Annotated in this window: 60 protein-coding genes (1 of these 60 only partly in view); 11 read left to right on the top strand and 49 right to left on the bottom strand. The window is 66.1% G+C overall.

Features of this window, described 5'->3' with window-relative positions:
• From B2Z70_RS01770 to B2Z70_RS01700, 15 genes are all read right to left on the bottom strand, one after another.
• Positions 1 to 770, bottom strand: partial view of a tetratricopeptide repeat protein gene (locus B2Z70_RS01770; RefSeq protein WP_009803373.1) — the 5' portion only. 187 nt of this gene lie to the left of the window's left edge; the window shows 770 of its 957 coding nt (coding positions 1-770); the start codon lies at positions 768 to 770; its stop codon lies beyond the left edge, outside the window.
• The gene (locus tag B2Z70_RS01765) at positions 767 to 1,417 is read right to left on the bottom strand and encodes a DUF938 domain-containing protein (RefSeq protein ID WP_292980268.1); all 651 of its coding nucleotides are present in this window, start codon (positions 1,415 to 1,417) and stop codon (positions 767 to 769) included. Before B2Z70_RS01765 ends, B2Z70_RS01770 begins: the two co-directional genes overlap by 4 nt.
• Before the next feature lie 42 nt (positions 1,418 to 1,459).
• Positions 1,460 to 2,758, bottom strand: a complete 1,299-nt coding sequence (locus B2Z70_RS01760) for a hypothetical protein (RefSeq protein ID WP_009803371.1) — start codon at positions 2,756 to 2,758, stop codon at positions 1,460 to 1,462.
• A gap of 92 nt (positions 2,759 to 2,850) precedes the next feature.
• On the bottom strand, positions 2,851 to 4,206 hold the full coding sequence (locus tag B2Z70_RS01755; protein ID WP_292980265.1) for a sensor histidine kinase: 1,356 nt from the start codon (positions 4,204 to 4,206) through the stop codon (positions 2,851 to 2,853).
• A 41-nt stretch (positions 4,207 to 4,247) separates the two neighbouring features.
• A complete protein-coding gene (locus tag B2Z70_RS01750; RefSeq protein ID WP_009803369.1) occupies positions 4,248 to 4,934 on the bottom strand; it encodes a response regulator transcription factor in 687 nt (228 codons plus the stop codon).
• Positions 4,935 to 4,948: 14 nt separating this feature from the next.
• Entirely contained in the window at positions 4,949 to 5,236 is a 288-nt protein-coding gene (locus B2Z70_RS01745) for a PepSY domain-containing protein (RefSeq protein ID WP_009803368.1), read from the bottom strand.
• Between the two features lie 75 nt (positions 5,237 to 5,311).
• Entirely contained in the window at positions 5,312 to 6,211 is a 900-nt protein-coding gene (locus tag B2Z70_RS01740; RefSeq protein WP_009803366.1) for a DnaJ C-terminal domain-containing protein, read from the bottom strand.
• A gap of 79 nt (positions 6,212 to 6,290) precedes the next feature.
• On the bottom strand, positions 6,291 to 10,085 hold the full coding sequence (locus tag B2Z70_RS01735; RefSeq protein WP_292980259.1) for a baseplate multidomain protein megatron: 3,795 nt from the start codon (positions 10,083 to 10,085) through the stop codon (positions 6,291 to 6,293).
• A 12-nt stretch (positions 10,086 to 10,097) separates the two neighbouring features.
• Complete coding sequence (locus B2Z70_RS01730; RefSeq protein WP_009803364.1) at positions 10,098 to 10,520, bottom strand: NlpC/P60 family protein; 423 nt, start codon at positions 10,518 to 10,520, stop codon at positions 10,098 to 10,100.
• Positions 10,517 to 11,374 (bottom strand): phage/gene transfer agent baseplate hub protein, encoded by an 858-nt coding sequence (locus B2Z70_RS01725; protein ID WP_292980255.1) that lies wholly within the window; start codon positions 11,372 to 11,374, stop codon positions 10,517 to 10,519. Before B2Z70_RS01725 ends, B2Z70_RS01730 begins: the two co-directional genes overlap by 4 nt.
• A gap of 235 nt (positions 11,375 to 11,609) precedes the next feature.
• Positions 11,610 to 12,167, bottom strand: a complete 558-nt coding sequence (locus tag B2Z70_RS01720) for an SRPBCC family protein (RefSeq protein WP_292980253.1) — start codon at positions 12,165 to 12,167, stop codon at positions 11,610 to 11,612.
• A 57-nt stretch (positions 12,168 to 12,224) separates the two neighbouring features.
• Complete coding sequence (locus B2Z70_RS01715) at positions 12,225 to 12,842, bottom strand: DUF2460 domain-containing protein (RefSeq protein WP_292980250.1); 618 nt, start codon at positions 12,840 to 12,842, stop codon at positions 12,225 to 12,227.
• Positions 12,839 to 13,372, bottom strand: a complete 534-nt coding sequence (locus tag B2Z70_RS01710) for a phage tail tape measure C-terminal domain-containing protein (RefSeq protein ID WP_292980247.1) — start codon at positions 13,370 to 13,372, stop codon at positions 12,839 to 12,841. Before B2Z70_RS01710 ends, B2Z70_RS01715 begins: the two co-directional genes overlap by 4 nt.
• Complete coding sequence (locus B2Z70_RS01705) at positions 13,356 to 13,562, bottom strand: phage tail assembly chaperone (protein WP_292980244.1); 207 nt, start codon at positions 13,560 to 13,562, stop codon at positions 13,356 to 13,358. Before B2Z70_RS01705 ends, B2Z70_RS01710 begins: the two co-directional genes overlap by 17 nt.
• Complete coding sequence (locus B2Z70_RS01700) at positions 13,559 to 13,846, bottom strand: GTA-gp10 family protein (RefSeq protein WP_292980241.1); 288 nt, start codon at positions 13,844 to 13,846, stop codon at positions 13,559 to 13,561. Before B2Z70_RS01700 ends, B2Z70_RS01705 begins: the two co-directional genes overlap by 4 nt.
• A gap of 59 nt (positions 13,847 to 13,905) precedes the next feature.
• Here B2Z70_RS01700 and B2Z70_RS01695 point away from each other — a divergent pair, with 59 nt between their 5' ends.
• Complete coding sequence (locus B2Z70_RS01695) at positions 13,906 to 14,103, top strand: hypothetical protein (RefSeq protein WP_292980238.1); 198 nt, start codon at positions 13,906 to 13,908, stop codon at positions 14,101 to 14,103.
• On the opposite strand, the gene B2Z70_RS01690 is transcribed toward B2Z70_RS01695, so the two are convergent.
• The 10 genes from B2Z70_RS01690 to B2Z70_RS01645 form a co-directional block, all read right to left on the bottom strand.
• On the bottom strand, positions 14,098 to 14,514 hold the full coding sequence (locus B2Z70_RS01690) for a phage major tail protein, TP901-1 family (protein ID WP_292980235.1): 417 nt from the start codon (positions 14,512 to 14,514) through the stop codon (positions 14,098 to 14,100). The two genes, B2Z70_RS01695 and B2Z70_RS01690, sit on opposite strands and share 6 nt — an antisense overlap.
• Positions 14,511 to 14,927, bottom strand: a complete 417-nt coding sequence (locus B2Z70_RS01685) for a DUF3168 domain-containing protein (RefSeq protein WP_009803355.1) — start codon at positions 14,925 to 14,927, stop codon at positions 14,511 to 14,513. The genes B2Z70_RS01690 and B2Z70_RS01685 overlap by 4 nt, the downstream gene beginning before the upstream one ends.
• Complete coding sequence (locus B2Z70_RS01680; protein ID WP_292980232.1) at positions 14,924 to 15,511, bottom strand: head-tail connector protein; 588 nt, start codon at positions 15,509 to 15,511, stop codon at positions 14,924 to 14,926. Before B2Z70_RS01680 ends, B2Z70_RS01685 begins: the two co-directional genes overlap by 4 nt.
• A gap of 74 nt (positions 15,512 to 15,585) precedes the next feature.
• Positions 15,586 to 16,791 carry a phage major capsid protein gene (locus tag B2Z70_RS01675; RefSeq protein ID WP_292980230.1) on the bottom strand — a complete coding sequence of 402 codons (1,206 nt, stop codon included), beginning with the start codon at positions 16,789 to 16,791 and terminating at the stop codon, positions 15,586 to 15,588.
• A 33-nt stretch (positions 16,792 to 16,824) separates the two neighbouring features.
• Positions 16,825 to 17,292: an HK97 family phage prohead protease gene (locus B2Z70_RS01670; protein WP_292980227.1), complete on the bottom strand. Its 468-nt coding sequence runs from the start codon at positions 17,290 to 17,292 to the stop codon at positions 16,825 to 16,827.
• 30 nt (positions 17,293 to 17,322) lie between these two features.
• Positions 17,323 to 17,577 (bottom strand): hypothetical protein, encoded by a 255-nt coding sequence (locus B2Z70_RS01665; protein ID WP_009803351.1) that lies wholly within the window; start codon positions 17,575 to 17,577, stop codon positions 17,323 to 17,325.
• The gene (locus B2Z70_RS01660; RefSeq protein WP_292980224.1) at positions 17,574 to 18,722 is read right to left on the bottom strand and encodes a phage portal protein; all 1,149 of its coding nucleotides are present in this window, start codon (positions 18,720 to 18,722) and stop codon (positions 17,574 to 17,576) included. The genes B2Z70_RS01665 and B2Z70_RS01660 overlap by 4 nt, the downstream gene beginning before the upstream one ends.
• Positions 18,723 to 18,739: 17 nt before the next feature.
• Complete coding sequence (locus tag B2Z70_RS01655; RefSeq protein ID WP_292980222.1) at positions 18,740 to 19,972, bottom strand: DNA-packaging protein; 1,233 nt, start codon at positions 19,970 to 19,972, stop codon at positions 18,740 to 18,742.
• Positions 19,932 to 20,441, bottom strand: a complete 510-nt coding sequence (locus tag B2Z70_RS01650) for a hypothetical protein (protein WP_292980220.1) — start codon at positions 20,439 to 20,441, stop codon at positions 19,932 to 19,934. The genes B2Z70_RS01655 and B2Z70_RS01650 overlap by 41 nt, the downstream gene beginning before the upstream one ends.
• A 119-nt stretch (positions 20,442 to 20,560) precedes the next feature.
• A complete protein-coding gene (locus tag B2Z70_RS01645; RefSeq protein ID WP_292980218.1) occupies positions 20,561 to 21,022 on the bottom strand; it encodes a YcgN family cysteine cluster protein in 462 nt (153 codons plus the stop codon).
• Between the two features lie 169 nt (positions 21,023 to 21,191).
• Here B2Z70_RS01645 and B2Z70_RS01640 point away from each other — a divergent pair, with 169 nt between their 5' ends.
• Positions 21,192 to 23,063 carry a transglycosylase domain-containing protein gene (locus B2Z70_RS01640; RefSeq protein WP_292980216.1) on the top strand — a complete coding sequence of 624 codons (1,872 nt, stop codon included), beginning with the start codon at positions 21,192 to 21,194 and terminating at the stop codon, positions 23,061 to 23,063.
• On the opposite strand, the gene B2Z70_RS01635 is transcribed toward B2Z70_RS01640, so the two are convergent.
• A complete protein-coding gene (locus B2Z70_RS01635; RefSeq protein WP_009803345.1) occupies positions 23,009 to 23,887 on the bottom strand; it encodes an ion transporter in 879 nt (292 codons plus the stop codon). The two genes, B2Z70_RS01640 and B2Z70_RS01635, sit on opposite strands and share 55 nt — an antisense overlap.
• A 94-nt stretch (positions 23,888 to 23,981) precedes the next feature.
• Here B2Z70_RS01635 and B2Z70_RS01630 point away from each other — a divergent pair, with 94 nt between their 5' ends.
• On the top strand, positions 23,982 to 24,398 hold the full coding sequence (locus tag B2Z70_RS01630) for a PAN/Apple domain-containing protein (RefSeq protein ID WP_292980214.1): 417 nt from the start codon (positions 23,982 to 23,984) through the stop codon (positions 24,396 to 24,398).
• Between the two features lie 92 nt (positions 24,399 to 24,490).
• Positions 24,491 to 25,579, top strand: a complete 1,089-nt coding sequence (locus tag B2Z70_RS01625; RefSeq protein WP_009803343.1) for a DUF2336 domain-containing protein — start codon at positions 24,491 to 24,493, stop codon at positions 25,577 to 25,579.
• On the opposite strand, the gene B2Z70_RS01620 is transcribed toward B2Z70_RS01625, so the two are convergent.
• The 4 genes from B2Z70_RS01620 to B2Z70_RS01605 form a co-directional block, all read right to left on the bottom strand.
• Positions 25,576 to 26,829 carry a mechanosensitive ion channel family protein gene (locus B2Z70_RS01620; protein WP_292980212.1) on the bottom strand — a complete coding sequence of 418 codons (1,254 nt, stop codon included), beginning with the start codon at positions 26,827 to 26,829 and terminating at the stop codon, positions 25,576 to 25,578. The two genes, B2Z70_RS01625 and B2Z70_RS01620, sit on opposite strands and share 4 nt — an antisense overlap.
• Entirely contained in the window at positions 26,829 to 28,427 is a 1,599-nt protein-coding gene (locus B2Z70_RS01615; RefSeq protein WP_292980210.1) for a peptide chain release factor 3, read from the bottom strand. The genes B2Z70_RS01620 and B2Z70_RS01615 overlap by 1 nt, the downstream gene beginning before the upstream one ends.
• A gap of 64 nt (positions 28,428 to 28,491) precedes the next feature.
• Positions 28,492 to 28,905, bottom strand: a complete 414-nt coding sequence (locus tag B2Z70_RS01610) for a hypothetical protein (RefSeq protein ID WP_009803340.1) — start codon at positions 28,903 to 28,905, stop codon at positions 28,492 to 28,494.
• Positions 28,906 to 28,962: 57 nt separating this feature from the next.
• Entirely contained in the window at positions 28,963 to 29,301 is a 339-nt protein-coding gene (locus B2Z70_RS01605; protein WP_162011003.1) for a DUF1491 family protein, read from the bottom strand.
• 61 nt (positions 29,302 to 29,362) lie between these two features.
• On the opposite strand from B2Z70_RS01605, the gene B2Z70_RS01600 reads away from it, so the two are divergent.
• Together B2Z70_RS01600 and B2Z70_RS01595 are read left to right on the top strand one after the other, a co-directional pair.
• Positions 29,363 to 30,937, top strand: coding sequence for a hypothetical protein (locus B2Z70_RS01600; RefSeq protein ID WP_292980206.1), 1,575 nt, complete (start codon positions 29,363 to 29,365; stop codon positions 30,935 to 30,937).
• 10 nt (positions 30,938 to 30,947) lie between these two features.
• Positions 30,948 to 31,850, top strand: coding sequence for a hypothetical protein (locus B2Z70_RS01595; RefSeq protein ID WP_009803337.1), 903 nt, complete (start codon positions 30,948 to 30,950; stop codon positions 31,848 to 31,850).
• Between the two features lie 34 nt (positions 31,851 to 31,884).
• Here B2Z70_RS01595 and B2Z70_RS01590 read toward each other — a convergent pair whose 3' ends face one another.
• A complete protein-coding gene (locus B2Z70_RS01590) occupies positions 31,885 to 33,651 on the bottom strand; it encodes a sensor histidine kinase (RefSeq protein WP_292980204.1) in 1,767 nt (588 codons plus the stop codon).
• Positions 33,652 to 33,808: 157 nt separating this feature from the next.
• Between B2Z70_RS01590 and B2Z70_RS01585 the strand changes: the two genes are divergently transcribed.
• The 3 genes from B2Z70_RS01585 to B2Z70_RS01575 all read left to right on the top strand — a co-directional run bounded on the left by B2Z70_RS01585 (position 33,809) and on the right by B2Z70_RS01575 (position 35,838).
• A complete protein-coding gene (locus tag B2Z70_RS01585) occupies positions 33,809 to 34,810 on the top strand; it encodes a hypothetical protein (protein WP_292980202.1) in 1,002 nt (333 codons plus the stop codon).
• Positions 34,811 to 34,965: 155 nt separating this feature from the next.
• Positions 34,966 to 35,367, top strand: a complete 402-nt coding sequence (locus B2Z70_RS01580) for a hypothetical protein (RefSeq protein ID WP_009803333.1) — start codon at positions 34,966 to 34,968, stop codon at positions 35,365 to 35,367.
• Between the two features lie 51 nt (positions 35,368 to 35,418).
• The gene (locus B2Z70_RS01575; RefSeq protein WP_009803332.1) at positions 35,419 to 35,838 is read left to right on the top strand and encodes a SufE family protein; all 420 of its coding nucleotides are present in this window, start codon (positions 35,419 to 35,421) and stop codon (positions 35,836 to 35,838) included.
• On the opposite strand, the gene B2Z70_RS01570 is transcribed toward B2Z70_RS01575, so the two are convergent.
• The 16 genes from B2Z70_RS01570 to B2Z70_RS01495 all read right to left on the bottom strand — a co-directional run bounded on the left by B2Z70_RS01570 (position 35,835) and on the right by B2Z70_RS01495 (position 47,717).
• Positions 35,835 to 36,233: a VOC family protein gene (locus B2Z70_RS01570; RefSeq protein WP_040612769.1), complete on the bottom strand. Its 399-nt coding sequence runs from the start codon at positions 36,231 to 36,233 to the stop codon at positions 35,835 to 35,837. The two genes, B2Z70_RS01575 and B2Z70_RS01570, sit on opposite strands and share 4 nt — an antisense overlap.
• Positions 36,234 to 36,271: 38 nt before the next feature.
• Positions 36,272 to 37,036 carry a DUF6456 domain-containing protein gene (locus tag B2Z70_RS01565; RefSeq protein WP_292980198.1) on the bottom strand — a complete coding sequence of 255 codons (765 nt, stop codon included), beginning with the start codon at positions 37,034 to 37,036 and terminating at the stop codon, positions 36,272 to 36,274.
• Positions 37,033 to 37,383 carry a helix-turn-helix domain-containing protein gene (locus tag B2Z70_RS01560; RefSeq protein WP_292980196.1) on the bottom strand — a complete coding sequence of 117 codons (351 nt, stop codon included), beginning with the start codon at positions 37,381 to 37,383 and terminating at the stop codon, positions 37,033 to 37,035. Before B2Z70_RS01560 ends, B2Z70_RS01565 begins: the two co-directional genes overlap by 4 nt.
• Before the next feature lie 129 nt (positions 37,384 to 37,512).
• On the bottom strand, positions 37,513 to 39,237 hold the full coding sequence (locus B2Z70_RS01555) for a Na(+)/H(+) antiporter subunit D (RefSeq protein WP_292980194.1): 1,725 nt from the start codon (positions 39,235 to 39,237) through the stop codon (positions 37,513 to 37,515).
• On the bottom strand, positions 39,230 to 39,547 hold the full coding sequence (locus B2Z70_RS01550; protein WP_009803328.1) for a hypothetical protein: 318 nt from the start codon (positions 39,545 to 39,547) through the stop codon (positions 39,230 to 39,232). The genes B2Z70_RS01555 and B2Z70_RS01550 overlap by 8 nt, the downstream gene beginning before the upstream one ends.
• A complete protein-coding gene (locus tag B2Z70_RS01545) occupies positions 39,544 to 41,013 on the bottom strand; it encodes a proton-conducting transporter transmembrane domain-containing protein (protein ID WP_009803327.1) in 1,470 nt (489 codons plus the stop codon). Before B2Z70_RS01545 ends, B2Z70_RS01550 begins: the two co-directional genes overlap by 4 nt.
• Complete coding sequence (locus tag B2Z70_RS01540; RefSeq protein WP_009803326.1) at positions 41,010 to 42,536, bottom strand: monovalent cation/H+ antiporter subunit D family protein; 1,527 nt, start codon at positions 42,534 to 42,536, stop codon at positions 41,010 to 41,012. Before B2Z70_RS01540 ends, B2Z70_RS01545 begins: the two co-directional genes overlap by 4 nt.
• A 3-nt stretch (positions 42,537 to 42,539) precedes the next feature.
• Entirely contained in the window at positions 42,540 to 42,944 is a 405-nt protein-coding gene (locus tag B2Z70_RS01535; protein ID WP_009803325.1) for a cation:proton antiporter subunit C, read from the bottom strand.
• Positions 42,945 to 42,947: 3 nt separating this feature from the next.
• Positions 42,948 to 43,394: a Na(+)/H(+) antiporter subunit B gene (locus B2Z70_RS01530; protein ID WP_009803324.1), complete on the bottom strand. Its 447-nt coding sequence runs from the start codon at positions 43,392 to 43,394 to the stop codon at positions 42,948 to 42,950.
• 3 nt (positions 43,395 to 43,397) lie between these two features.
• Positions 43,398 to 43,955, bottom strand: coding sequence for a DUF4040 domain-containing protein (locus tag B2Z70_RS01525; RefSeq protein WP_292980189.1), 558 nt, complete (start codon positions 43,953 to 43,955; stop codon positions 43,398 to 43,400).
• Complete coding sequence (gene mnhG / locus B2Z70_RS01520) at positions 43,952 to 44,314, bottom strand: monovalent cation/H(+) antiporter subunit G (RefSeq protein WP_009803322.1); 363 nt, start codon at positions 44,312 to 44,314, stop codon at positions 43,952 to 43,954. Before mnhG ends, B2Z70_RS01525 begins: the two co-directional genes overlap by 4 nt.
• The gene (locus B2Z70_RS01515; RefSeq protein ID WP_009803321.1) at positions 44,314 to 44,637 is read right to left on the bottom strand and encodes an MrpF/PhaF family protein; all 324 of its coding nucleotides are present in this window, start codon (positions 44,635 to 44,637) and stop codon (positions 44,314 to 44,316) included. The genes mnhG and B2Z70_RS01515 overlap by 1 nt, the downstream gene beginning before the upstream one ends.
• Before the next feature lie 2 nt (positions 44,638 to 44,639).
• Positions 44,640 to 45,161, bottom strand: a complete 522-nt coding sequence (locus B2Z70_RS01510; RefSeq protein WP_009803320.1) for a Na+/H+ antiporter subunit E — start codon at positions 45,159 to 45,161, stop codon at positions 44,640 to 44,642.
• A 106-nt stretch (positions 45,162 to 45,267) separates the two neighbouring features.
• Positions 45,268 to 45,576: a DUF190 domain-containing protein gene (locus B2Z70_RS01505; protein ID WP_009803319.1), complete on the bottom strand. Its 309-nt coding sequence runs from the start codon at positions 45,574 to 45,576 to the stop codon at positions 45,268 to 45,270.
• Between the two features lie 3 nt (positions 45,577 to 45,579).
• Complete coding sequence (locus tag B2Z70_RS01500) at positions 45,580 to 46,560, bottom strand: sodium-dependent bicarbonate transport family permease (RefSeq protein WP_009803318.1); 981 nt, start codon at positions 46,558 to 46,560, stop codon at positions 45,580 to 45,582.
• Positions 46,561 to 46,622: 62 nt separating this feature from the next.
• Entirely contained in the window at positions 46,623 to 47,717 is a 1,095-nt protein-coding gene (locus B2Z70_RS01495) for a DUF2336 domain-containing protein (RefSeq protein WP_292980184.1), read from the bottom strand.
• A 203-nt stretch (positions 47,718 to 47,920) separates the two neighbouring features.
• Between B2Z70_RS01495 and B2Z70_RS01490 the strand changes: the two genes are divergently transcribed.
• Positions 47,921 to 49,177: an MFS transporter gene (locus tag B2Z70_RS01490; protein WP_292980182.1), complete on the top strand. Its 1,257-nt coding sequence runs from the start codon at positions 47,921 to 47,923 to the stop codon at positions 49,175 to 49,177.
• 117 nt (positions 49,178 to 49,294) lie between these two features.
• On the top strand, positions 49,295 to 51,598 hold the full coding sequence (locus B2Z70_RS01485) for a S9 family peptidase (RefSeq protein WP_292980180.1): 2,304 nt from the start codon (positions 49,295 to 49,297) through the stop codon (positions 51,596 to 51,598).
• 86 nt (positions 51,599 to 51,684) lie between these two features.
• On the opposite strand, the gene B2Z70_RS01480 is transcribed toward B2Z70_RS01485, so the two are convergent.
• Entirely contained in the window at positions 51,685 to 52,347 is a 663-nt protein-coding gene (locus tag B2Z70_RS01480; RefSeq protein ID WP_009803314.1) for an energy transducer TonB, read from the bottom strand.
• Positions 52,348 to 52,554: 207 nt separating this feature from the next.
• A complete protein-coding gene (locus B2Z70_RS01475) occupies positions 52,555 to 54,087 on the bottom strand; it encodes a tetratricopeptide repeat protein (RefSeq protein ID WP_292980177.1) in 1,533 nt (510 codons plus the stop codon).
• Positions 54,088 to 54,135 lie beyond the last annotated feature (48 nt).

The raw sequence follows: 54,135 nt of genomic DNA, 5'->3' as shown, positions 1-54,135 counted from the left end.
AGCCGCGCTTCCAGACGGCTCACCATCATCTCGGCAAGGTCCTCGGGCGCAACGCCCGCCGCGATGGCGTCAGCAAAGGGCGCCGCCCCGGCAGACCCCGGACCGCCTTGCGGACGGGACAGAAGGTCCGCCGCCCGCGCCGCGATCGCCGCCCGGAACGGATCGCCGTCATCCAGACGCATGATGATGTCGGACCAGACTGCGGCGGCCTCGTTGCGTTCGCCGCGGGCGTAATAGGCCGACCCCAGGAAGAAGGCCGGTTCCGGCAGGCTGGGATCAAGGGCGTTGGCCGCTTCAAAGGCCCGTTCGGCTTCCGGCGTGACCTGACCGTTATTGAGCACCACGAGCGCCTGCCCCATATCCGACAGGATGCGCGGATCCTCCTCGATCTGCAGCGCGCGCGTGAACAGGGTGACCGCTTCCAGTTCACGCTCCGTGCGTGACAGGAAACGACCCAGCAGCGTCAGGGCCTGAACATCCTCGGGGTTCTCGCGCAGGATTGCACGCAGACGCGCTTCCTGTTCCTCGGACGTTAGCTCCTCGGGATTGGTGTCCGCCAGGCGTTGAGCCACCTCGGCATAGGGCGCGCCGGGCGTCTCCGGCTCGCCATTGACGAAGTAAAATCCAAGCGCGCCCAGCAGCACGACCGGGACCATGACGAGCGAGGCCAGACGTCCTGCGCCGGCCTGTCCGGTCTTCAGGAAGGGCATGGCCAATCGCCATGCGGCCACGGCGCCGATCACCGCGGTGAGCACAATGAAGACCATCATGCTTTGCCCCGCTTGAAGGTCAGCAACAGATTGTTGGACGGCATGACCAGGCGCTCGACGCGTTCCAGGCCATGACGGCTCGCCAGCGCATCCACATCCGCCAGCGGACGCACGCCCCAACGCGGATCGCGCTGCTTGAGGCTGGCGTCAAAGTCGAGATTGGACGGCGCCGTGTCCGCCCCTTCCAGGAAAGGGCCATACAGATGCAGGGCGCCTTCCGGCGTGAGCAGTTTCGAAGCGCCGTCAAACAGCCCATCCGCCGCCTGCCAGGGCGCGATATGGATCATGTTGGCGCAATAGATCGCCTCCACGGACTCCAGTCCGTCCCACCAGCCCGGTGCGCAGACATCAAGATCGAGCGCCGGGCGAATGCGGCCTTCGGCGTCTTCCGCCCAGGCGTTCTCGCTGGCGCGGGATTTGGGATCAGGATCGCTGGGCGTCCATCTCAGATCCGGGCGCGCACTGACCACGGCGAGCGCATGCTCCCCCGTGCCGCTGGCGATCTCGAGAACGCGGGCGCCGTCGGGCAATCTCTCGCCCAGAGCGGACATGATCGGCTCACGATTGCGCGCAGCGCTCGGAGAACTCAGGCGCGCGCCGTCACTGGCGCGGTCTTCCAGGGCGATGGGAGGGGTCTTCTGTGTCATAGGGGGGTAGATAGACTGTCACCCGCCCGCTTTGAAGGCGAATTAGGCCGCTTGGACTGCGGCGGCTCGGCGCAGGAGGACTTCGCCCGCCTCCCGCATGCCCAGTACATCGAGAAAACGGGTCACTTCACGCAAGCGAGCGCGATCCGCCTCCACATCATCTGAGACATTGCGCCGCAGGCGCGCCAGGATTTCCTCGCCCAGTTTCTCGCTCGCTTCACGCAACTCGTCGAGAAGATGGGCGTGCGCATTGCCCACGGCGGCCCGCGCCGCATCATCCTTCACGCTGTACAGAAATCCGCAGACCGCTTCGGCTTCGTCGAACACGGGATCGCCCGGATGAGGAATCTCACGCGTACGCCGTCTGGGTCCCGTCTCCGGCAGGGCATGCTCGAACATGCGCCGCGCCTCTTCATGGATCGCCTCCATCTGCAGGCTGGCGGCGTTCCGGAGCTCGAACAGGCGCTTGCCCCAGGTTCCGTCCTTGCGAATGCCGATCTCGCGGGTCATGCCCACGGTCACGGCGGCGAACTGGGTCACCGCCTTCACGCAGCGCTCCACCTGTTCAGGCGTCCTGGGCGTGGTCTTGAAGCCCTTGAGATAGAATTCGGCGTCACTGAGCAGCGCCTCACCCACGCTCGACATGTCCGTATGGGTGAGCAGGAAGTCATCATCGCGCCGCGCGATACGCTCGAACACGCGCAGCATGCGCCAGGGTTTGTGCACCCGCGCCATGGTCATCAGCAGCACCCAGACCCCGGACTCCGGCAATTCCTCAATGGCCTGTTCATAGCGGTCCCGCAGCTCCGCACAGACCTCGTCATCCATCTTCTCGATCTCATCGGGCAAACCGTCGAGCGCCTCGCGCAAGGCCGGCACGCTCTTCAGAAGACCCGCAATGGAGCGTATCTCGTCAAAGTCGGTCACGCCCAGCTGATGGCGCAAGCGCTTGCTTTCCTTGGGTTCGTCCCGGAGCGAGTCCAGGGTTTCAAACATGGCTCCGGCGACCCGCACGCGGGCGTCATCCAGCGCCTCGTCATCAAGGTCATGGGAGAAGGTGGACGCGGCGTCCATGGCGGCGGCGGCGGCTTCAGGATCAAGATCGGCGCTGATCCAGCTCCACAGCGGCACCAGAAGCGCCTCCGGAATCAGCGCGCGGGACGGCTCGATCACGGAGCGGTCGCCAATGGCGTCCTTGAGAGGCAGGAAGAACTGTCGGCACGCCGCGCCCTCGGCGCCATAGCGGCAAAACTCCAGCATGCGCGCCATGCCCGGATCCATCTCCCGGGCCAGATCGACAAGACCGTCCACCCGCTCGACCGACATGTGAGCGAGCAGCATGGACAGTTTTTCGACTTTCCCCGCAGAGAGCGGCCCCATCGGATCACCAAGACAAGCACGTTGGGTAAGGAGATAACTGAACGCGGTTAATGTCAGCTTTCCACAAGAGCCGGCAACCACAAACACGCCTTCAGCCCGCCCAGCCCGGACCGGTCGAGTTCGAGCGCGCCCTCATAGGCCCGGGCCAGATCCACCACGATGGCCAGCCCGAGCCCCGTGCCCGGGGCCTGCTCATCAAGCCTGACCCCGCGCGCCAGCACGGCCTGGCTTTGCTCGGGCGTCAGCCCTGGCCCGTCATCCTCAACGCACAGATAGAGCTGGCCGTCACGCAGGCTGGCGGACACGGTCACCGCACTCGCCGCCCACTTGCAGGCATTGTCGATCAGATTGCCGAGCAATTCCTCGAGATCCTGTTTCTCGCCGCGAAACACGATCCGGCCCTCACAGGACCAGTTCAGCGTGATCCCCTGACGACCATAGATTTTCTGCAAGGTGCGTCCCAGGTCATCCAGCGTGCGGTCCACAGGCGCCCGGGCGCCGATCGTGCGGGCATGGGCCGCCGCGCGCGCCCGTCGCAAATGATGCTCGACCTGTTCGGACATCAGCCGGGTCTGCCGGTCGACCTGACGCGCCAGCGGCCCCTCCTGATCTCGCGCCTCGTTGGAAAGCACGGTCAGCGGCGTTTTCAGGGCATGCGCCAGATTGCCCACATGGGTGCGGGCCCGCTCGACAACTTCCTGGGAATGATCGAGCAGCTTGTTCAGCTCGCCGCCCAGCGTGATCAGCTCGGCGGGATAGACCCCGCTCACCCGGTCCGCGCGGCCATCCCGCACATCGGCGACCGCCCGCCCCATCCGCAGCACAGGCGCAAGGCCCACGCGCACCTGCACGAAGACGCCGACCGCCAGGGCAATGGTGAAGAGGAAGAACAATCCGGCTGAAGCCAGGCCGAAGCGCAGGATGCGCGCATTCGCCGGGCGCTGGTCCTCGCCCGCGATCACCAGCAAGGGCTGCTCCACACCCTCGATCAGAATGGCGCGGATCACCAGCCTCAGCGGTTCGCCATCGGGGCCTTTCGTCATCGAGCTGACCGGACGTCCCGGCGTGCTGAGCGCTTCACCCAGAGCCTTGTCGGGGGCGGACAAGGACGCATCGGCCAGAGACTGGGAGCGCAACGGCTCAACATCCGACGCCCCGGGCAGGGACACCTGCCAATAGCGTCCGGAGAAGGTCTGGGAGAAGCGCGGATCGATCAGGTCCTCATCGAGGCGCAGATTCAGCGCGCCGCTGACCTCGACATGGGCGATCAGCGCGTCCGCCACGCCGGTCAGACGATCTTCGAGATCGCTGAGCACGGTCTGGCGGAACAGCGCGGTCAGGGACATCGCCCCCAGTACGAGCAGCACCAGCGCCCAGCCCAGCGCCGTCAGAACCAGACGGCGCACCATCGACCCCTGGGTCACCAGGGGTGGTGATGAGGCCCCCTCACTCACTCAGCCGCCGAACTCTCGGTCTCGCCCGGATCAACCAGCCGATAGCCCAGACCGCGCACGGTCTCGATGCGGTTGGAGCCGATCTTCTTGCGCAGACGGCCGACAAACACCTCGATCGTGTTGGAATCGCGATCAAAATCCTGATCATAGATATGCTCGACCAATTCGGTCCGAGAGATCACCCGATCGCGATGGTGCATCAGATAGCTCAGCATCCGGAATTCATGGGAGGTCAGCTTGATCAGCTGGTCGCCCAGAAACACCCGTGAGCCGCGCGTATCCAGGCTCAGATCGCCGCACATCAGGGTCGAGCTCGAATGACCGGCCGCCCGGCGGGTCAGCGCCCGCAGCCGCGCCAGCAATTCCTCGGGATGGAAGGGCTTGGTCAGGTAATCATCCGCGCCTGCGTCAAAGCCCGCGACCTTCTCGCTCCAGCGGTCCCGCGCGGTCAGGATCAGCACCGGGGCGGACATGCCCGCATCGCGCCAGCGCTCGAGCACCGTCACGCCGTCCAGCTTGGGCAGGCCCAGATCCAGCACGATCGCGTCATAGGGCTCGGTCTCGCCCAGAAACAGACCATCCTCGCCATCGGCCGCCGTATCCACGGCATAGCCCGAATGGGTCAGAACATCCGACAGCTGGCGACGCAGGTCCGGATCATCTTCGACAATAAGCGCTCGCATCTCAGCGTCCTCCGCTAGCGCCGCACCCGACCGGAAATCGCATCCACGCGCACATCCAGCCGGCGGCCTTCCGGGGTCAGAATCCGGATCATGTAATAGGGATTCTCACCATTCACGAGCCGGTGCGAAAGCACTTCGGAACCGGGATAGGCCTGACGCACGGCCGCCACCGCCACCGAAACCGGCACAATGGACTGGGCCACGGCATGAGCCGCATCCTTGTGACCCTTGGCGTAGGCGGGCGCATCCGCAAGCACGGCGGCGCAGGCCAGGGTCAGGAGAAGAGTGAGAATTCGTTTCATGACAGACTTAATGACGGATCCGGGCTGAACGCATGCTGAACACGGCTGACAGGGTTTCGCCGCGAAGTTGACGCATCATGACATGAAACGCTTTCGCGGATCATAACCCGTCGGCGGCGTCCAGTCCTCGATAAAGGCTTCGAGATCGGGATCGTTGAGCGGCACGTCGATGACAAGGCGGATGATCTGGTCGCCGCGCCCGCCCTCGCTCTTGGGCGCGCCCTTGCCCCGCAGGCGCAGCTGGGCGCCCGAATTGGCGCCGGCAGGCACCCGGACCTCCACCATGCCGTCCACGGTCGGCGCCCGCACGGCGCCGCCGAACAGCGCTTCTTTCAGCGAGATGGGCAGGTCGAGGCGAATATTGTCGCCCTCGCGTCGGAACCAGGGATGCTCGGCGATGACGATCTCGATCAGCGCATCCCCCGCCGGTCCGCCATCGCGCCCCGGATGTCCCTGCCCGCGCAGACGCAGCACCTTGCCGCTCTCCACGCCTGCCGGCACGCCCACTTCCAGCGACTTGCCATTGGGCAGGCTGACGCGCTTCTTCGCGCCCTTCATCGCCTCTTCAAAGCTGACCGACAGACGCGCCTTGATCTCTGCGCCGCGCATGGGCTGGGCGCGTTGCCGCGCGCCGCCGAAATCGGTGAACAGATCGGAGAACAGATCCCCCAGATCCTCGAACCGGCCGCTGGGGCCGCGATCGCCGGGGCCTCCGCCGGGGCGTGAGCGGAAATGATACGCCGGACGCTCCTGGCCCTGCGCATCAATCTCGCCCTGGTCAAACCGGGCGCGCTGTTCGGGGTCGGACAATAGCTTGAACGCCTGGGTGACGTCCTTGAACTTCTCCTCCGCCGCCTTGTCGTCGGGGCGTGCGTCAGGGTGCAAGGCCTTCGCCAGCTTGCGGTAGGCGCGCCGGATCTCGTCGGCGCTCGCTGTGCGGGACACGCCCAGAATCGCATAGGGGTCAGTCATCATGGCCGTCGTGATAGCAGTCCATCGCCAGTCGGGCGAGCATCAGGGCGCACCCGTTTGGCGCATATCTGTAGGTTCAGGCTCATATCTGCAAGACAGACGCCAGACCAGGGCCGTAGCGCTCCGAGATCTGACGAACCTCGAAGCCGTGACCCGCCCCTTCTGAGGGCAGGTCTTCGCGCCGTAGGTCGAGCTGCGGCGCCGCGCATGTCCAGGCCCGGACCACCTCCCCCTCAGCCCCGATGAGCGTGACCTGATACGCTTCGCGCGTCTCACCCAGCGGCGCCTCCACGCCCTGCCAGCGATCCCCGCCGATCCGGGTGCGCCGGACCCAGCTCAGACGCAGCCCGTCCGCCCGATCCTCAAGCTTCAGATGCACGGGGGAGAGCGGGCGCAGATCCCGGCCCTCATAGGTCGCCGTCAGCCGACGGGCCCGGGCGTCACTGCGCCGAACGCCGGCCGGGACGGCAAGGACCTCCAGCTCTGCGCCGCATTCGGCGTCTCGCACCGGCAGAACGCCCACCGCCCCGTCGAGAATGACAATGCTCGCTCCCCCACTCGCCCCGGGCGCAGGAGAGCCGCCCAGGCCGCGCAGGAGCCCGGTGAGCGTCCAGACGCCCTCCGCTTCAATCTGCGCGGTCTCGTACCCGATCACCTCCCAACCGTCTGACGTCTCGAGCGCCAGGCGATTGGCGCCCGCCAGAACAGCCAGCCGGGAGCGGCTCTCCAGTGCGCCCTCCGCCAGCCGAAGCCGCAGCCTGGCGTCGCGCCGCCAGCGGCCTTCGGGACCCGGCGGCATATCCTCCAGCAGAACTCCGGTCCTTGCCGGCTGCACCAGGCTCAGTCGCGCTTCCATGCTGTCGATGTCAGCGCCTGCAAAAACCTGGACCGTTCCCGGCCAGGGCTTGCTCCAGGCCGCTGCAAGCAATCCGTTCCGCGCGACCTCCGCCTCGTGATCCAGCGGCAGGTCCAGCAGGCGCAGCAAGGGGCGACCGATGGTGTCCGGGGCGGGCCCGCGAACCGGGTCCGGCCCGGACAGCGTCGCCGCCCCGCCCTCCACGCGCCCAAGACGCGCCTGACGCACGCTTGTCCCCTCCAGCGCCTCCAGTCGCCAGACACGTCCGGCGTCCGGGCGCACCGGATCCCCCGGCTCCAGTCGCGCCAGTGAGGGCGGCAGGGCCGTCAGGAGACTGTCGCCCTCGCTGCGCGCCCGGTTCAGGAGCCCCCGCGCCCAGGCCTGCGCCTGCAGCCGATCCGCCAGCACGGGCGCGGTCAGGGCGACAACGCCATGGCTGAGGTGATCCAGCCCGCGCGCCATCACCGCGGCGGGGGCGTATGCGCCTTCATCGGCAATGAGGGTGAGTTGCGCATCCCTGGGGATCGTTTCGGCCGATGCGCGCGTGAACGCCAGACCGTCCGTTCCTGCGGGCAGATGATCGCTGAGCAGCGCCGTGGCCGCGCCCTGCGGCGCCAGGGGCAGGCAGACCGGACCGCGGCTGCGATCCGTCAGGGTGAAGCCGAACACGGTCGCCAGCGTCGCAATCACATCGCGGGCGCGTTGCGGACGATCAATCATGAAACCGGCGAGCACGCCGTCCAGCATCGACACATCCAGCGGCTCCAGCCCCGCCCGTCGCGCCACGTCCTGCACGACAACGCCCAACGAAGAATGCCCTGCGCGCCCTGTCAGCCAGTGCCCGCGCCGCCAGTTGCCGCCATCGCTCCACACATCCTCGCGCGTTGGAAATTCAGGGAAAGGCCGCCCGTCCCAGCACCAGACATGGCTGCGCGCGCAATCCAGCATCGGCCCGCCATAGGCCGGGGAGACCGGATTGCGGCCCTGCTCTGGCGCCCAATAGTCCAGCAGCGTCTCGATATAGCGGCGCTGGATCAGGTCATCGCGCGCGCCGGTCGAGAAATGCGGCGCCGCGCTTTCCATGCTTTTGGGATCGAGGAAGACATTGGGCTGGTTCGAGCCCTTGTCGACCGCCGGGCAGCCCAGCTCGACAAAACGGATCGGCTTCAGGCCCGGCGTCCAGTCCGTGGGCATGCTGGCGCGCACCCCGTCCACCCGGTCATGATGGGCGTTCGACCACCAGTCGGGCAGGCGCTTATAGGCCCAGATCCAGTCCTCCCCATACGCGCCGTCGCTGATGGGGGTGCGACTCTGCGCCTGACGGTCGGCGTCGCTGGCGTAATACCAGTCACCGCCCTCGCCGCCCTCGACATTCGCGCTCAGATAGGCGCGGTCATGGATCGATCCCGCAGCAGCGTCCGCATGGGCCTCGCCCTCGCGCCAGTCCGACAGCGGGCCGTACCAGTCGATCCCGATATAATCCACATCCGGATCGGCCCAGAGCGGATCGAGATGAAACAGGCGGTCCCCGGACCCGTCCGACGGCGCATGGCCGGCATATTCGGACCAATCCGCCGCATAGGAGAGCTTCACATCCGGCCCGACCAGCGCCCGCACCTCACTCGCCAACGCCTTCAGGCGCTCAACTGCAGGATAGGTCGTGCGGCTTGATCGCACCTGATTGAGCGCCACCATCTCAGAGCCGATCAGCAGGCTTTCCACCCCGCCGGCCGCCTTCGCCAGCATGGCATGGTGCAGGATGAAGCGGTCAAAGCCCCAATCCTCCGCCCCCGAATAACGCACCTCATCGCCCGACAGGCTGAAGTCCGGCGCCCTCGCGCCGCCAAAGAAGGCGTCCACCTGCGCCGTTGCTGTCGCGCTCTGATCGGGGCTGCCCGGCCGGCCCGGCGCCGGGCTCGAACTGATCCGTCCCCGCCAGGGATAGGCGGGCTGAAAGCCGCCGTCATGAGGGTCTTCGGTCAGCGTTTGGCCGGGAATATCCATCAGGATGAAGGGATAGAGCGTGACTTCGTAGCCGCGCTGCTTGAGCGCCCGGATGCAGGCGATCACCGTGTCGTCAGACGGCGTGCCGCCATAGACCGGGGCGTCGTCCTTCTGCGACACCTGATGCGCGCTCGCCCGATCCAGCCCCGCCACACGCCAGCTCAGCGGACGGGTCCGCTTCTCGCGCGTCTCGACGCCGGGCCGGATCCGGCACTGATCGCAGCGCAGATCGGTCCCGAACCAGCTCGTCACCAGCGCGACGGATCTCACATTCGGCAGGCGCGCTTCCATATCATCGAGCGCCGCATCGAGATTGGTGAAGGCGCGGCTGGTGTGGACGTTCTCGGCCCGCTCTTCCCCCTCGCGCACTTCGCGAAAGACCGGCTCGGTGGCGTAGGCGAACTCGCCCGAGGCCGGGATCAGGCACACGCCCTGCACAAGCTGTTCGAGCTGCGGCGCTTCGCTTTGATCAGCCCCCGCGCCCAGCACCTCAAAGCTCAAGTTTGGCAGGCGCGCGCCAAAGCCATCGAGCGGCAGGTCTTCAAACACCATGTAGGCGAGCCCGCGATAGGCGGGCGCTGAGCCCTCCACCGCCTCGATCAGCGGGTCGGGCGCCTGATCCTCCCGTCCTGTGTGAAGCCGCATCACGGCGGCGTCGTGGCTCAGGGTCTCACCGTTGGCCCAGATACGCCCCACGCCCGAGATCGGACCCTCGCACAGCGCCACGGCGAAGCTGGCGGCATACGCATACTCGGTCAGCTCCGGCCCGCCCTTGCCGCCGCCTGAACTGCGTGCGGATTCGGTCACGGGCCCCATCCAGATCACCTGCCCGGAGAGACGCATACGCCCATAGACGATGGGTACGAAGGCGCCCTCGGTCGAGGTCTGAACGTTCAGACCCTCGAGGCGCGGGCCTTCACGGTCGGGTGCAAACAGATCGCCGACAAATGTCGACACGCCCGCTTGCAGAAAGGACGCCCCCGCCTGTCCGGCGGCGGTCAGGAGAAGCTGGCCCATAAGGTCCTCGCACTAATTTTGAGGGAAGGCATAGGCGCCCGAAATCCGGCGCCGCCAGAACGGCCCCAGCGCGGTCTCGCACACGCTCTGCCCGCGCCAGGCGTGCAGGATGCGATCGGGTTCACTCAAGATCGCGCAATGGCGGGCAAAGCCGTTCGGCGCATAGCGAAACAGCAGCACGTCGCCGGGCCGGGCATGCAAGGCTTCAAGCGGAACCAGCCAGCGCCCCGCCGCGGCGCTCAAGGTGTCGATGCCTGTGCGTTCGGACCAGTCCGGCGCATAGGGCGGCAGGACTTCGGGTTCGGGTCCGCACAGAGCCCGCCACACTCCGCGCACCAGGCCCAGACAGTCACAGCCCGCGCCCTTCACGCTCATCTGATGATGGTAGGGCGTGCCGATCCAGCTGCGCGCTTCGGAGAGGATCAGGGCTCTCATCGCCGCGCGCTCACGGGCCGGACCAAGGCGTCATTGCCCGGCATGTGCGGGCAGCCGCGAAAGTTCAACGCGTTGTTGAAGCGGGAGGCGCAGGTTTCAAAGCGCTTGTCACAGCCCCTGTTCAAATGCACCGCCTGTCCCACCGTCACACCTTCGGGCACGGCGCCCTCAAGCTCGATCACCCGCTCGGCGCCCTCATTCCGCGCCGACACGATGCGCTGATCAGGCCAGCTCGCGCCCGGCCAGCTCAGCACCCCGTGGATCAGCGCGGACGCATCCAGGCTGCTCGCGCCGCTGACCCTCATGGCCCGCGCGGTGATCTGTTCAGACACAGCGCCCTCCGCCCGGCGCCCGGCGGCGTCCAGATCGACGCCGCAGCGCGCATCCCCCAGCTCCGCATCACACAAGCGCGAAAAGGCCCACCCGATGGTGCGATTGAGGCGCGCGCTCAAGCCTGAAACATCCGCTTCAAAGCCCTGATCTCCATGGCGGATCTCGCCCAGCTCGCCAGTGAAGGCGCGCCAGAATAGCGATGGCTCGGTCCAGTCGACGCGATAAAGCGCCAGCCCCGCCCCGTCCCAGACGCCGGCGGCAATGTCCGCGCGCGTGATGACGCCGGAGTCGAGCTGACCGAACACGGCGCCGCGAGCGGGCGCGCCGCCCGTCTCGCTGCGCAGATCGCCATGCGAAAATCCCGAGACAGGCTCGCAATTTACGCCCTCAAGCTCCAGCGCCTGGTCATGGTCGGTGAAACCGAACCTCGCGCCATCCCGTCGGGTCAGGATCCAGACCCAGCACAGGGTCGTGACGCCCGCATCGAGCATCGCCTGCAAGGCCGGTGGAATGTCGATCATGCGACCTCCAACAAAAAACCCCGACGCACGCGCCGGGGTCACAAAGCAACATCATTTCAGACTGAGCACCCCGAGCCTGAAAGGCCCGCAAGCGCGACCGCGCGCCCGCAGCGAAGCGAGGAACTCTCAAAACCGAGCCTGAAAGGCTCGCAAGGCCAAAGGCCGCCCGCAGCTTTAGCGAGGACTGACCGAACGGAGTGAGGGAAAACAGAGAAAAGTCGTCAGCGCGACTGCATCATTCCTCAAACGCCGCGCAGGGCGCTTCAGGCTCCAGATGACAGCCCGCTTCCATATAGGGTTTGAGCCGCCCCTCGATGAAATGCACCCAGACGCGACGGACGATGCCCGCAAGCTCCTCATCCACCTCGCCCGTGATTGCGAGATCGACGGTGAAGCGCGTCTCGTCCGGGTTTTCGCCCTCTTCCAGGGTCCAGCTCGACACCAGCTGCACGGCCCGCCCGCTCAGGCCCAGCGGGCCATCCAGCCGAAGCTGTTCGGGCGCCCGCACGAAGATCACCCGCGCATGGACCACGCCATCAGGCTGTCCCGCTTCAAAGCGCTCATAGAACAGGCCGCCCACTTCGGGCTCGATCACCAGCTCCGCCGGTCCCGGCCAGAAGGTGTGATCCCACCAGGGCGAGACATCGCCGGTCGCCGCCTCGAACACCTCCGCGCGCGGCGCCGCGATCTCCACAATGATCTGGCTGCGAAAGCCCTGCACCTCGAACGCCTCAAGGGCGGGCGCTTCGGGCGCGGCCTGCAGAAGCGTCAATGCGGCAATCCAAGCGATCATGTCATTCTCCCCAGTCTGCCCGACCATGAGGGCGCTGAACTGCGCGCCTGTCCAGCCCTAAAGCCGGACTTCCAGCAAGGGGACCGACGCAATCAGGGCGCCGCCGCCTTCCAGACTCGCCTCGATCTGGTCGACGTCGAACCGGGTCGGCACGTCAAAGCGAAACCCCGCGGTGATCAGGGCGCCGTCGGCGGGCGGCGCTGCGAAGACAATCCAGCCATCCGGCTCCAGCCCGAAACCGGTCTCCACGCCGTCCACCGCCACGCGCAGGCTGTCAGGCTGTGGATGGGTGATCGGACGCCGCCAGGCGTTGGCCGCATCGCCATAGGCCTTGGACAGCTGAAAGCGCGTACGGGCGCCATCCCCGGTCCCGATCCCCTGATCGAACGGTCCGGGCGCCTGACCGCTCGGCCCCGAGCTGTGATCGAACGGATCGGTGAAGCGGAACGCATGAAGCCGGCCTCGCCGCGCCTCGAAGAAGGCGACAAGCCTGGCCAGATCCGCCTGCGACCTCACCCCCGGCGCCGCATCCCAGCGCCGCCGGGAATCGCGCCAGACGGCGTTGCGCTCCTCACGGCCCGAATTGAGCGTGACGATCTCAGTGCGCCGCTCCGGCCCGCCGCGCGCATTAAGCCCGATCGAGAGCGGGAATCGCACATCGTGAAACCCGCTCATAGCTGGCGCCCTCCGCGTTGCACCGCCCGCGCCACCGCCGCCGCGATCTGGCTTTCAGAGCGCCGTACGCTCTCAAGCGGTCCGCCCTGGGTGTTGATGGTGATCGAGATCGGCGCCGCGCCGAGAGCTGAAATCGCTCCGGACTGGCTCGGCGTGAACACCTCCGGTCCCCGCTCGCCGACCAGATAGCGCTCGCCCGCCAGCACCGGCCCGCCCTCGGCGCGCTGGCCCAGCACCCCGCCCAGAAGGCTCGCCGCATTCCCCAGAAGCCCGGAGACGGGCTGCAGCACGAACTGATCGAGTGCGATCTGCGCAAAGCTCTGGGCGATCTGTTCAGCCAGCGCGGAAAAGCTCAATTCGCCCGACCGCGCCGCCCCTTCAAGGCTGTTGGCGATGTCCCGCCCGGCGCTCTCAAACGCCTCTGACAGGGCGTGCGCCGCCAGCGTCCCTTCGCGCGCCGTCTCTTTAAGTTCGCTGCGCGCCGCGCTGGCGCCGGAGGCCAGCTCGGACAGATCAAAGGTGTCGGTCATGTTTCGCTCCATCGGGATAACGCCGCATCAGCGTGTCGAGCACACTCCGGTCCGGCGGCGGCAGGGCGCCCGGCGCCAGAGCTGCGCACAGCGCCCGCCACTCAAGAACCGACAGGCGCCAGAACAGCTCCGGGTTCAGCCCGAAGCGCAGCACCCCCAGCGCGAACCAGCCCCGCCAGTGCGGGCTCATTTGAGGTTCGCCTCAAAACAGGCCAGGACCGCCTGCGCGGCTTCCGCCGGCGCCACGGACTGCGCCAGCACGTCGGCTTCTGCGTGACCGCCCGCCCGCAATACCGCGGTCAGGACCGCCGTCAGATCCGTCGCCGTCAGGGCACGGAACCGCGCCGCCAGCGCCTCCATGCCGTCAACATCCAGCACATGCTCGATCTCCATCAGGGCCGCGAGCGACAGGCGCAATTGAACCGTCGTCTCGCCCAAACGGGCCGAGACAGTTCCAGGTTGAGAGATTGTCATGTGAAAGCCCCAGAGTTCGGGTTTAGTCTCGGCGCAGGATCCCAGCTCAAGGATGACCCATGCGCCGCGCTCTCGCCCTCCTCGCCCTCGCCTCGCCGCTTGTTCTGTGCGGCTGTGAAAGCGTGTTCGAAGAGGTCTATGACGAGCGCTATGAGGATGAATGCGAGGAATTGCGCAATCCCGACGCCTATCGCGCCTGCCTCAATGATCTTGAGGACCATCGGCGCCAGCGCGAGATCGAGGATCGCAATTCATAACGGCGCAAAGCTCAGCGCGCCGGCGGAGCTGAGTGAGATCGAATAGCTCGCCTCGCCGTCATGACGGCCGGAATATTCCAGCGCCGTGACCAGGAACGGGCCTTCGATGACGCCGAAATCCGGCACGATCACCTGAAAGCTGCGCCGGGCCTGATCAAAGAACACGCCGCGCACCGTCTCGTCCGCCGCGCTGTCCACGAATATCCCCGCGCCCGAAATCGCCGCCTGACGCACCCCGGCGCCGTCCAGCAATTCACGCCAGCGCCCCGGACTGTCGGCATGGGTGACATCCACCGCCCGCGCGTTCAGGGAAAGCGTTTTCGCCCGTAAACCCGCGAGACTCGTGAACGTTTCGGGCGATCCGCCATCGCCGATTTTCAGCAAGACACCCTTGCCCGCCTGCGCCGTCATGGCCTGTCTCCTTGAGTTTGAAGTAGCGCCCTCACCCGCGCCAGCCCCTGCATCACGCGGCTGTCAGACGTTGAGAACAGATCGGCGTAGACGACCCGCGCATGGATCGCCGTATGGGGCGGCTCCAGCGCCAGGGACGCCGTATCGAGCGCCGTGCGGATCGCGCCCAGCGCCTGTTTGATCGCCTCGGCGTCATCGCGTCGGCCCCTTATCAGAAGGGTCTGGCGCAATTCGATCAGGCTGGTTTCGCTGGCGTCCGCGGCCTCACTTTCCACGCGTCCCAGATAAAGGAAAGGATAGCGCACGCCCGAGCGCGGCAGGTCAAACACCCGCTCGCCGAGGACCGTCGCCACGCCTGCATCCGCGAGAAAATGGTCCAGAAGTCCGCTCTGGAAGGCGGCTTCCGCGCTCATAGCCGCACCCGTTCAAACGGCGCGAGCAGACGGTCGACCATGTCCGGCGCAGGCGGGCTCTCGCCGCCCTCGCCCCGGTCCGCGCCATAGCTCGCCGCGACCAGATGCAGGATCGCCGCGCGCAAGGGCGCGGGAACCTCGTCCGGCGTTTCGCCATAGCCGGCGGTGAAGTCGATCTCGATGCCGCCAGCTCGAATATCCGGCCGGGGCAAAGCAAAAGGCAGGAGGGCCACCAGCCGTCCCGGCTCACCCGTCTCCACCCGGTATTCCGCAGAATTCCAGTCGGTCAGGTCGCCGTTACGGCCTCGCACCCTGACCGCCTCGACGCTGATCAGCGGCGCCCGCTTGAGCTGAACCGCCAGCCCCGATGCGCTCAACCGGTCCCGCGGCCAGTCCTCCAGCCGCTCGCGCCAGCTCTGGGTGATCAGCGCCAGCCCGGTCCGGGTTTCGACATGCTCGCAGGCGCTTTCGATCAGATCGGCGATCAGGGCGTCATCCTCGGAATGGCTCACCCGCAGCCAGGCTTTCGCCGCCTCCACGCTGACCGGTTCGGTCGCGGGCGGCGTGGTTCGCGTCAGGCTCATCGCGTCGCCTCCTTTTCAAAAAGCAAAGCCCCGGCGCTATGGCCGGGGCTTTGAGGTGGGGAGAGAGGGTTTGATCAGGCGGCGAATTTCAGGAGCTTGATCGCGTCGAAATCCTGCACGCCGCCGCCGACGCGGCGGGTGGTGTAGAAGAGAACGTAAGGCTTGGCGGAATAGGGATCGCGCAGCACCTGAACACCCTGGCGGTCCACCACCAGATAGCCGCGCTCGAAATCACCGAACGCAATCGAGAAGCTGTTGGCGCCGATATCGGGCATGTCCTCGGCCTCGGTGACGGGATAGCCCATCAGGCTGGCGGACTGGCCCGCGCTCTGGGCGGGCTGCCAGATATATTGCCCGTCCGCATCCTTGAACTTGCGCACGGCGGACACCGTGGCGCGGTTCATCACGAACCTTCCCTTGGCGCGATAGCTGGTCTTGGGCGCATAGATGAGATCAATCAGCGCATCCGCCGGGTCAGAGGCGGAGAAGCCGCCCGACACGCCCGTGGCGACAAAGCCCAGCTTGCCCCAGCTCTCCGAACCGACTGCCGCGACCTCATAATCGAGAAAGCCGCGCGGCTTGTTCACGCCATCGCCCAACACAAACGCCCGGCCCTCGGCTTCGGCGAACACGTCACGCACTTCCTCGGCCAGCCATTGCTCGAGATCCACCAGCGCATCATCGAGGATCGCCGGGGTGGCGGCGGGCATGGCGTAGAGCTCGGCTGTCGGGAACTCCAGAAGCTCCAGCGCGGAGGCGTCCGTTTCAGGCCGGCTCGCCGTCTCAGCCGCCCAGGCGCCGGTCGCGCCGCCCGCGCTGACAGGTTTGCGGAAGGTATGCGATGTCGTCTGCTTCACCGTGGCGATGGAGCGGATCGGGCTCACCTCGCGGATCAGGCGTTCAATGCGGGTTTCCAGCTCCGCCGGCGCCACATGGCCCCCCGTCGCGCCCGACTGCCCCGACAGCGCCTTGAGATCGAGCGCCGACGCAGACCCGGTGCGCAGGAAATCGCCCCAGCCCGTGCTCTTGATCGAGGCGCCGGACAGGTCCGGCCTCGCCGCTTCCCGGCTCAGACGATCCAGACGCGATTTGGCTTCATCGAGCGCGGCGTCGATGCGGTTCACCTTCTCGGTGATCAGCGGATCCGCGCCGGTCTTGGATTCCAGCGCATCCAGCCGCTGGTCATTGGCCTCTTTGAAGTGTTCGAACGCGGCCAGCATGTCGGCCATGGCGGCGCGCGTCTCGGCGGAGGGAACCGCCATCTTGGTTTCCCGGCTCATGAGTGTCCTTTCTGACTGGGAAGGAAAAGGCGGTCAGGCCGCCGACGCGGACAGCCGCGCCTTGGAAGGCTCCACAACGCGCAACCGCGCCTGAGCCAGCATGGGGAAGGTCACGATCGACACCTCCCACAGATCCAGTTGAAGCAGATCGCGCCCGCCGCCCGGTCGGGGCGCGGAGCGGATCGTGCGAAATCCGATGGAGAGGCCGTCAACAGCCCCCTCGGCCACCAGCCCCAAAGCGGCCTTGCCGCGCGGGGCGGTCGACAGAATGCGGCCGCGGACATAAAGCCCGCGGCCATCCTCGGCGATCTCGTCCCAGACCCCGACGGGTTCGGTCGCGTCATGCTGGAACAGCATGCGCACCCCGTTCGGACCGCGCGCCTTGAGCCCCTCTGCAAAGGCCCCGGCGCGGACGAGATCGCCGCCCTGATCCTCGATATCAAACAGGCTGGCATAGCCCGCCACCTCCAGCGTCTCGCCAGAGCGCTTCAGCGCCTGCATCGGCGTCTCCATTGTCAAAAGGGGCGGACCTCAGTCCTCTTCGAGCCGACGCTCGATGCGTTCGAGCGCGGCGCGGGAATAGGCCGCGTGCGCTTCCAGCCGCGCCAGACGCTCGGCCACCGGCGCAGACGCATCCGCGCGGGTTTCAAGCTGATCGAGCCGCTCATTCGCCGCCCCGGTCCACATCAGGGCGCCCGCAGTCTGAAGCGTCAAAGCGAGGATGACGCCCAGCGTAATGGATCGATCGAGCCGCCACGGACTGATCGTGTGTGACGTCTCGGTCATTGATCGCCTCCATGCGGGGCCAGACCCAGAAGGCTGCGCTTCTCGTCGTCGGTTAGAAACTCCGCCGAGGCCACCCTGGCCCAGCGCGCCGCGCGTTCGTCGGTGAAGGCGGGCAGGCCGTCTTCATCCACACAGAGCTTCGGGTCCTCGCCCAGCCAGGGCGCCAGAAAGCGATTGAGCGCCATAGCGCAACTCTTCGCCAGCGGCAGCACCGTCTGGCGATAAAACGCCTGATTGGCCTCGCGATAATTGGAATAGGTGTTGTCGCCGGGAAGGCCCAGCAGCATGGGCGGCACGCCGAAGGCCAGCGCGATTTCTCGCGCCGCCTCACGCCTTGCCTCGATGAAATCCATCTCGGCGGGGGAATGCCCCATCGGCTTCCAATCAAGCCCGCCTTCCAAGAGCAGGGGCCGCCCGGCGTTCTCGGCGCCGGTGTACAGGCTCTCAAGCTCCCCCTTCAGGCGCTCGAACTGATCGGGCGTCAAACGCCCCTGCCCGTCGCTTCCGGTCTTCACCACCAGCGCGCCAGAGGGCCGTGCGGCGTTATCGAGCAATGCTTTCGCCCAGGCGCCGCCCGCCGCGTGGACATCGACGGCCCTTGCCGCCGCCTCCATGGGCGACAGGCCATAATGATCATCGGTGGGGTGAAAGCGCTTGAGATGCAGGACGGGCGAGCGGCCCGAGGCGCGATCGCGTTGAAACACTTCCGCGCCCGACGTAGTGCGGTACTCCCAGCCCTCGGCCCAGCCCTTGGGCCCGGTCATTACCCGAACCCGGTCAGGCCGCAGCGCATACAGCGACGGCGCCCCGGTCTCAAAACCCGTCAGATGCAGATAGGCATCGCCCGCCACCTGAAGATGGCTCTGGACCATGTCGATCAGTTCGGGACCGGACTGGTCCGGGTTTGGCGCAGTCAGCAGCGCCAAGGCCGCCTCCCCCGCCCGGCCCTCACCCGCCTTGAACGAGGTCGCGGCGACCGCTTCAGCGACCAGCCGGACGCAGCGATGGGCGACGGCGTTGCGGGCATAGCCCTCGGTCGCGAAAGCGGCATAGCCGCGCGGGCTCCAGCTCGCCCCCGTTCCGAAGCCGAGCGCAAGGGTTCGCCCGGCCGCCTTGCGACCGAGACCCAGCCATTGCTTGAGCATGGCGTTCTCCTGTTGGTTTAAAGCCGCCGCAGCCTGGGGCTGGCGGCCTGTGGGGTCAGGGCGGCGATGGCCCAGACCAGCGCATCCACTCGGTCCGGGCTGCCGTGTTGATCGGGCGCGCCAAAGGCGCACATCTGGTCTTCCAATGCCGGGAGCCGCCCGGCATGGCGCACCCGGCCCCTGGCGTAGAGCGCGGCGACGGGTTCGGCTCTTGCCCGCTTGCCGCGGCTCGCATGCACCAGCCTGATCGGCAGGTCGGGCGCTGCGGCCTGCAACACGGCGCGGACCATGTCCCCGCCCTGATTGGCTTCGGCCACCACCCAGTCCGCATCCACCGCGTCAAAGGCTTCGGCCACTCTTGCCGCCCAGACTTCAGGCCGAGCTTGCAGGCTCATATCCTTGAGGACAACAAGCCGGGCGTCCCGGCCCAAACCCGCGACGCCCGCCGCGATGATCCCGCATTCATCTCCCGTTGCGCTCGCTGGCGGATCGACCGCCACCACGACGCGTTCAGGCTCAAAGGCGGGCAGACCCAGCGCCTGATCGATCAGGTCCCGCGTCCACAAGGCGCCGTCAGGATCATCGATCAGAACGCCCTCAAGCTCCTGCCGGGCCAGCCGCGAGGCGCCATAGCGATCCGTCATCGCGGCGACAAAGCCCGGCGCCAGATTGGCGGCGTTCGCCTGTGTGGCCGCATGGGTCATGACCACGCCAGCTTGTTTGAGCAGCGCCTTCAACGCCGGTATGGGCCTGGGAGTCGTCGTGATCATCAGTCTGGGATCTTCACCCAGCCGAAGCCCCAGCCCCAGCATGTCGAGCGTCTCCTGCGGGCGGGTCCAGGCGGCGAACTCATCCACCCAGGCGCAATCAAATTGCGGCCCGCGCAAGCCGTCCGGATCTTCGGAGGAGAAGCCATGGGCTTCCGCTCCGTTCGGCCAGATCAAACGATGCCGGCTGGCCTCATAGCGGGGGCGTTCGTCCGCCTCGCCGATATTGAGAAAGCCTGACGGGCCGGACACCATCACCTCGCGCACATCGGAAAAGGTCGGCGCCACCAGCGCGATCCGCCTGCGTCCCGCTATCACCTGTGCGCGTATCCATTCGGCCCCGGCGCGGGTCTTGCCCGCCCCCCGGCCGCCCAGAAACAGCCAGATGCGCCAGTCGCCCGGTGGCGGTTTCTGTTCATCGCGCGCCCAGAACGCCCAGCTATTAGCGACGCGCCTGATCTCCTCCGGCGTCTGATTGTGCACCCATGCCCTTCGCTCTGAGATGCTCTGCAAGGCGATCGAGTCGGCGATCAACTTCGGCGTAATAGTCTCGTTTCTCACCTTGGGGCGCCTCCGCCTGTGCGGCGGGCGTAGCGCCCGTCTTCTGTTCGGTCATGGTCTCGCTCCATTGTTTCAGATCGCGTCCCGCGCGGATCAGCGCAGCAATGGTCCGGGCCTGTTTTTCCGCCTGCGCGGCATCGCCCTCATCGAGCCGCGCCATGGCCCGTTCCAGGCGCCGGTTCAGCTCGGCGATCAGGCGCACCGGCGCCGGGGCCGGAAAGTTTTCATCGATCCAGCCGCATCGCAGTATGATTGTGCTGGCTTTCAGCCCATAGGCCTCCGCCAATGCGTCAGCGCTTTCACCGGCCCGCCAGCCTTCATGAATGGCGATCCAGTCAAAGCGTCGCCCGCCCGTCCGTTTCGGCGCCGGGTCAGGCGTCTTCGGGTTCATTTCGACCATGCCTGAAGACTAGGCGATAACCGCCCCGGTCGGATTGATCGCGCACAAAAACCGCCAACGCTCTAAGACATCGGCGGTTCCTGGTTCTCAACTTCGGGATTGGCGCGGATTTATTCCGGCTTTGCGTCCTGCCGGGCGACGATATGGTGCTCGAGATCGTCCTCATGGACGATGTTCTCGCTGATAAGCGTGCCTTTGACCGAATGCCCGGCCTCGATCACGCTATTGGGGTCGCCGGTCTTCAGCGGATGCCAGTCGGGCAGGTCCTTGCCCTCATGCAGCAAGCGATAGGCGCAGGTTTCCGGCATCCATTTGAGCTGGGCGATATTGTCCGCGCTCAGGCGGACGCAGCCGGGGACCTTGCTTTGGCGATTGGCGTAGTCCGAACAGCGAATGGTGTTCAGGTCCAAGAGCTTGCAGCCCACATTGGTGCGCCAGAAGGTGTCCGGATCGTCCTCATCGCCCAGGATGACGACGCAGCACTTGCCGCAGCCATCACACAGGGACTCCCATTCACTCACGCTCATTTCAGAAAGCGTCTTGCGTTCGTAGAAAGGACGAGTATCGCTCATCGCCTGAATTTAGCCGTGATCAGCTGTTCTTGAGATCATTCCCAATACGCCCGTCCGGGCGGCAAACCTGTCGAGGCTCGCCATCACCTTCCGTGCCGATCAAAAGCCCTCCCCATGGACCCGGCTGAAATCCCGCTGGCGCCTGGTCGCCCTGGTCACGGCGCAGATCGTGATCCTGGTCGGGCTGATCAGCGGGATCGCCTTCTGGCGTTGGGCCTACCACGACTTGCCGTCGGTTCCAACTACCGCACAAGAGTTGTGGAGCGTCCGGCGCGAACCGGCAGTGACCGTACTGGCGGAGAATGGCGCAATCCTGGGTCAGCGCGGTCCGCTCTATGCGCGCCCGGTGCGGCTGGACGACCTGCCCGACCATGTGCCCCAGGCCTTCCTGGCGGTCGAGGACCGGCGCTTTTACGAGCATGACGGCTTTGACGAACGCGGCTTTGCCCGCGCCATGTGGGCGAATGTGCGCGCCGGCGGCCTTGTTCAGGGGGGCTCGACCCTGACCATGCAGCTGGTGAAGAACCTGATCCTCAGCCCCGAACGCACGATCCGGCGCAAGATCCAGGAAATCCGCATCGCCACCGAGCTCGAGGACAATCTGACCAAGCAGGAGATCCTCGAGCTCTATCTCAACCGGGTCTATCTGGGCGATCAGGCCTATGGCGTGGAAGCCGCCGCGCGGCGCTATTTCAACAAGCCCGCCAGCGATCTGACCCTGTCAGAAGCGGCGCTTCTGGCGGCCCTGCCCAAGGCGCCCTCGCGCCTCGCGCCCACCTCGAACCTGCCCGCCGCCCGCGCCCGCGCCGCCGAGGTGCTCTATGACATGCTCGACGCCGGTTTCATTGACGAGACCGCCTATCAGGACGCCCTCGAGAACCCGGCGGAGCTGGCCGCCGGGGATGAAAGCTTTGAACCGGGCGCTTTCGGCTATGTGTTCGATCAGGCCCTCGCCGAAGCGCGCCAGCACCTGGGCGACGCGGCGGACACGCCCGACCTTGTCATCCGCACCAGTGTCAGCGTCAGCGCCCAGACCGCCGCCGAGCGCGCCGTCGCCGCGGTGATGGATCTGCAGGCCGAGGCGCGCAACGCCGATGAAGCCGCACTGGTGGCGATGGATCCGCAAGGCCGGGTGCGGGCGATGGTGGGCGGGCGCAATTATGCCGACAGCCAGTATAACCGCGCCGTCCAGGCCCGCCGCCAGCCGGGCTCCGCCTTCAAGCCCGTGGTCTTCGCCGCCGCCTTCGAGGCCGGCATGGAACCCTCCACCGCCTTCAATGACGAACCCATCGAGATCGAGGGCTGGAGCCCGGAGAACTATGGCGGCAACTATCGCGGCCGCATCACCATCGCCGACGCGCTGAAGCGTTCGATCAATACGGTCGCCGCCCAGGCGGGCGCGCAGGTGGGCGCGGACGCGGTCGCGGAAATGGGCCAGCGCCTGGGGATCACCACCGCGCTCAACCCGGTTCCGGCCCTGTCTCTGGGCTCGTCGGGCGTGCGCCTGATCGACATGACGCGCGTCTATGCCGTGTTCGCCAATGATGGCCGCCGTCCGGACCCGGTTCTGGTGCTGGAAGTGCGCAATTCACGCGGGGATCTGCTGTATCAGGCGCCCGAAGCCACCCAGGGGCGTCAGGTGATCGAGGCCGAGCAGGCCCAATGGATGTCCACCCTGCTGCAAGGCGTGATCCAGGACGGCACCGGCCAGCGCGCCCAGCTCAATGGCCGCCGGGCCGCGGGCAAGACCGGCACCAGCCAGAACAGCCGCGACGCCTGGTTCGTCGGCTATACGGGCCAGCTCGTTGCAGGCGTCTGGGTCGGGAATGATGACGACACGCCGACGGACAATGTCACCGGCGGACAACTGCCCGCCGAGATCTGGCGCCGCTTCATGACCGAGGCCCTGCAAGGCCAGCCGGCCCTTGAGCTGACAGCCCCCGCCCCGCAGCGGCGCGGCGCCCGCGAGGAAGCGCTGGCGGCGTATTACTCGGAATTGTCCGCCCGGTTCGAGTCGCTCAAGGACGGCATCGACGACTGATCCGCATCGACTTTTTCAGCCAGCAGGGCGCGCATTTCGTGCATTTCCCGCCGCATGGCGCGCATTTCATGGATCAGGGTCTCGCGCTCGTCATGGGCGATGTTCTGGCGCTCGGTCTCGGCGTCAAAATGCTTGGACTGCATGGAGTCCACGATGACGGCGATGAAGAGGTTCAGCACCGCAAAGCTCGTCACGATCACGAAGCCGACAAAGTAGATCCAGGCATAGGGATGCTCGGCGATGACCGGGCGGGCCACGCCCATGGACCAGCTCTCCAGCGTCATGACCTGGAACAGGGTGTAGGCCGAACCGCCCAGATCGCCGAAGAATTGCGGATGGGTGCCCGAAAACAGCTTCGCGCCCATGACCGAGGCGACATAGAAGATCACGCCCAGCACCAGCATGATGGCGCCCATGCCCGGGATCGCCTTGCCCAGCGCCTCGACCACAGAGCGCATTTCAGGGATCACAGAGAACAGGCGGAACAGCCTGAGCACGCGCAGCGCCCGCAGCACGGTGAAGGCGCCCGCCGCCGGAATCAGGGAAATCGCCACCACGGCGAAATCGAACCAGTTCCAGCCCGACTTGAAGAAGTTCAGGCGATGCACGATCAGCTTGAGCAGGATCTCCACCACGAAGGCGGCGATGATGGCATGGTCGGCGAAGGTCAGGACCTGCACCACGATCTCGGGCAGCGGATAGGTCAGAAGCCCCAGGATCGCCGCGTTGATCAGGATCAGCGCCGTGATGGTGTTGCGGAAGGCCGCGCTCGCCAACAGGCGTTCAAGGGCGTTCTTGGGTTTCTCGGCCGACGCGTCGCTCATGACAGGCTCTTCTCTGGAGTGGATCGCGCTTGGTTAGCCGTGCGCCGGGACCGGCGCAACGGTTTGTCAAAGTCGTGATGGCATATTCCAAGCCATGATGGCTGTCTTCCTCCTGATGCTGCAAACCGCAGCGCCCGCTCCGACCGCCCTGCCTCCGGCGGCGGTGATCGAGAATCACGCCCGCCGCGGCGTGCTCGTCCGGCTGGACGGCGCGGCGGCGCAAAGCGTGCAAGCGTGCATCAGCGCCTGCGCCCTGAACGCCGCGTGCCAGGCCTGGACCTACCGGCCCGTGCAGACGGCGCGCGCCGCGCGCTGTGACCTGCATCCCATCGCCGGGCCCAGCCAGTATGCCCCGGGGGCCCTGACCGGCCTGTCGCCCGCCCTTGCCGCGCGGATCGAAGCGGGCGCCGAGCGCGCGCCCAGCCCGCGCGAGCGCACGATGCTGTCCGCCCCCGGTCGAGCGCCCGCTCCTGCGGCCGGGCGCAATAGCGATCTCGCGGGCGGCGGGTAAAAAAACCCGACTGAACCGCGCATTAACCATGGTGCGGCACGGTTTCTTTACTCGCATGCAAGCAATATGGCGTGCTCATTGCGGAGGCCCGGATGTCGGTTTCGTCCAAGCTGCACAAGCTGACCGAACTTGCGAAAGAAAAATCGTCTGATCGCCGCCGCGAATTGCTCCGCGAGGTGACGGACCTGTTCTTTGACGCGCCGCCGGCCGGCGACAGCGCCGCCCAGGGCCAGTTTGACGACATCCTGCAAACCCTCGCCAACGAAACCGCCCAGGACGCGCGCGCCGAGCTGGCGGACCGGTTCGCCGACGCGCCGTTCGCCCCCAAGGGCCTGATCCAGCAACTGGCCAAGGACGCCATCGAGGTCGCCGCGCCCATCCTGTCGCGCTCGTCCGTGCTGAGCGAGGAAGACCTCGTGACCATCGTGCACGAGACCGGCCAGGCGCATATCCAGGCCATCGCCAGGCGCGAAACCGTGTCCGAACGCCTCTCCCACGCCATCGTGGAGAAGGGCGATGACCACACGGTCGCAGCCCTGATCCGCAATGACGGCGCCCAGCTGTCGCGCTCCACCTTTGAAGAAGTGGCCCGCCGCGCCGAGGACAGTGAAATCCTGCAGGCGCCGATCGTCGAGCGCGCGGACGCCCCGGCCGACCTTCTGAACGACCTGATGGTGGTCGTCAGCCGCACCCTGCGCGACAAGATCACCCAGCGCTTCGACAAGCTGGAGCCGGGCGTGCTCGAGGCCGCCCTCGCCGCCTCCCAGGCCCGGCTTGAAAAGCGCATGGCCGAAGACAAGGCGCTCGTTGAAGCCCAGCGCTTCATCGCCTCCAAGCGCGTGCGCAAGGAGCTGGACGGCGCCCTTCTGGTCAGCCTGCTGCGCGAACGCAAGCCCGTGCATTGCGCGCTTGGCTTCGCCGAGCTCACCGGCGTGGATTACTACACCGCCAAGCGCGCCTTCGAGCACAAGAGCCCGGACGGCCTGGCGCTGATCTGCAAGGCGGCGGGCATCGAGAAGGCGCTGTTCGTCACGCTCGCCGTTCTGCGCAGCCAGGCGGCGGAGAACGCCTTCAATGATGCGCGCGAAATCGGCGCCATCTATGAAAAGCTCGAACCCGATCAGGCCGAACGCGCCTTGCGGTTCTGGAAGCTTCGCAAGCAGGCCGCGGCCGCCGCCTAGCGACCGTCTCCGCTTTCCCCATCGTGATTTTCGCCGCGGGCGATCTGCCGGTTCTGCTTTTCGGGATCGTCGTGGGGGATGTGCTTTTTCACTTTGGGCGGCACGAACACCTCCGCCCCGTCATCCATGTAGATGGTGGTGGACGGGAAGGCGAAGCCGGTCCCGGCCTCTTCCACGATGCGCTTGATGGCGAAGGCCAGCTCTTCCTTGATGCGCAGCCACTCGCCCCAGTTCGTGGTGGTGGTGAAGCAATACAGGAAGAAGTCGATCGAGGACGGCCCGAACTTGTCCACATGCATGAAGGTGGACACTTCAGGCGGCTTGGCGAACTCGGGATGGTTCAGCACCCAGTCCAGCACCTCGTCGCGGATATAAGCCAGCTGGTCGGTGGTGGTCTTGTACTCCACGCCGATGACCCATGAGATCCGGCGATGGGTCATGCGGGAGAAATTGGTCACCGCCTTGTCCGACAGGAAGGCGTTCGGCACATAGACCGGCCCCTTGTCGAAGCGGCGCACCAGGGTGGAGCGGAAATTGATCTGCTCGACCGTGCCTTCCACCACGCCGTCCACCTTGATCCACTCGCCCGGCACGAAGCGCTTCTCGGTGAGGATCAGGATGCCGGCGATGAGGTTCTTGAACAGGTCCTGCGCGCCAAGGCCGACCGCGACGCCCAGCAGCCCGAGACCGCCGATCACCGGCGCCACAGGGATGCCCCAGGCGCTCAGGGCGGCTGCCACGCCAATGATGACGAACAGGATTTTCAGCGCCTTGGACAGCCAGTCGATCATCACCGGGTTCAGCGCCCGGCGCAGCGGCTTGAACAGGTGCGCGACCGGGTCGACCGCGTTCCGCAAGCCCCAGAACAGCGCCACGATCACCAGCGTCTGCACCAGGCTGTCGCCGCTGATCGCGGCGTTCTCGCCCCGCAGCCCCAGAATGTTGACCGCGATATAGACGCCGATGATCACCGGGATCAGCTTGATCGGGCCGTAGAGCGCATCCAGCAGCTTGTCATCAAGCTGGGTCTCGGTCTTTTCAGTCGCCGTGCGCACCCGGTTGATGATCAGCGCGGAGAACAGCCCGCGGAACAGGAAGGCGATGACGATGACGCCCAGCGCCGCCAGACCAGCCCCCACGGACAGGCCCAGAAAGCTGGTGTCCCAGACCGTCTGGACGATATCGACAAGGTCGTTCACCGATGCCCGGACAGGCTCTGGCAATTGTTCGGCGACGGACGGCGCGGTCATCAGCTGCGTTCCTTGGTGGCGTGGAAGGTGATGTTGGGGAATTTCTCCTGGGAATAATTCACCTCCCAGGCCGATTTCGCCATGAACACCGGGTCGCCGTCGATATCCTCGGCGATCGCCGATTTGTGCCGGTCGATGAAGGCGGCGATATCCGCATCCGAACCGGTGATCCAGCGCGCCGTGTCATAGGGGCTGGCTTCAAACACCACCTCGATGCCGTATTCGTCCGCGACGCGTTGCGCCATCACATCGATCTGCAGCGCGCCCACCGCGCCAATGATGAACTCGCCGCCCAATTGCAGGCGGAAGAGCTGCGTCACGCCCTCTTCGGCGAGGGATTCGAGCGCCTTCTTGAGGTGCTTGGCCTTGAGCGGGTCTTTCAGACGCGCCCGGCGCAGCATCTCCGGCGCGAAGTTCGGAATGCCCGCCACGCGCCATTTGCCGCTTTCCGACAGGGTGTCCCCCACGCGCAGAACGCCATGGTTGGGCACGCCCATCACATCGCCCGCGAAGGCTTCGTCGGCGATCTCGCGATCGGACGCGAAGAACAGGATCGGATTGTGCACCGACAGCGTCTTGCCCGCTTCGGTCTTCAGCTTCATGCCGCGTTTGAACTGGCCCGAGCTCAGGCGCACGAAGGCCACCCGGTCGCGGTGATTGGGGTCCATGTTCGCCTGGACCTTGAAAACAAAGCCCGCGACTTCCTTGTCGCCCGGCTCCAGCGTCTCGCGGGGCCCCTTGGCGGCGGCCTGGGGCTGGGGTCCCGGCGCATGGTCGGCCAGGGCGTCCAGCAGTTCGTGCACGCCGAAGCGGCGCAGCGCAGACCCGAAATAGACCGGGCTGAGATGGCCCTCTTCAAAGCTCGCCTGATCAAACTCGGGCAGCAATTCACGCGCCATCTCGGCGCCTTCGGTGACTTCCGCGATCTCTTCGGCGCTCAGAACGCCCGCAATCCCGTCACCGTCCAGCGGCACGCGTTCTGAGCGGCTGACCTCGCTGTCATCGGGGCGCTTGTAGAGCACGAACTCGTTCGTGGTCAGATCCGCAACGCCCTTGAAGCGGTTGCCCGACCCGCACGGCCATTGCATCGGCGTGACGTCGAGCGCCAGCTTGTCCTGGATGTCATCGAGCAGTTCGGACGGCTCCATCGCCTCGCGGTCGAACTTGTTGATGAAGGTGATGATCGGGATGTCGCGCAGGCGGCACACTTCGACGAGCTTCAGGGTGCGCGGCTCCACGCCCTTGGCGGCGTCCAGCACCATGATGGCGCAGTCTGCAGCCGTCAGCGTGCGATAGGTGTCTTCGGAGAAGTCCTCGTGACCGGGCGTATCGAGCAGGTTGAAGATGAGATCGCGATACTCATACGTCATCACCGAGGCGGAGACCGAGATCCCGCGCTCGCGCTCGATCTTCATCCAGTCCGACTGGGTGCGGCGGTTCTCGCCCCGCGCGCGCACCTGGCCGGCCAGACGAATGGCGCCCGCCTCCAGAAGCAGCGTCTCGGTGAGCGTCGTCTTACCCGCGTCAGGGTGAGAGATGATGGCGTAGGTGCGCCGGCGCGCCCATTGCGCGCCGTCAGCGGCGGTGGTCATCGGCATATCCTGCAAAGTGTTCAGACCCGCGAGGTAGCCGAGCCGCCCGCCGCACGCAAGCGCTAGGGCTTCAGGCCTGCATCCGCGCCGGCGCCTGGGACCAGACCGCCATGTTCGCCGTATGCCCGGACAGGCGTCCATCCGCTTGCAGGTCCATGAGCTGTTTCATGGTCACAAGCGACACGGAGGCGAGGCGCACCTGCACCTCCGCCGAGCTCTTGGCGGTCTGCGGCGCCACGGCCAGCAGCGCATTGGCTTCGTTGGTCTTGAGCGCCACCAGCGCAGACAGGAAGATTCCGCTCTCCGGATCTGACTTGGCGAGCGCCGGACGCTCCCAGACCCATTCACGAACCATCTTGATCACCTGGCCGATGCGCAGGCCGCGCAGGGCGATGGGGTTGATCCCCAAGGCTTCCCCCCGCTCGCGCGCCGTCTCCGCGACGTCACCCAGATCGTAAAGAGCATCGTTGAACAAAAACAGCATGTTGAATGTAACCCGTCGGCGTTTTCCCAACCCGTGGCTCATCCTAACCCAGCGATCTTAAGAATTATCAATCGCCTCGTTAAGGAAGTGTCGACCATGCGGGTCGTCCACCTCCACCAGCCAGAGATCGGGATCATCCTCGATCCGCCGACGGGCATAGCCCTCCGCGTCCTGTTCCGGCACGGGATCAGGGCCCAGCGGGGTCATCCACACCCGCTCCCCCTGCATGTTGCGCATCGGCGCATAGAGCTGGGCCATGCGTTCGGGCAGCAGGGTTTTCAACAGGATGACGCCTGCATCCGGGTCGCCCTTATGCGCCACATACACGCTGGCGCCGGCGCTTTCGGCCCGCCACCGCAAGGCATCCACCCAAAATCGCGCTCTGAGATCGGTCATCGTCATTTCACTTGATGGCAAAGCAATTGCTTAATAGTTTGTTAATTGAGGGGAGCGTGCCATGCTGACACAAAATCGTTCATTCGGCCTTATTCTTATGGGCCTGATGTCTCTTGTCGTGCTGACGACGCAGGCGCAGGCGCAGGACCAGAGGGCTGCGCGCTCTGAAGAAGTCCTGCTGACCGAGCTGACCCACGATGCGAGCGATCTGCGGCTGGACGCGGATCATCGCGAAATCCGCATCCCCTTCACCATCGCGCCCAGCGCCGATCCGCAAGCGATCGAGCTGCTGATGAACGCCATTCCCGACAGCGCGCACTCGGATGGCCGCATCGAGGCGTTTGTGAACCGCTCGCGCGCCGTGGTCCTGCAACCGCGCGCCGAACCCTTCGAGGCGCGCTTCTCGCTCTATTCCGATGATCTGCGCGCTGGCGACAACACGCTGATCCTGCGCCTTGTCGATCCGGGCGAAGACGGCTGGACGATCAGCGCCCAGGCCAGCCGCCTGCGCATCGCCGCCGCGCCGCCCCATGGCTATTCGGGCCTGTCTGAAGTGGAAGCGGCGCTGAACGCCGACTTCGCCGCCCCGCGCCGGGTGCATATCGATGCGCGCGAAGCGGGCGAGGACGAGCTCGCCGTCGCCGCGCTCATCGCCCAGGGCCTGGCCCTGCGCATGGGCGAGGCGCCGATCCTCGTCAGCGACGCCGAAGTCGCCGAAATGGTCGTCACCGCCCATGTGCGCGGCGCCGGCGCCCCTGCGATCGATCTCACCGGTCCGTCCGAGGTGCGCCTGTCCGCCGCCTCGCCCGCCGCCCTGATTGCTTCGGCGCGCCTGTTCGCCGCCCGCTCCATGCAGGCGCACACGGTCCGCTTTGACATGGCCGCAGCGCTCAACGCGCCGCGACTGGTCCGCACGCCGCCGGCCTCCACCGGCGACACGCACGCCCTCGCCGGTCTCGCCAGCATGGGCGCGCCCTTCGGTCTGGATCAGGGCGGTCGCGCCGCCGTGGTCATCGCAGGCGAGGATGAAGACCAGCGCAACGCCGCCCTGTCGGTGATCGCCCGCGCCGGTCTGGCGTCGGGTTCGGCCTGGCTCTACGCCTGGTTCGGCGATGACATCAACGCTGCGCCCGAACGCTATGACCTGATGGTGCTGGGACCGCAGGAAGCGCTCGACCCGCGCCTTCTGGCCGCCGCGCCTGTGGAAGTGCGTGCTGCGGCGAACGCCGCCGCCAATCGCGCCCCCCAACGCCGACGCTATTACGGCTCGACCGCCTACGCCGCCGACCCCACCGAACGCGATGCGCGCATTACTGGCGTCGCCGCCCTGTTCGACACGCCCGAAGGCCGTCAGGTGGCCCTGTTCACCGCGCCTGACGGCGCAGACTTCGCCCGCGCCGCCAAACGTCTGGCGCGTTCGGAGCTGTGGAGCGAGCTGGATGGCCGCGCGGCGCTCTGGGATGCGGCGAACGTCACCCATTTCGGCCCCTCCTCCGCCCCGCGCTTCTCGGCGGAATGGATCAGCGGCCAGTTGCGCGCCCATGACGAATGGTTTGCGCTGGGCGCCTTCTCGCTGGCGGTGCTTCTGCTGCTCGGCAGCATCAATGTAAACCGGACGTCAAGACGCCGCGCCTAGACTGGAGGGCATGTGGACTTCCGCGCTCGCCCTTCTGACCGCCCAGGCCGTCTTTGACGCCGACGCCTCCTTTGACGCCTATGAGCTGCGTCTGGAGGCCCGGTCGGCCGATAATGCGTGTTCCGTCTTCACCGCCGTCGAGCGGGCGCTTCTGGACGCCGCCATCAAGCGCTCGCGTGATGATGCGGTGATGCAGGGCGCAAGCCCGGGCCAGCTCGACGGGTTCGAGCAACGCCAGGACGACGCCTTCTCCATCGCCTGCCGCGAGGCCTTTGATCTGCCCGGCGTCACGCTGCACCGGCAGGAAACTCTGCGCCTGAGCGGCTTTGATCAGGCGCGCTTTGAAGGTCGCGCCCAGGGCTGGACGGCCCAGCGCGGCGGGTTGTCCGACGAGTTCGCCCAATGGCGCATCGTGCAGAGCCTGCGCCAGGGCGCGGCCAATTTCGGGATCTTCCAGCAGGGGGACGAAACCGCATTGGCGCTCAGCCTGCGCACCGCCCTGCGCCCGGCCTACGCCGTCGCCTATGTGCGGGATGTGGAGCGCGCGCCCGAGCCCGTGGACCTGACCGCCGGCGGCTTGCTGCCCCCGCCGGACGAGGATCCGGTCAGCGCCTGGGGCGCCCCGTCAGACCGGCTGGAGCGGGTGTTCGCCACCGAAACCCTGAGCCGTCAGCGCGCCGGGGAGCTGGCGCCGGCCAGCGGACAGCCCGCCGTGGGCTTCATTTTTCCGCAGGCGCTGACCGAAGAGCTGGCCAATCTGTCGCCCCGCGAAGGCGCGCGCATCGATCTGTATGACGGCACGGGCGCGGTGATTGATCGCTATTGGGTGGAAGTGGGCGCGTTCGACGCCGCCCTCGCCTTCATGCGGCTGCCGACCATGGCGCCGCAAAGCACGGCAACAGCGTCGAACTGATCCGGTATCGAGACACAGACGAGCGGCGCCAGGCTTACGCCGCGCCGTCTTTCGCCTGGATGATCACCTCGCCCGCCTGCTGGGCGGCGGCGATGCGCTGATGCACTTCGAGCGGCGCAAAATCGGTGACGGTGCTTTTCGCCTCTCCCATCACCGGCAGGCGCACGGTGACCGTGGTGCCCTGACCGCGGGCGCTCTGAACCTTGACGGTCCCGGACTGCATCTCGGCCAGAGCCTGCACCAGCGACAGGCCCAGCCCCGTGCCGCGTTCAGAGGTTTCCTTGCCCGAGCGGGTCTGGTGATAGGGCTTGCCCAGATCGGCGAGTTCATCCTCGCCAATGCCGACGCCGCTATCGCCCACCGCCAAAACGAGCTCCGCCCCGTCCTGACGCGCCATCACCACGACCGCGCCGCCTTCGGGCGTGAACTTCACGGCGTTCGACAGAAGGTTCAGAAGGATCTGGCGCATCGCCTTGCGGTCGGCCTTCACCGGCAGATCCGCATCGCCCGGCTCGCAATAGAGCGCAATGCCGCGATCCTTGGCGCGCGGGCTGATCATCTTGGCGCAGATCGACACCACGTCGCGGGCGTCGAACTCTTCCGGCGTCAGCTCGTACTTGTCCGCCTCGATCTTGGACATGTCGAGCACGTCCCCGATCAGCTCCAGAAGATGCTCGCCGCTTTCATGGATCAGATCGCCGTATTCGGCGTAGCGCGCGGGCAGCGGGCCGAACAGGCGCTGCTTGATGATGTCGGAGAAGCCGATAATCGCGTTGAGCGGGGTGCGCAGCTCATGGCTGACCGCCGCCAGGAATTCGGACTTGGACTGGCTGGCCGCCAGCGCCGCATCGCGCTCGGCCTCGAGATGAGCGATCGCCTCGGGCGTCGCCGCACCGGCGAGGCTTTCCGCTCCGCGCGGTTCCTCGAGACTCAGCACAAAGCCGGTTTCCGTAGCCTGGGCGTGCGCATCCAGCGCCTGACGCGCGCCGCGGCGGCTGCGCACCGGAAAGCTGAAGGCGCTGTCAGCCAGAGCGCCGTCCGACAGGGCGGAGCGAAGCCCGGCCTCGATTTCGACCCGTCCCGCATCATCAAAGGCCAGCCCCGTGACGTCGAGCCCGTTCATGTCCCGCGGCGCGCCCGGCGCGAAACCGCGCATGCGATGGGAAACCGCTGCGATCCGCCCCTTGCGATCAAGCGTCATCAGAGCGGTCGGCGCATGCTCGAACCCGTGCGCCGCCGGCGCCAGGGCCCGGATTTCGGCGCGGGCGCGGTCCAGAGCGCCCAGAAGCTGGACCCGGGCGCAAAAGCCCGACACGGCGAAGAAGATGGCGAGAGCCAGCCCCGTGACCGGGCTGGCGACGAGGCTTGCAGAGCCCGCGCTCAACGGCGCCCAGGCGCTGGCGATGGCGATCATCAGGAAAGCCAGCGTGTTCATGGTGGCGCTCAGACGCACATCCTTGCGCAAGCCCGCAGCCGAAAGCGCCGCCGGCCCGGTCAGGAAGGCCAGCGCGGCCGGAGACAGGGCCGAGCCCAGCGCCAGAGCCGCGGCGAAGCCGGGCAGCGTCCAGGCCAGGGCCAGCACGAACCGCACGCTGTCGCGGTGAGAGGTGCGATGACCGCCCAGCAGAAGCCCGAGCAGACCCGGCGCGGCGGCCAGACCCAGAACGCCCAGATCGCCTTGCGACAGAGGCGTTTGCGCCTTCACGCCCACAAGCACGACCAGAGCCAGCCAGCCGCCATGAATCAGGCGCGCCGCCTGTTGATCCATGAAGCGTTCGAGGTGGGCGAAGGCAGGGCGCATCGATGCGAATCTCGACTCACAAATGAGAATAGAACCGCACGCTCGTCTGGGCCCGTTAACAATTACTGAATTCGCGCCAAACACCGTCATCCCCCTTGGCGCGGACCGCGCTCTAGGTCATGATCAAAACAGGTTTTTCTCCTTGGATGACGAGATCATGATTTTTGCCGCCATCAGCGTCGCCTTGATGTCCGCCGCAAGCCAGTCCGCCGCCCAGGAGCCGCCTGCCGCGCCGGTGCTCAGCCTGCCGGCGCCCGATCAGGGCGCATCCCTGCCCGACACGACCGAGCCCGAAGTCCTGCAGAACGCCCAGACCTATGCCGCATACCGGTCGGATGTGACGCTGGCGGGGGAGCGTGAATTGCTGTCCGGCGCCGATCTCGACGCCACCATGGACGCGCTGTCGCAATATTATGACGGCGATCGCCTTGTGAACGCCCAGATCGCCTATGCGGCGCTCGTGGCCGCGCGCAATCCCGAATTCATCGACGCCGTCCGCGCCGTGGCCGATTACTATGGCACCGAGACCGCCGCCGCCGCCCTCACCCATGATCCCATGTATGTCACCGGCTTCATGGGCGCGGATACGGCGGGCCAGACCGTCGCCGTCGCCATTGACGGCGATGTGACCGACATACGCGAGGTCGGCGCGCGCTATCGCCAGGCCGCCTATGACCTGCAGCACGAACGCTGGGCCCAGCAGCGCGCCCGCGATCGCCAGGAACGCCTCTCTTCGCTGGAGAGCGCCTCCGAGCGCCTGGACGTCCAGTTCCGCGCCCCTGAGACTCCCGCCGCAGCGCCCATGGGCGCCAGCGCCACCCTCTTCGCCCAGCCCGAAGTCGTGGACCTCAACCTGCCCGACCTCAGCGTCGAGGTGGGCCAGAGCCAGCTTCAGCCCGATGAGCGGCGCGTGGGCCGCATGCTGTCGCTCGCCGCGCTCGACGCGATCGAGGACGGGGACATGACCTATATGGACCGCCTGCTGGATGATCCGGCGGTGGAGCGCTGCATGGCCTGGGTGCGGCTGGACCTCGCCCAGTGCGTGGCGGCGGGCCATTTCAAGTATGAGGACAGCTTCTGCATCGCCGAGCACGCCCTCAATGACGTGGCGGACTGCCTGACCGCGACGCGGGCGCCGACAGAAGCTGTCTCAAATTGAGACACTTTAACCGGTAAGGTAATTTCAAATTAAGGGTAAGTGTTCAGCGTTAACACACACTTTACCCTTAATTCCACATCTGCTGGTATTTCCGGGAACAGTTTTCTAGCCTCAGAATTGCTTCAAGACCTGAAGTGAGTTGAAAAGAGGCTGGCATGCTCCGCAACGTGCTACGCGCCATTTTCTGGACCGCCGTGACGGCGGCTTTCGTCCCCGCCGGCTTCAGCGCCGCGCCGGACGGAGCGTTTGCGCGTGAGACGCGTCAGCTGGTTCTGGCCACGGATGCGCTGTCCGCCTCTCAGGACCTGACCCGGCAGGCCGGACATCAGACCCGCAATTTCTGTAACGACCAGGCTGAAGCCTGCGCCGTGGGTCAGCAACTGGCCAGCTTCTCTTCGATTGTGGCTGGCGTCGTCGGCGACCGCGCCCAGCAATGGGCCGCTGATCAGGCCCGGACCGGTTCGCATGATCCGCTCGCCCTGCCCGAGGGCGCGCCCGCACAGTCGCTGGATGCGCTGCTGGCGGATGTGGCCCGCGAGACCGGCGATCTGAACTAGACCCGCCCCCGGGTCTTGCCCCGTCCCGCTCCGCGCTTTACCTCAGCGCGCATGAGTGATCTCAACACCGATATCGACAATCTCGTGGACGAGTTCGACTTCCTGGGCGACTGGGAAGAACGCTATCGCTATCTCATCGAGATGGGCCAGGCCCTGCCCGGCCTCGACGCCAGCGAGCGCAATGACGACACCCGCGTGCAGGGCTGCGTCAGCCAGGTCTGGCTGGTCATGGATGAAGGTCAGGACCGGGCGCTGGTCCTGCGCGGGGATTCCGACGCCCACATCGTCAAGGGGCTCGTGGCGCTGCTGAACCGGCTCTATGACGGTCGCACGCCACAAGAGGCGCTCTCCATTGATCCCAAGGACGTTCTGGGACGGATCGGCCTCGCCGAACATCTCTCCCCGCAACGCTCCAACGGGCTCGCCTCGATGATCAAACGCATCCGGGCGGAAGCGGAAGCGCGGGTCTAGGCCGGGTGCGGCAGGCTGAGCTGCCAGGACAGGCCGAACGGGTCGAGCAGCCAGCCATAGCGGGCGCTGAATCCGTAATCGCCGACCGGCATCAGGATCTGCCCCTCCCTTGAAAGCTGTTCAAAGGCCGCATCCAGCGCTTCGGCGCTGTCGCACTCCACATAAAGCGACGTGGACGGCGTGAACTTGAAATCATGGATGGGCGGGCTGTTGTAGATGATCAGCTCATGCCCGGCGAAGCGGGCCGAAGCGAGCTTGATCGCCCCCTCCGGCAAGGCTTCGCCCGCGCCATACCGGTCCTGGACCTCCACCTCGAACGCCGGGAAGACCGAGCGGTAGAGCGCCAGCGCCTCATCCGCATCCCCCTGAAACATCACATGCGTCCTGACCTGCATGGTGTCCTCCCCTGCGCCGGGTGATTGCGGTCGCCCCTTCAACGCCCGAACGGGTTCGCTGTGGCGCGCACCGGCTTCAGCCGATAATGAACCGCCAACCGGTCGAGCGCCAGCCTTAGCGCCTGGGCGCCCGAGCGGGACGGCCAGTTGAGGCGGTGTTCGGCGTCGGTCATGGCGCTTTGACGCAAGAGGATTTCCACCAGCCAGTGATCAAGGCCCGGCCCGACGGCGGCCAGCGCCTCCATCACCCGCTCCTGCGCCTTCATCCGCCGCAAGGGCGCGTCGGCGCGGTCAAGCGGGGCCGAGCGCCCGCCCCCGCCCGGAATCCCGCTCCAGTCCTGCGTGACGCGGCTTGCAAGGCTCGACAGCTCATAATCGCGCATCAGGCTGTCCGCCGCGCTGAGATGGGCCGGCTCCAGCAGCGGCGGCTGGCCGTTGCGCGACCGGGCATAGCGCGCCAGCGGGCCGTCACAGGTGTTCGGGTTGACCATGTGCATGCTGACGCCGCCCGCCGGATCGGGCGCCAATCGCCGTTCCGTGCTGAGCGCCGGGCGACGCTCTGGCGCGTCAGACACCACCTGCTGGCGTCCCTGATCGCTCAGGCCATGGACGCCCTCGCCCGTCTCGACCAGCCAGCCCTCTCTTACCGCCGCTTCAAAGGCGGCGCGCTCAAGCCGGGCCAGCGGCCGGCGACGACGATCCCCGTGGGCGTAGACGCCATATCCCGAACGCCCGCCCGCCAGCGGCGCCAGCACGGCCCCGCGCCGCGCGAGACGCCGCATCCAGCCTGGCGCCGGGGTCATTGGGTCATCCGGAAGGGGATGAGATCGGGCCCGGGCGCGCTGCGCAGACAGGCTTCGAGATCCTCCATCGCCGCATCAAAGGCGGGGTCGTCCCTTGCATCCTCGATCCGGTGACAGGCATGGGCCGCCGTCGAGCGGTCCCGGCCAAAGGCGTCCGCCACCCGGTTCAGGCTCAGCTCGAACGCCACATGGGTCAGATAGATGGCCGCCTGACGCGCGAGGGCGGCGCGCGCCCGCCCCCGGGTCGGCGTGTTGATCTCTTCCACCGGAACGCCAAAGGCGTAGGCGGCGGCCTGTTGCGCCAGGCGCGCACGCGCCTGGTCCAGGACAAGCGTATTGGTACGCATCGGGTTATCCCCTCCCTTCTCGATCCACGGACAAAGTATAGGATCGCGATGAAGGCTGAGGATAACATTCCTATTGCGCGCGCGTGAATTCCCTTATTAGGCTAATTGACGCTGAGCGCGTTCAATGCCCTAGACGGGGGAAAAGTATGCTACCAGAACCACGCCTGCGAGCATGATCGCCGTCCACAGGGCCATCATGCCGGAAGGAAATTCCTTGGACAGCGCGCCCGCCGGGCTGAACAGGTTGAACAGCCGCAGCCGGACAAAGCTGATGAACGCGCCCAGAACCTTGCCGATGGCGTCAAACAGGAGCTGCCCCATGGCCGCGCCCCAACGCGCGCTGGCGTCGCCAAAGCGGCGATAGAGCCAGTCCGCATCCAGGATGGTGCGATCGGATTTCAGCGGGAACAGCTTGAAGTACAGCGCCAGCCCGAAGACGAGCATGGTCCCCAGCAGCAGCTGGCTCTGCCCGTAAACGCTCGCGAGCTTGTAGGGCTTGTAGTCCATATCAAACGGCAGGATGCCGTAGAGCGCGGGATAGTTCACCCCGAGGAAGACGCACAGGAAGGCGGCGAGCGCCATTCCCAGATGCATGGTCTGGGGCGCTTCCTTCACGCGGAGGCCGCGGTCCTTGCCGAAGAAGGCGAACCAGACGACTTTCAGCGCACTGATCTCCATCACGCCGGCAGACGCATAGACCAGCAGCGTATAGGCGAGATCATGATGCTCGTGATGCGCCGCGGACAGGATCAGCGTCTTCGCGACGAACCCTGAGAACAGGGGCGCGCCCATCACCGACAGGGCGCCGATGATGGCGAAGAGCGTGGTGATCGGCATGGACTTGTACAGCCCGCCGAGCTCGGTGGCCTTCACTGTGCCCGTGCGCAGCAGCACCGCGCCCAGCACCATGAACATCAGCGCCATGTAGATCACGCCGGCGAAGGCGTTCGCCGCCGCGCCATTGACCCCCAGATGCCCGCCGACGCCAATGGCGACGACCATGAAGCCCAGCTGGTTGATCAGCGCATAGGCCAGGGTCTGGCGCAGATCATTGGAGGTGATGACGTAGAAGACCGGGAAGATCGCCATGACGAGGCCGATGACGATCAGCGCATCCTCGCCCGCAAAGCCCCGCGCCAGCGCATAGATGGCGAGCTTGGTGGTGAAGGCGGACAGGACGACCGAGCCCACGCCCGTCGCCTTGGGATAGGCGTCCGGGATCCACATGTGCAAGAGCGGGAAGCCCGCTTTCAGGCCGAAGGCGAGCATGAGGATGATCCCGGCCCAGCTGCCCGTCCCGATGGCGTCGAACGCCCAGGAGCCGGTCTGGCTGGCCCACATGGCCGCCCCGCCCAGCAGCATGACGCCGGAGAGAACCTGGATCGCCAGATAGCGCAGGCCTGCGCGTTGGGCTTCGGGCGTGCCGACCGCAAAGATCAGCGGCGCTGAAGCGAGCGCCGTCAGCTCCCAGAAGAAGAACAGGGTCAGCATGTCGCCCGCGAACACCGCGCCGACCGCGGAGCCGGCATAGATCAGCGCGGCGCCGTCGGTCATGCGGTTGCGCTCATGCAGGGCGTAGACCGCGTTGATGAAGCTGATGAGGATGAAGACCAGAGCCCAGACCCGCGACAGGCCGTCGAGACGGAAGGTCTCCAGCACCACGGGCCCCAGATCGAGCACGCCATAGACGCCGGTTTCACCGGTGGCGAACCAGGCCGCCAGCGCCCCGATCGGGCCCAGCATCATCAGCGCCTTGCGCAGTTCAGAGCGCGGCGACGCCCAGGCCAGAAGGCCCGCGGCGATCAGGAACCAGGCCGGCGAAACGCCGTTCAGAATGGACACGGCGTCAGTCATCCTGGCCCTCCGTCACATCGCCCGCAGCGCGGGAATAGAAATCGCCCGGACGGCTGATCAGCCAGACCAGCCCCCAGCCGAGCAGGATGGCGACCGCCGCGGCCGCCAGCGGCAGCAGCTCATAGGCGCCATAGACTTCGGGGTATTTGGACAGGCCACCATCAGACAGCACGGTTTCCAGCGCAAAGCCTCCGACCACCAGAACGGCGATCACAATGAGGGCGATCAGGCCCGCGCGCGGGCTGCTCAGCCCGCTGAGCGGACGCGCCAGCGGATGCATGCCGGCTTTGGAGTCACGGGGCGCGGTCATGGCGTCATCTCCGTGGTGAAGACAGGCGACAGGAAGTCGATCAGCGGACCGATGGCGAAGAACAGCGCCACCGTGCCCAGAGCCGTGATCAGCGGTGCGATCCAGGCGAGCGCCGGCGGCTGGCCGGGCCGCATCGGGCTCGGTTCAGGCTTGGGCTTGAAGAAGCCGCGGATCACGATGGGCAGGAGATAGCCGATATTCAGCAGGGTCGAGCCGATCAGCATGACGATCAGCCAGGGCTGCCCGCCGGACGCCGCGCCCTCCATCAGGAAGACTTTCGGCCAGACCCCGCCAAAGGGCGGCACGCCAATGATCGACAGGGCGCCGATCAGGAAGGCGGCGAACGTCACCGGCATGTAATGGCCAAGGCCATTGAGCTGGGAGATCTCGGACTTCTTGGCGCCGGTATAGATGCCGCCCGCCGTCATGAAGAGGGTGATCTTGCCATAGGCATGCATGACGATCTGAAGCGCGGCGCCCAGAAGCGCCAGCGGGCTCGCCACCATGGCGCCCAGCGTGATGTAGCTCAGCTGGGAGACGGTGGAATAGGCGAGCCGGGCCTTGAGATTGTCCTTGGTGAAGGCGAAGACCGAGGCGAGCACGATGGAGCCGCCCGCCACCCAGGCCAGCACATCCGCAGCCGGCAGGGTCTGCATGTAATCTGCGCCGAAGATGTAGACCACGACCTTCAGGATCGAGAACACCCCCGCCTTCACAACCGCCACGGCGTGCAGGAGGGCCGAGACAGGCGTGGGCGCGACCATGGCGTTGGGCAGCCAGGGATGCACCGGCATCAGGGCCGCCTTGCCGATCCCGAAGGCGAACAGCACCAAAAGGACAGACCCCGCAACCGGGCCGACGCCCGACATGACGCCGCCGACCGTGAAGTCGGTGGTGCCGGTCAGCGCGTAGACTGCGAACACGCCCGGCAGGAACAGGCCGATGGAGGTCGCCAGAAGAATGCCCAGATAGATCGAGGCGCCGCGCTTGGCCTTGGCGTCGCCCTTGTGCGCCACCAGCGGATAGGTCGCCAGAGACAGCGCTTCATAGAAGAAGAACAGGGTCAGCAGATTTCCGGACAGCGCGATGCCCATCGCCGCGGCGATGGAGATCGTGAAGCAGAAATAGAAGCGGGTCTGATCCTTCTCGTTGTTTCCGCGCATATAGGCGATGGAATACAGCGAGTTGATAATCCACAGACCGCTCGCCACCATGGCGAACATGGCCCCTAAGGGCTCGAGCTTGAATTTCAGCTCCAGCCCCGGCGCCAGGGTGGCCAGCACCAGCTCGGGCCGCCCCGAGGAGGCTTCCACCAGATAGGCCACCACGATCGCCAGCGCGATGGCGGTGATGAGGGTGACGGCTTCGCGAAGATTGGGCTTGGCGCCCAGCGCCAGCACCCCGGCGCCGCCAATGAGCGGCAGGATCAGGGCGAGCGCGAGGGCCAGTTCAGGGGTCCAGCTCACGGCGCGACTCCGGCGTTGAAGGCTGCGGCGGCGGCCGTCTCAGCCATGTTCACGATCGGCTCGGCATAGACGCCGAACACCAGGTTCATCAGGGCGAGGACCAGAAGCGGGCCCAGGATCATGTAGGGCACGCGCTGCACCGAGCGGCTGGCGCCGTCCGGTCGCGGGGCGACCCACAGATTGACCAGCACGCGGTAGCAATAGAACACCGCCAGCACCGAGCTGATCAGGATGGCGACCACCGCGAAGGCCCAGCCTTTCTGGAGCGCCGCCTGAATGAGATAGAATTTCGACACGAAGCCCACCGTGAACGGCACGCCGATCAGCGACAGCGCGCCCAGAGTGAAGGCGGCCGAGGTGACCGGCAGGGCCTGGCCCAGCCCCTTGAAGTTCTCGATCCGGCGCACGCCATAGCTGATCGCGAACGCGCCCAGCGCCATGAACAGGGCGCCCTTCATCATGGCGTGATTGATCAGGTGCAGTACGCCCGCCGCGACACCGGCCTGTGTGCCGATGCCCAGGCCGAGCATCATGTAGCCCACCTGCGCCACCGACGAATACGCCAGGAGGCGACGCACATCGCTCTGGAACAGGGCCTGAGCCGAGGCGATGATCATGCCCGCAATCGCGAGCGGCGTGATCACATAGGTGAAGCTGTTCAGCACAAAGCCGTTCTCGACCGAGAACACGTCAAAGCTGAAGCGGATGATCCCGTAGAACGCCACCTTGGTGGCCGTGGCGGCCAGGAAGGTGGTCACAAAGCTCGGGGCATAGGCGTAGGCGCCCGGCAGCCACAGATGCAGCGGAAACAGCGCGGCCTTGAGGCCCAGGCCAACCAGGATGAAGGCGAAGCCGATCTCCACAACCCGGTTGCCATGCAGCTCGGACAGGCGCGCGGCGAGGTCGGCCATGTTGAGCGTGCCGGTCGCCATGTAGAGGAAGCCCACGCCGATGACGAAGAAGGTCGCCCCGATCGTGCCCATGACGAGATAGTTGAACGAGCTTGTCAGCGCGCGACGGTCCTGCCCCGCCCCCATGGCGATCAGCGCATAGGTGGGAATGGATGAAATCTCGAGGAAGACGAAGAGGTTGAACGCGTCGCCCGTGGTCGCCACGCCCGCAAGGCCGGCGAAGACCACCAGAAAGGCGGAATAGAAGAGCGAGCGCTTGTCCTTGTCGATCTCGTCCTCGACGCTGGGCAGTGCGAACAGCAGGGCCAGCACGGCGCTGGCGGTCAGCAGCAGCAACAGGGCGGCGTTGAGTCCGTCCACGCGGAACTCGATGCCCACCGGCGGCTCCCAATTGCCCAGCGCATAGCTGATGCCGGGCGCGTCGCCGCGTGTAGCGAGGAAGAGTTCAATCGCGAACAGGAACGCCGCCACGGAGCCGGCCATCGCCAGCCCCCAGGCCGTCCGGCCGGATTTCAGGGCTGCGGCCGGGGCCGACAGGATGAGCGGGATCGCCACCAGCAAGACCGGGGCATGGGCCGCGAGCGCGGCCGGGAGGAATTGACCAACCGTCACGGCTTAAACGCCCTTTTCCAGTTCCAGGGAATAATCGGCCTCGGCCAGCGTATCGTCTTCGATCGAGCCGTAGGCTTCACGGATGCGGACCACCAGCGCCAACCCGACAGACAGGGTCGCCACGCCGACCACAATGGCGGTCAGGATCAGCACATGGGGCAGCGGGTTGGAGTAGATCGCGTTGGGATCAAGCTTGTCATACGCCATCTCCTTGTAATCGAAGATGGGCGGCGCGCCGCCGAAGACCTTGCTCATGCTGATATAGAGCAGGAAGACCGAGGTCTGGAAAATAGACAGGCCCACCAGTCGCTTGACGAGATTGCCCGTCGCGATCACCGCATAAAGGCCGACCATCATGAGAATGATGATGACCGCGTAGTTGAACCGTTCTGCAAGCACCTCAACCATGGCCTACCAGTCCTCGTCAGAAATTTCAGGGGTCCGGCCGGCGAAGGCGTAGAAGATCGCGATCATCACGCAGGTCACGGTGGTCAGAACCCCGATCTCCACGGCGATGATGCCGATATGCTGGCCGGTCCCGTGGGAGACATCCGGATGCAGGACGGCGTATTCCAGGAACTTGCCGCCCATCATCAGGGAGACGAAGCCGACGCTGGCGTAGATGAAGCCGCCCAGCGCCATGCCCACGCGCGCCCAATAGGGCGGGAAGACCTTGCGGGCCTCGTCCAGGCCGAAGATCAGCGCGTACAGGATGATGGCCGAGGCCAGCACGACGCCGGCCTGGAAGCCGCCGCCCGGCGAATACTCGCCATGGAAGTGCACGTAGAACCCGTACACGATGATGAGCGGGATCAGGACCTTGGACACGACCCGCAGGATGACGTGAGGGGACATCATGACCTAGTCCTCCTTGCGCTTGGAGCCGCCCAGACCGATCAGCAGGGCGACGCCCAGACCGGCGGCGAAGACCACGAAGACCTCGCCCATGGTGTCAAAGCCCCGATAGCTGGCCAGCACCGCGGTGACGACGTTGGGGATGTGAATCTGCTCGGCGGTCAGGTCGACATACTCCATGCCGACGCCCGTATTGGCGGCGCTGGCGGCGTCGCCGTAGATCGGCATGTCGCCGAGCGCATAGAACAGCGCCACGCCCGCCGCGATGGTCACCACCGCCGCCGCGGCGTGACGGGTCAGCGAGGTCTTGTCGGCCTCACGCGAGGTCAGCAGCATCGCGCCCAGAAGCAGCACCGTGGAGATGCCCGCGCCCACCGCCGCTTCGGTGAAGCCCACATCGACGGCGTCGAGCGAGACGAACCAGGCGGCGGAAATCAGCGAATAGGCGCCGGTCAGCATCACCACGGCGAAGAGATTGCGCAGGCGGATGACCGCGATGCCGATGCACAGCAGCATCGCCATGAAGATGTAGTCGAAATACTGGGTGATGTCAGACGCGCTCATGCCGCCCCTCCATCGTCAGAACCGGCATGAGGGCGATAGCGGGTCAGAAGCGGCTTCAGGCCCGACTTGTAGGCGGCGTTCGCCACGGCGTGGGTGGCGGTGGGGCTCGTCAGAAAGACGAAGACGCCCAGCAGCGCCAGCTTCACCGTGATCAGGGACAGCCCGCCCTGGATCATCAGGCCGATGACGATCATTTCCGCGCCCAGCGTGTCCGTCACGCCAGCCGCATGCATGCGCGTGTAGAAATCGGGCAGGCGAATGACGCCGATCGCCCCCGCCAGCACGAACACCGCGCCGGTGATCACAAAGCCCGCCGAGACGATGTCGAGAGCGAGGTCTATCCAGAATCCGTAATCCATCAGTCGTCATCCTCCCCGTCGAGGGCGCGGCGCAGGGCCATTTGCGACAGGGCCACATCCAGCGAGCGATAGCGGAAGAATTTCAGGATCGCGATGGTGGCGATGAAGTTGATCAGCGCATACAGGAGCGCAATGTCGAGGCCGTCGCCCCGGCCCACCATTAGCGAGAACACCGCCAGGAACAGCACCGTCTTGGTGCCGAAGGAGTTCACCGCGAGCACGCGGTCATAGAGCGTCGGGCCGATGAACAGGCGGCTGATCATCAGCACCATGGACACGGCCAGGACAATGGCGATGCCGAAATCGAGAATGGGTGTGATCATGATCAGGCCTCTCCCCGCGGCTTCTCGAGCGCTTTTTTGCCCTCGACCGCCTCGATGGAGCGACGCTCCATGTCGCGGAAGGCGTCCTGGTCGGCGAACTCCTCGGTCAGCGCGTGCACCAGAAAGCCCGTCTCCTCCACCTCGACCGTCACGGTGCCCGGCGTCAGGGTGATGGAGTTGGCGTAGGTGGTGCGCGCCATGTCGGATTTCGCGGTGACCGCGACGCGCGTCATGACCGGCTTGATGTTGAGATCGGGCGCCATGGCGATGCGCACCACGGCGATATTGGCCTTGAAGATCTCGGCGCCCAGCCAGCCCCAGTATTTGAGGTATTGCGGCAAGCGGGCGAAGGGGACGGATTCACCATCCAGAAGCCCCATCCGGGCCGTCGCCACGAGCGCGACGATGACGGCGAACACGCCGAAGCCCACCAGAAGCGGTTTGAACCAATACCCCGACAAGAGCAGCCAGAGCACGGCCAGAACGAGTGCGAGCAAGACGCCGTAGAACAGCCTTGAGGCCACCGATCACCCTCCCTTTGCGCCGCACACGGGGCGGCGTTGCTGGGGCGTTCTAGACCACCCCGAACAGCGTTTTCCAGTGAAACCGGACATTAACGCTGGAGTTTCTTCAGAAGCGTTCGCCGCGAACGACCTCGACGTCATGAGCGTAGATGATGCCCGGATAGCGCGCGAAGAAGGGCTCTGCGAGTTCGAACACCTTCTCGGCGGTCTCCGGCTTCATCACCGAGAGCACCACCTTCATTTCGGTGGCGTCCAGCACGTCCTCGCGGGTCCAGTCCCCGCCCAGGCCGCTGCCCTCGCGTCCTTCAAGCACGGTGAAGCCGGTCACGCCGCACTGGCGGAACAGATCGATCAACCGCTTGAGATGGGGCGTCTCGACAATGGCGATGAGTTTCTTGCGAACGGTGCGCGCCATGGGTCAGCCTCCGATGATGGCGCGGGCCACCGCTGTGTACAGCGGGATGCCGATCGCCAGGTTGAACGGGAAGGTAATGGCCAGGGACAGGGTCAGATAGACCGACGGATCCGCCTCCGGCAGGGCGATGCGCATGGCCGCGGGCACCGCGATGTAACTGGCCGAAGCGCCCAGGATCATCAGCGCCGCCGCATCTCCGGCGCCCATGCCGGCGAGCAGGGCCAGGCCGAGCGCCGCCGTGGCGCCGATGGGCGGCATGATCACGCCGAACAGCGCGCCGGGCACGCCAAGCTTGCGCGCGCCCGACAGACGCCGCGCCGCCACAAGGCCCATGTCCAGAAGGAACAGGCACAGGATGCCCTGGAACAGATCGACCACGAAGGGTTCCAGACGGGCCATCCCCGGCTCGCCCGTAATGCAGCCGATCACGAATGCGCCCATCATCAGGACCACGGACCCGTTCAGCGCCACTTCGCGGATCAGCTCGCCGCGGGCGGACGGATCCGGCCCCTTGCTCGAGGCGCCCGCCAGAAGCAGGCCGGTCAAGATGGCCGGGGTCTCCATCAGCGCCAGAACGGCGACCATATGGCCCGAGTAGACAAGGCCCGAAAGCTGCAGGAATTCCGAGCCCGCCACGAAGGTCACGACCGAGATCGAGCCGTAGTGCGCCGCGCTCGCCGCCGCCGTGGTGCGGTCCAGCTTGGTGAAAGCGCGCAGGAGCGCATAGGCGAGCAGCGGCATGGAGAAGCTCAGCAGCACGCCCGAGCCTGCCGCCAGCAGCAGCTCCGCGGTCAGCCCCGCCTTGGAGACTTCCACCCCGCCCTTGAAGCCGATGGCCAGCATCAGATAGAGCGCCAGCCCCTTGGCCACCGCCTGGGGAATGTTGAGATCAGACCGCACCACCCCGGCAAGAACGCCCAGGGCGAAAAACAGAACGGCCGGCGAGGTCAGGTTCGCAAGCGCGAGAGAAAGAACTTCCATCATGGTGCGACAGCTAGACGCACAGACCTGGAGGTTCAAGACTTGTTGCGCGCGCGAAGGCTGTTTCAGCCCGCGCGGGCGGCGCGGGCGATGACCCAGTTCCAGTAGCGCAGCACGGTTTGCGCCTTGTCCACGCTCATGGTGTCAAAGACCAGCACCGCCTGTTCGGCGCGATTGAAGGCGTCCATGCGTCCCGAGCCTTCGATCATGCTGGTCAGGTGCTGACGCGACAATCCGGTGGCCTTGGCGAGAATCGCCAGCGGCTCGCCGCCGAAATCATCAATCATGCGGTTGAGAAGATCGCGCTGCACATTGGCCAGCACCGCGGCCTCCGCGCGCAATTCCTCGGTGAACCCGATTTGCGCGGCGCGCTCCACCAGCCCCTCCAGCGAACCGAAGGGGGTGACGTCGGCCGCTTTGCGGTCGCGCTGGCGACGATCGATATAGGCCAGCGCCTCCCGCACGGCGGCGTCCGGCGTCTCCTCCCGCGCGGCCAGCGGAAAGACGTCCTCGGCGGCGTCCTGCAGGATCTGACGGGAGGCGGCGAACCGGTCGAGAATCATCCGCCGCAATTCGTGCGAGACCGACCAGAACAGGGCCAGCGCCTGGGCCGGACGCATTTCCGGCCGCGAGATCAGCAGGCGGGCAATGCTCTCATGCTCTGCGGCGACGCGCACGATCACATCCATGGTCGCGCTGGCGAAGCGGACGCCGGGATTGCGCAGCAGGACCGTCATGACTTCAAGATCCGCGCTGGAGCACAGGGCGGCGGCGACGGTCTCGGACACCTGTTCGCGCCGGGCGATCTCCAGCTTGTGCCGGGGCGTGCCGGACTGGGCGATATCCATCATGTCAAAGTCTGACAGGGCCTGGGAATGGCGCAGCAAGGGTTCGGCCACTTCAAACCGGTCATGGGCGAGCCGTCGCAACAGGCCGCGCGGCGCCTCGTGCTGCTGCGCCAGTCGCCGGGCGACCTTGGCGCGCAAGTCCACATCCGCCGCGCGCAGCAATTCATCCAGCACATCGGCCACCATCCACCGCTCCTGCGGGGCGATCTGGCTGGACGGCAGGCAGACAATGTCCGCAAGCCTGCGGGTCAGAAGGTCGCGCGCCTTGGGAGGAGCGGGACGAGGCGGTGCGGGGCTGAGATCTTCGGCCATGGTCGACTTCATTTCCTGCATGAGCCGTCAGAGTGCCCGCAAGGGCGTTAAGGAAGCGTCGAGACGGAAGCCGGTGCGGAAAGAGACGCCCGGCTCGGTGCTTAAGTCCTTATCAAGCTTGTTATGCCCGTATTTGGCTTGCTAGAGTTCAGTGTGTCGATTCACAAACAGGCTTCGACCGACGGCAGGGGACAGGACGGATCGTGGCGCTGAAACGTCTACGCAAATTGCGCCGCATCAGGCGTTTACCGCCATTCGCCGTCTACATGATCGCGGTGTCGGGCTGGTTCTTCAGCTTCGGCCTGCAGACCACGCTGTTTCCCGGCGTGATCAACTACACGCTGAATGAAAGTCCGGACCGGCTGGGAATCGCCCAGGCCGCCCTCACCGCCCCCATGCTGTTCCTGCTGCCGCTGGCGGGGGTCGTCGCCGAGCGGCTCGACCGCCGCTGGGTGATGGGCGGCTTCCACGCGCTGGCCTGTCTGTGCGCGGCGGTTCTGTCGCTGATGCTGTTCCGGAATCTGCTGAGCTATGGCGCGATGATTGTCTACGCCCTGCTGGTCGGCGTGGCGGGGGCCTTCGTGATGCCCGCACGCGACAGCGCGGTGAACGCGGTCACACGGGTCGCCCAACGCCTGGGCCGCCCCGGATTCACCCTGCAACGGGCCGTCATTCTCGCCTCCCTCGTCCAGTTCGCCGCCCAGATCCTGGGCATGGGCGCCGGGGTGCTGGCCGGTCGTCTGGGCCCGGCGCCCCTCTTCGCCGTCCAGGCCACTGGACTGGCGATCGGCGGCGCCGCCGCGCTGCTGATGCCGCGCCTGCCGCGCCAGAACACGGGCGGGGAAAGCCTGTGGACGAGCCTGAGAACCGGCGTGCTGGAAGTGCTGCGCTCTACCATCCTGGCGCCCATGACCCTGATCATGCTGGCGCTCGGGCTTCTGGTGGTGGGCGGCGGCTTCTTCGTCATCATCCCGGTGCTGGTGCGCGATGTCTATGACGGCGGCTATGGCATGCTCGCCCTCTTGCTGGTGGCGTTCTGGATCGGCGCCTTCATCGCCAATGTGCTGCTGGCGCGCGCCGGAGAGGTCGAGCGGCCGGGCCGCGCGCTGATGCTGGCCCAGATGGCGACGGTCATCACCATGGGCCTGCTGGCCTTCCCCATGCCGCTTTACGCCCTGTTCGGGCTCGTCTTCAGCTGGGGGCTGGGCGGCGGCGTCGCCATCTCGCTCTCGCGCGCCGTGGTGCAGGAAAACGCGCCGCCGCGCATGATCGCGCGGGTGATGAGCGTGTATCAGCTCGGCCTGTTCGGCGGCATGCCCCTGGGCGCCTTCGTCATGGGCCATGTGGTCCATGAGATCGGTCCGCGCCTGTCTTCGCTGATCCCCATGACCGGCTTGCTGCTGGTGCTGATCTTCGTGTCGCTGACGACGCCGATACTGACCTTGCGCCGAAGCGCCTGAGTTTCTTTTTGGTTAGAACCGCCTGAGGCTCTGGACAGCGCTGCAGCCGCGAGAAACACTGCATCCTCAATCTTTCTGGGGAGTCAGACGCAGTGCTGCGTCTGGTGAATATTCATCATGACCTTATCTCGATACGGCTCGAAAGCCGCCTTGCTCGCCGGGGCGGCGCTTATCGCCCTCGCCGCGTGCAGTCAGCCGGCCTCTGACAGCGCCGCCACCACTACGGAACAGACGATGACCGACACCTCCGCCCAGGATCTCATTGCCCGCGCGCAGACCCTTGAGGCGCCCACGCCCGAGCAGCGCCCGGAGGAGATCGAACAGCTGGGACGCACCCGCACCGACGAATTCAGCTGGCTGCGTGACGCCAACTGGCAGGAAGTCATGCGCGATCCGTCCGTGCTGCGCCAGGATATCCGCGAGCATCTCGAGGCGGAAAACGCCTATTACAATGAGGTGATGGAGCCGCTCTCCGGCCTTGAGACCCGCATCTATGAAGAGATCCGCGGCCGCATCAAGGAAGACGATGAATCCCCCGCCTCCCGGGACGGCGACTGGTATTACTCCTCGCGCTATCGCGAAGGCGGCCAGTATCCGGTCTTCGTGCGCCGCGCCACGGGCGAGAACGGCGAGATGGCGGGCGAGGAAGTCATCATCTTTGATGGCGACGCCGAAGCGGAAGGCATCGACTATTTCGGCCTGGGCGCGGTTCAGCACTCGCCCAACCACCGCTATCTGGCCTATGCCGTGGATACGGCGGGCTCTGAATTCTACGCCGTGAAGATCCGCGATCTCGAGACCGGCGAGGATATCGCCACCCTGACCGATGAGGGCTATGGCTCCATCGTCTGGGGCAATGACAGCGAGACCATCTACTGGGTCTGGCGCGACGAGAACAACCGGCCGCGCCGCGTCTATCGCCAGAACATCAACTCCGATGACGCCGAGCTGATCTACGAGGAAACCGACCCCGGTTACTTCCTGGGCGTGGGCAAGACCGATGGCGATCGCTGGATCGTGCTCTCGGCCAACGACCACACCACCAGCGAAATGCGCGTCTTTGACGCCAATGACCCGAACGCCGAGCCGATCCTGATCGCCGAGCGCGAGCCGGGCGTGGAGTACTCGCTGACCGAAGCGGGCGGCCGCCTGTTCGTGCGCACCAATCTTGATGACGCCGTGGACTTCCAGATCATGGAAGCCCCGCTCGAGGATCCGCGTCGCGAGAACTGGACCCCGCTGATCGAGCACCGTCCGGGCGTTCTGGTGAACGGCTTGATGGGTTTCGAGAACTGGCTGGTCCGCTCCGAACGCGCCAACGCCCTGCCCCGCATCGTCGTGCGCGACCTGCGCTCGGGCGAGGAGCACGAGATCGCCTTTGACGAGGAGGCATACGCTCTGGGCATGGATGGCGGCTATGAATACGCCACCGACCAGATGCGCTTCTCCTATGAGAGCCCGTCCACCCCGGAACAGACCTATGACTATGACATGGGCACGCGCGAGCGCACCCTGATCAAGGAACAGGAAGTGCCCTCCGGCCATAATGCGGACGACTATGTCGTGCGCCGCATCATGGCGACCGCCCGTGACGGCGCCAGCGTGCCGGTCACGATCCTGTATCACCGCGACACTCCGATCGACGGAACCGCGCCGCTGCTGCTCTATGGCTATGGCTCCTACGGCATCACCATCCCGGCCAGCTTCTCGGTCTCGCGCCTGTCGCTGGTGGATCGCGGCATGGTCTACGCCATCGCCCATATCCGCGGCGGCATGGCCAAGGGCTATCAATGGTATCTGGACGGCAAGCTCGACCACAAGATCAATACCTTCAATGACTTCGTGGATTCCGGCCGCGCCCTGATCGAGGAAGGCTATACCTCCGAAGGCCAGATGGTGGCGATGGGCGGCTCCGCCGGCGGCCTGCTGGTCGGCGCAACCATCAACCAGGCGCCCGAACTGTTCGCCGGGGCCATTGGCGCGGTGCCCTTCGTGGACGTCCTGACCACGATGAGCGACGACACCCTGCCGCTGACCCCGCCGGAATGGCCCGAATGGGGCAACCCGATCACCGATGAGGCGGCGTATGACTATATCGCCTCCTACAGCCCCTACGATCAGGTGAGCGCGCAGGATTACCCGCACGTTCTGGCCACCGCCGGTCTGACCGACCCGCGCGTGACCTATTGGGAGCCGGCGAAATGGGCCGCGCGTCTGCGCACCCGCCGCACCGATGACGGGCTGACGCTTCTGCGCACCAATATGGGCGCAGGCCATGGCGGCGCGTCGGGCCGGTTCGACGCCCTGCGTGAAACCGCCGAGGAATACGCCTTCGCCCTGATGACCGTGGGTCTGGCCGATGAAGAAGCGGCTGAGACCGCCTCTGAAAGCTCTGAGAGCCATGAGGGCGGCGAGCACTAGGCTCGGCCCCATCGACGACAGGAAACGGCGCGGGAGCCTCTCCCGCGCCGTTTTTTTTTATCAGGGCTGTGAGGGTGACAAGCGGGTCACCCCTCTTCGAGATTGAACACCAGGGTCGTCTCCACGCCGCGATTGACGATCTGGTCAGGCGCCGCGGCGCCGACTGTTTCATGACGCCAGCGCTCGACCGCGGCGAGGCTCGCCCGGGCGAAGCCGGTGCTGTCGCACGCGACGACCTGAAGGTTCACGGTCGCGCCAGAGGCCAGAATGTCATAGCGAATGGTGCATCGCCCCGTGACGCCGCGCTCGAGCTCACGTCCGGGATAGACAGGCGGCACGCGGATGGAGAGCGGCGTCGGCGCCAGCGCCACGCTTCCCAGCTCCGCCTCGATCACAGGCTCCGCCATGACCGGCGCGGAGGCATAGGTCATCCCGTCCTCTCCCGGACGCTCAGCGGCGGTTCTTTCGATCACGGGCGGGGCCGGCAGAGGCTCGACCGCCTCCAGCACCGGACGTTCGGTTCGAGTGACGGGCAGCGGGACCACAACCTCTGAAATCGTGAAGGTCTCGCGGTCCGGCGGTTCCGGCAATCGGATCAGCTCCACATGGATCAGCACCTTCATGAGCACGAACAGGGCGAAGGTGATGATGACCGCCAGACTGGCGGCCGTGATCCATCGTGCAGCGGCCGAAACGGCCTGCTGACGGGACGGCAGGGATGGTGAGGACGTGAGAGGCAAGGCGGTCATGGCGAACTCCCCGAATGATGCGGGGCGGCCTGAGGCTCTGTTCCCCGCGAACCTTGCGAGGCTGTAATGTGAATGCGGCGAAAACCGGGCCTTTTCCCGCTCAAAGCGTGACGCGATGTTCGACCATCGTCTCAGGCGAGTCCGGTTTGACGCAAAGAAAAACCCCGGCGCGGTACGCCGGGGTTTTCCAGTCGGTTGCAGAAGCGATTAGCCTTCAGCCGCCGCGGCGTCAGCTTCACGCTGGGCCTGGGCCGCAGCCGCTTCCTCGTCAGTCATGCCCGCTTCACGGATCTGTTCGCCGTAGACATTGTAGTACGGCTCGCAGCGTTCCGGGATCGATTCAAACCGCACGCGGCCTTCATCATCCACAGAACCGGTCAGGACGATCTGGCGACGTTCCGCATCCAGGGTCAGGCGGCATTCGTCGATGACGATCTGCTCCTGCTGGACCCGGCGACGCTCTTCACCTTCGATCTGGGCGGTGATCCAGCGGATCCAGCCATTGGAGCTGGACCGGGTGCTGGGATAGCGCGCGCCTTCACGGAAGGCGGCCAGCGCCCCCTGGCGGTTGCCCTGACGGAACCGGGCGGTGCCCAGAAGCTCCCAGGCCTTGCCGGTATCGCTGAGACCGCCGCGATCGATGGCCGTCTCGAAGGCGGATTCCGCCGCTGCGAAATTGTTCAGCGAGAAGTTCGCCTCAGCCAGACGCAGTGCGGTTTCGCCATTGCCCTGCAGTTGGGACAGACGCTCGAGCACCGGAATGGCCCGCTCAAACTCGGACGCCTGACGCCACATATTGGCCAGGAGTTCGAGATTGCGCTGATTGGACTCGATCCGGCCCGCATTCATCTCACGCTCCAGAATGGAGGCGCCGCGATACGGGTTCTCGAAATAGCTGTAGTACTGCACCAGGCGGATCAGCTCGTTCTCTTCCCGGAACAGGCCGTTCAGATACATGAGCTTGTTGGCTTCAAACGCATTGGTCGCGTCATCCTGCTGCGCGTAGAGCGCAACCAGGTTCTGCCAGCCCTGACGGGCGCCCGGATAGGCGGAGAGGTATTCCCGGATGACCCGCAGCTGATCGCTGGTGCGATCGAGTTGCTGGTAGAAGTAGAACATCAGGTTGAAGTCCTGCTCCGTCTTGTCCGGGGTGTTGTTGTAGAAGATTTCCGCATAGCGAACCCCGTCCCGCAGACGCTCGGCCTGCAGATACGCCTGAGCCACCGTCTTGGCGAAGCTCGGGGTCAGTTCCGCGCCGGCCTGGATGGCCAGTTCGAACTGACGGATCGCCTGGTCGGTCTGTTCCTGCACCAGATAGAGCTGGCCCAGAGCCGTCCGGATGGAAATGGTTTCATCCGTGGTGGTGGCGCCGGTGTTCAGCGCCGCCTCGAAGTCACGGATCGCCAGATCCAGGCGGTCCTCCTGAAAGTATGCCCGAGCCCGGAGCTGGAGAACCACAAACCGTTCATACGGGCTGAGTCCGTCCCGCGCCGCGAGCTCGTTCATGATGCGAAGAACACAGGCATTGTCGTCCGCGTCCTGACACTCCTGCGCGGCAAGCACCTGCTCGCCCACAGCAGCCGTCAGCACCCGGCCTTCAACCTGTTCTTCATCGTCATTGTTACGACGGCGTTGCGCCTCGGAAGGCGCAGCGATCGCAAAGGCCAGAAGGCCGGCTATGGCGACGACGCCCAGTGACCGGACCAAGCTGGCGGGGTTGAAAGTCTCGTTCAGAGTCATTGTCTCTCTCCCGGTGTCGGCGCACCGCCCTCGCTGAGGAGTTTGGTG

The sequence above is a fragment of the Oceanicaulis sp. UBA6590 genome (assembly GCF_002433705.1).
Taxonomy (GTDB): domain Bacteria; phylum Pseudomonadota; class Alphaproteobacteria; order Caulobacterales; family Maricaulaceae; genus Oceanicaulis.
Note: the sequence above shows the minus strand (reverse complement) of the source record. Positions and strands in the feature narration are given on the sequence as shown.

Bases quoted from the DNA above. Each gene is read 5' to 3' on its own strand.
- B2Z70_RS01765 (WP_292980268.1), bottom strand. From the start codon at position 1,417: ATGACACAGAAGACCCCTCCCATCGCCCTGGAAGACCGCGCCAGTGAC.
- B2Z70_RS01760 (WP_009803371.1), bottom strand. From the start codon at position 2,758: ATGCTGCTCGCTCACATGTCGGTCGAGCGGGTGGACGGTCTTGTCGAT.
- B2Z70_RS01755 (WP_292980265.1), bottom strand. From the start codon at position 4,206: ATGGTGCGCCGTCTGGTTCTGACGGCGCTGGGCTGGGCGCTGGTGCTG.
- B2Z70_RS01750 (WP_009803369.1), bottom strand. From the start codon at position 4,934: ATGCGAGCGCTTATTGTCGAAGATGATCCGGACCTGCGTCGCCAGCTG.
- B2Z70_RS01745 (WP_009803368.1), bottom strand. From the start codon at position 5,236: ATGAAACGAATTCTCACTCTTCTCCTGACCCTGGCCTGCGCCGCCGTG.
- B2Z70_RS01740 (WP_009803366.1), bottom strand. From the start codon at position 6,211: ATGATGACTGACCCCTATGCGATTCTGGGCGTGTCCCGCACAGCGAGC.
- B2Z70_RS01735 (WP_292980259.1), bottom strand. From the start codon at position 10,085: ATGGGCCAGCTTCTCCTGACCGCCGCCGGACAGGCGGGGGCGTCCTTT.
- B2Z70_RS01730 (WP_009803364.1), bottom strand. From the start codon at position 10,520: ATGAGAGCCCTGATCCTCTCCGAAGCGCGCAGCTGGATCGGCACGCCC.
- B2Z70_RS01725 (WP_292980255.1), bottom strand. From the start codon at position 11,374: ATGATCGACATTCCACCGGCCTTGCAGGCGATGCTCGATGCGGGCGTC.
- B2Z70_RS01720 (WP_292980253.1), bottom strand. From the start codon at position 12,167: ATGATCGCTTGGATTGCCGCATTGACGCTTCTGCAGGCCGCGCCCGAA.
- B2Z70_RS01715 (WP_292980250.1), bottom strand. From the start codon at position 12,842: ATGAGCGGGTTTCACGATGTGCGATTCCCGCTCTCGATCGGGCTTAAT.
- B2Z70_RS01710 (WP_292980247.1), bottom strand. From the start codon at position 13,372: ATGACCGACACCTTTGATCTGTCCGAGCTGGCCTCCGGCGCCAGCGCG.
- B2Z70_RS01705 (WP_292980244.1), bottom strand. From the start codon at position 13,562: ATGAGCCCGCACTGGCGGGGCTGGTTCGCGCTGGGGGTGCTGCGCTTC.
- B2Z70_RS01700 (WP_292980241.1), bottom strand. From the start codon at position 13,846: ATGACAATCTCTCAACCTGGAACTGTCTCGGCCCGTTTGGGCGAGACG.
- B2Z70_RS01695 (WP_292980238.1), top strand. From the start codon at position 13,906: ATGCGCCGCGCTCTCGCCCTCCTCGCCCTCGCCTCGCCGCTTGTTCTG.
- B2Z70_RS01690 (WP_292980235.1), bottom strand. From the start codon at position 14,514: ATGACGGCGCAGGCGGGCAAGGGTGTCTTGCTGAAAATCGGCGATGGC.
- B2Z70_RS01685 (WP_009803355.1), bottom strand. From the start codon at position 14,927: ATGAGCGCGGAAGCCGCCTTCCAGAGCGGACTTCTGGACCATTTTCTC.
- B2Z70_RS01680 (WP_292980232.1), bottom strand. From the start codon at position 15,511: ATGAGCCTGACGCGAACCACGCCGCCCGCGACCGAACCGGTCAGCGTG.
- B2Z70_RS01675 (WP_292980230.1), bottom strand. From the start codon at position 16,791: ATGAGCCGGGAAACCAAGATGGCGGTTCCCTCCGCCGAGACGCGCGCC.
- B2Z70_RS01670 (WP_292980227.1), bottom strand. From the start codon at position 17,292: ATGCAGGCGCTGAAGCGCTCTGGCGAGACGCTGGAGGTGGCGGGCTAT.
- B2Z70_RS01665 (WP_009803351.1), bottom strand. From the start codon at position 17,577: ATGACCGAGACGTCACACACGATCAGTCCGTGGCGGCTCGATCGATCC.
- B2Z70_RS01660 (WP_292980224.1), bottom strand. From the start codon at position 18,722: ATGCTCAAGCAATGGCTGGGTCTCGGTCGCAAGGCGGCCGGGCGAACC.
- B2Z70_RS01650 (WP_292980220.1), bottom strand. From the start codon at position 20,441: ATGAACCCGAAGACGCCTGACCCGGCGCCGAAACGGACGGGCGGGCGA.
- B2Z70_RS01645 (WP_292980218.1), bottom strand. From the start codon at position 21,022: ATGAGCGATACTCGTCCTTTCTACGAACGCAAGACGCTTTCTGAAATG.
- B2Z70_RS01635 (WP_009803345.1), bottom strand. From the start codon at position 23,887: ATGAGCGACGCGTCGGCCGAGAAACCCAAGAACGCCCTTGAACGCCTG.
- B2Z70_RS01630 (WP_292980214.1), top strand. From the start codon at position 23,982: ATGATGGCTGTCTTCCTCCTGATGCTGCAAACCGCAGCGCCCGCTCCG.
- B2Z70_RS01625 (WP_009803343.1), top strand. From the start codon at position 24,491: ATGTCGGTTTCGTCCAAGCTGCACAAGCTGACCGAACTTGCGAAAGAA.
- B2Z70_RS01620 (WP_292980212.1), bottom strand. From the start codon at position 26,829: ATGACCGCGCCGTCCGTCGCCGAACAATTGCCAGAGCCTGTCCGGGCA.
- B2Z70_RS01615 (WP_292980210.1), bottom strand. From the start codon at position 28,427: ATGCCGATGACCACCGCCGCTGACGGCGCGCAATGGGCGCGCCGGCGC.
- B2Z70_RS01610 (WP_009803340.1), bottom strand. From the start codon at position 28,905: ATGCTGTTTTTGTTCAACGATGCTCTTTACGATCTGGGTGACGTCGCG.
- B2Z70_RS01605 (WP_162011003.1), bottom strand. From the start codon at position 29,301: ATGACCGATCTCAGAGCGCGATTTTGGGTGGATGCCTTGCGGTGGCGG.
- B2Z70_RS01600 (WP_292980206.1), top strand. From the start codon at position 29,363: ATGCTGACACAAAATCGTTCATTCGGCCTTATTCTTATGGGCCTGATG.
- B2Z70_RS01595 (WP_009803337.1), top strand. From the start codon at position 30,948: ATGTGGACTTCCGCGCTCGCCCTTCTGACCGCCCAGGCCGTCTTTGAC.
- B2Z70_RS01590 (WP_292980204.1), bottom strand. From the start codon at position 33,651: ATGCGCCCTGCCTTCGCCCACCTCGAACGCTTCATGGATCAACAGGCG.
- B2Z70_RS01585 (WP_292980202.1), top strand. From the start codon at position 33,809: ATGATTTTTGCCGCCATCAGCGTCGCCTTGATGTCCGCCGCAAGCCAG.
- B2Z70_RS01580 (WP_009803333.1), top strand. From the start codon at position 34,966: ATGCTCCGCAACGTGCTACGCGCCATTTTCTGGACCGCCGTGACGGCG.
- B2Z70_RS01575 (WP_009803332.1), top strand. From the start codon at position 35,419: ATGAGTGATCTCAACACCGATATCGACAATCTCGTGGACGAGTTCGAC.
- B2Z70_RS01570 (WP_040612769.1), bottom strand. From the start codon at position 36,233: ATGCAGGTCAGGACGCATGTGATGTTTCAGGGGGATGCGGATGAGGCG.
- B2Z70_RS01565 (WP_292980198.1), bottom strand. From the start codon at position 37,036: ATGACCCCGGCGCCAGGCTGGATGCGGCGTCTCGCGCGGCGCGGGGCC.
- B2Z70_RS01560 (WP_292980196.1), bottom strand. From the start codon at position 37,383: ATGCGTACCAATACGCTTGTCCTGGACCAGGCGCGTGCGCGCCTGGCG.
- B2Z70_RS01555 (WP_292980194.1), bottom strand. From the start codon at position 39,237: ATGACTGACGCCGTGTCCATTCTGAACGGCGTTTCGCCGGCCTGGTTC.
- B2Z70_RS01550 (WP_009803328.1), bottom strand. From the start codon at position 39,547: ATGACCGCGCCCCGTGACTCCAAAGCCGGCATGCATCCGCTGGCGCGT.
- B2Z70_RS01535 (WP_009803325.1), bottom strand. From the start codon at position 42,944: ATGGTTGAGGTGCTTGCAGAACGGTTCAACTACGCGGTCATCATCATT.
- B2Z70_RS01530 (WP_009803324.1), bottom strand. From the start codon at position 43,394: ATGATGTCCCCTCACGTCATCCTGCGGGTCGTGTCCAAGGTCCTGATC.
- B2Z70_RS01525 (WP_292980189.1), bottom strand. From the start codon at position 43,955: ATGAGCGCGTCTGACATCACCCAGTATTTCGACTACATCTTCATGGCG.
- mnhG (WP_009803322.1), bottom strand. From the start codon at position 44,314: ATGGATTACGGATTCTGGATAGACCTCGCTCTCGACATCGTCTCGGCG.
- B2Z70_RS01515 (WP_009803321.1), bottom strand. From the start codon at position 44,637: ATGATCACACCCATTCTCGATTTCGGCATCGCCATTGTCCTGGCCGTG.
- B2Z70_RS01505 (WP_009803319.1), bottom strand. From the start codon at position 45,576: ATGGCGCGCACCGTTCGCAAGAAACTCATCGCCATTGTCGAGACGCCC.
- B2Z70_RS01500 (WP_009803318.1), bottom strand. From the start codon at position 46,560: ATGATGGAAGTTCTTTCTCTCGCGCTTGCGAACCTGACCTCGCCGGCC.
- B2Z70_RS01495 (WP_292980184.1), bottom strand. From the start codon at position 47,717: ATGGCCGAAGATCTCAGCCCCGCACCGCCTCGTCCCGCTCCTCCCAAG.
- B2Z70_RS01485 (WP_292980180.1), top strand. From the start codon at position 49,295: ATGACCTTATCTCGATACGGCTCGAAAGCCGCCTTGCTCGCCGGGGCG.
- B2Z70_RS01480 (WP_009803314.1), bottom strand. From the start codon at position 52,347: ATGACCGCCTTGCCTCTCACGTCCTCACCATCCCTGCCGTCCCGTCAG.
- B2Z70_RS01475 (WP_292980177.1), bottom strand. From the start codon at position 54,087: ATGACTCTGAACGAGACTTTCAACCCCGCCAGCTTGGTCCGGTCACTG.